The following is a 46,281-nucleotide window of genomic DNA, read 5'->3' on the forward strand; positions in this document are numbered from 1 at the left end:
CGCGGGCGGGCGGGGCCCGCGGGGCCGGGGGCGCCGGGGGCGCCGGGGCGCGCCGGGGCGGGGGGGGGGGCCCCCCCGCCCCCCCGGCCGCCGCCCCCCGGGGGGGCGGGCGGCCGGTGTTCCCGGCCGCCGCCCAGATCGACCTCGCACTGACCGCCGCCGGCCGGCAGGCCGGGGGCCCGGCGGCCGGCCTCGCCGACCTGGCGTTCCACCGCACCGTGGAGGTGGTGAACCCGGTCGAGCTGCGGGTGGAGATCGAGGACGGACAGGTCCGGGTGGTCTCCACCGAGGTCCACTCCCAGGCCCGGCTGTCGGCCGGCGCACCGGAGCGACCCGCCCCGCTCGACCTCGCCGCACTGCGCGGCACGTACCCGGAGTCGGCGGAACCCGCCGCCCTCTACCGCTACTTCGCGGACAACGGCGTCGGCTACGGCCCGGCCTTCCGGGTCCTGCGCGAGCTGCACCACGGCCCCACCGGAGTGCTGGCCCGGGTCGCCGCCGCGCCGGAGTCCCCGGACGGCGAGACCGTCTCGCCCTCCGTCCTGGACGGCGCCCTCCAGTCCGTGATCGGCTGCGTCCTGCGCGAGGACCTGGCCGGCGAGACCTTCATCCCGTTCGCCGTCGACGAGCTGACGGTGCACGCTCCGCTCCCCGACCAGGTGTGGGTCAGGGTCAGCCCGCAGCGGCTCGCCGGCGGAGGCCGCCGGGTGCGCCGGTACGACGTGACCGTCGCGGCGGAGGACGGCGCCGTACTGCTGACGCTGCGCGGCCTCGCCCTGCGCCCGGTCACCGCGGCCGCCGCGTCCGGTGCGCCCGGTGCGCCAGCCGTGCCCGCCGTGCCCGCCGTGCCGCAGGACGTCCACCTGTTCGCCGCCGTCGAGCAGGAGTTCACCCTGCCCGGCCAGGACGCCGCCCCGGCCGCCGGACCGCTGGTGCTGATCGGGGACGTCGCCCTCGACGGCGCCGACCTGGTGCTCCCCGAGCCCGCCGACCCGGACGCCGCCGCGGCGACCGGCGCCGAGCTGGCCGCGCGGCTGCCCGCCGGCGGCGGACGGCCGACCATCGTGTGGCCGGCCGCCGACGGCGACCCGCACTCCGCTCCCGCGGCCACCGCCGCCGACGGAGCCCTGCGGGTCCTGGCCCTGCTGCGGGCCCTGTTGCGCCCGCTCGGCCGGCGCGGCGCCCACCTCGTCGTCCCGTACCCGGCCGGATCCCCGGCGGGCGCGGTGACCGGCGGCGGTCTCGCGGCGCTCGGCCGCTCGCTGGCCGGGGAGAACCCCCGCTTCGACCTCACCGCCCTCGCCGTCGAGGACGGCGCCGGACCGGCCGGGCTGCGCCGCGCGCTCGACGCCCTGACGGTGCGCGTGCCGCTCTCCCGGGCGCTGACCGTCGCGGCCGACGGAGGGCTGAAGACCACCGTCCTGGCACCGCTCACGCCCGCCGCCGGCTCCCGGCCCGTCCTGCGCCACGGCGGCCGCTACTGGATCCACGGGATGGGACGCCTCGCCGTCCTCCTCACCGAGCACCTGCTCGACCGCTACGCCGCACGGATCGTGCTCACCGGCCGGTCGGCCGCCGACGGCGCGCGCGGCGAGGAGCTGCGCCGGCTCGCCGACCGGGCGGCCCGGACCGGCGGCTCGGTCGAGTACCTGCGGCTGGACCCGGCCGACCCGGCCGCCGTCGGCGACACCGCCCGGCGGATCGCGGCCACCGGTCCCGCCGTGAACGGCGTCTTCCACTGCGCCGGGGTGCTGCGCGACGGGTACGTCCTGCGCAAGACGGTCGCCGACGCACGCGAAGTGATCGTCCCCAAGCTGGTCGGTGCGGCCGAGCTCGACACGGCGACGGCCGACTGGGACCTGGACTGCTTCGCCGTCTTCTCCTCCGTGTCGGGCGCCCTCGGCAGCGCCGGCCAGGCCGACTACGCCTTCGCCAACGCCGCCGCCGACGAGCTGGTCCGCCGCCGCGCGGACCGGGCGGGCCGGGGCCGGTCGGTGTCGATCGCCTGGCCGTTCTGGGCGGACGGCGGGATGCGCCCGGACGGGCCGGCCCAGGAGGAGCTGGCCGCCCTCGGCATGCGGGCACTGCCCACCGGAGCCGGGCTCGCCGTACTGGAGTCCCTGCTCGCCGGTCCCGCGCCGGCGCCCGTGGTGCTGTACGGCGACCGGGAGGCGCTGCTCGCCGCCTTCCCGCTGCTGACCTCCGAGGCCCCCGCCGCCGTCTCGGCCGACGGTACGGCCGCCCCCGAACCCGCGCCCGTCCCGGAGCGGGCGGCGGCCCCTGCCGCCGGGCCGGCCGAGGACGTGACCGGTGTCCTGCACCGGCGGCTGGCGGAGGTCGTGGCCGAGGCGACCCGCACCCCCGTCGAGGACGTCACCGCCGACCGCCTCTTCGACGACCTGGGGATCGACTCCCTGCTCGCCATCCGGGTCGTCGAGCTGCTGGAACAGGACTTCGGGCGGCTCTCCAAGACCCTGCTGTTCGAGTGCCGTTCGGTGGCGGAGCTCGCCGAGTACCTGAGGGAGGAGCACCCCGAGCGGTGCACCGCGCTCGCGGGCGGACCGGAGGGGACCGCCCCGGCGGCGCCCGCCGCCGCGGCCGAGGCAGCCGCACCCGCCGCACCCGTCGCGCCGGTCCAGGCCGCCGCACCCGTCGCGCCGGCCGAGGCCGCCGTGGTCGCCGTGGCCGCCTCCCCGGCGGGACCGTCCGCCGACGACCTCGCCGACCCCCGGGCGGTCGCCGTCATCGGCGTCGCCGGACGCTTCCCCGAGGCCGACGGCCTCGACCAGCTGTGGCGGAACCTGACGGAGGGCCGCGACAGCATCACCGAGGTCCCGGCCGACCGCTGGGACGCCGAAGCCCTCTACGACGCCGACAAGACCCGCGTCGACCGCACCCACACCAAGTGGGGCGGATTCCTCGACGGGGTGGAGAACTTCGACGCCGCGCTCTTCAACATCTCGCCCCGCGAGGCGGGGATCGTCGACCCGCAGGCCAGGCTGTTCCTGGAGACCTGCTGGGCGGCCCTCGACGACGCCGGCTACACCCCGGACCGCCTGGTGACCGCCGCCGAGGACCCCGTCCACAAGCGCGACGTCGGCGTGTTCGTCGGGGCGATGTACGGCGAGTACCAGCTCCACGAGGCGGAGGAACGGCTCAGGGGCAACCCCGTGCTGGCCAACAGCGCCTACTGGTCCATCGCCAACCGGGTGTCCTACTTCTTCGACTTCCAGGGCCCGAGCGTCGCCGTCGACACGGCCTGCTCCTCCGCGCTCACCGCCGTCCACCTGGCGGTCGAGTCGCTGCGCGCGGGCACGTCGCGGGTGGCGATCGCGGGCGGTGTCAACGTCCTCATCCACCCCAACAAGTACTTCATGCTCGGCCAGGGGAGGTTCGCCTCCAGCGACGGGCGCTGCCGCAGCTTCGGCGCCGGCGGCGACGGCTACGTCCCCGGTGAGGGCGTCGGAGCCGTGGTCCTCAAGCCGCTGCGGGACGCGCTGCGCGACGGCGACCACATCCACGCCGTGATCCGTGGCAGCTCCGCCAACCACGGCGGCCGCACCAACGGCTACACCGTGCCCAACCCCCGCGCCCAGGCCGACCTGGTAACGAAGGCGCTGCGGGACGCCGGCCTGACCGCCCGCGACCTCGACTACATCGAGGCGCACGGCACCGGCACCTCGCTCGGCGACCCCATCGAGATCCGCGGACTCGCCTCGGCGTTCGCCCGGGACGGCGTCAAGGGTCCGGGTAGCCTCCCGATCGGTTCGGTCAAGTCCAACGTCGGCCACCTGGAGTCGGCCGCCGGGTCGGTGGCGCTCGCCAAGGTGCTGCTCCAGCTGCGCCACCGCACCCTGGTGCCGTCGCTGCACGCCACCCCGCCCAACCCGGAGATCGACTTCGACGGGGTCCCGTTCAGCGTGCAGCAGCAGCTCGCACCGTGGCGCACCCACGACGGCGCCCCGCGCCCGCTGCGGGCCGGGATCAGCTCGTTTGGCGCCGGCGGCGGCAACGCCCACCTCATCGTCGAGGAGGCGCCCGCACCCGCCCCGCGTCCGGCGGCCGACCGCCGGGAGCCGCTGGTACTGTTCCTGTCGGCCCGGACGGACACCGCGCTCGCCGCGTACGCCCGGGACCTGAGGGACCATCTGCTCCGGGCCCGCTCCGCCGGCCACGAGCCCTCGGCGGCCGACGTCGCCTTCACCTTCGCGGTCGGGCGCGTCGACCTGGCCCGCCGCGCGGCCCTGCCGGCCGACTCCCTCGACCTGCTGCTCGCCGGTCTGGACGCCCTGGCAGAGGGCCGGCCGCAGCCCGCCCCGCCGGCCGGCGAAACGGTCGCCGCCTGGCTCTCCGGCCGGCGCATCGACCGCGAGGCCGCCTCCGGCTCCGCCTCCGTCGGCCGCCGCATCCCGCTGCCGCACTACCCGTTCGAACGCGTCCGCTGCTGGTACGACCTGCAGATCGCCCACCTGCACCGGCAGGGCCTCGGCAGCGCGGGGCGGGAACCCGCGTTCGCCCGGAGCCACCTGCGCGACTTCGGCCGGGCCCCGTCCGACCGGCCGCAGCCCGCCGACGCCGTGCCGGTCGTCGAAGCCGTGCCGGCCGCCGCCTCCACAGCCGTACCCGCCCGGGCAGACGTTCCGGCCGCCGTACCCGCGCCGGCTGCCGCGTCCGCAGCCGTACCCGCCCTCACCCTGCGCGGTGCGGGCGCGCCGGCCCGCCGGCCGGCCACCGCACCCGACCCGATGGAGAAGCCACAGATGACCAGCGACCGCAAGATCACGCTCCGGCCGCTCGCCCCGGCCGCGGCCGTGACCACACCCGCGGCCCCGGCCCCGGCGGCCCCCGCCGCCCCTCCCGCCCCGGCTGCCCCGGCGGCCCCCGCCGCCCCGGCCGCCCCGGCCGCCCCGGCCCCCGCCGCCGTACCGGCGGGCCGTCAGGAAGAGGTCGCCGAGGAGGTCGCCCGGCTGCTCGCCGGTGTGCTGTACCTCGAACCGGACCAGCTCGACCCGGAGGAGACCTTCCTGACCCTGGGCGTCGACTCCATCCTCGGCGTGGAGTTCGTCGCCGCGGTCAACGCCGCCTACCCGGTCGGCGTCAAGGCGACCGCCCTGTACGACCACCCGACGCCGGCCGCGTTCGCCCGGCACGTCGCCGCCTCGCTCGGCTCCTCCACCCCGGCTCCGGCCCCCGCCCCGGCCGCGGCGCCCGCCACGTCCACCGCGCCCGCCACGTCGGTCGTGGCCGTCGACCCCGCCCCGATCGCCCTGGCGCTGCGCGAAGAGCTGGCGCGGACGCTGTACTGCGAGCCCGGCGACATCGACGACGAGGCGAGCTTCAACACCCTCGGCCTGGACTCGATCCTCGGCGTGGAGTTCGTGGCCTTCGTCAACCAGACGTACGGCCTGGACGAGAAGGCCGGCATCCTCTACGACCACCCCAGCCTCGCCGCGCTGAGCCGCCACGTCGCCGGACGGGCCGCTGCGGCCCCGGCCCGGGCGGCCGCCCCGGCCCGCGCCGCCGCTGCGCAGCCCGCCGCCCTCCCGCTGCCGGTGCCCGGCGCCGGCGAGCCCTCCCAGGCGGACCTGGACGCGCTGCTCAGCGCCGTCCGCGACAACCGGCTGTCCATCGAGCAGGCGGTCACCCTGCTCGCCCCCCGGCACTGACCCCGACCTCCGGCACCCCCGCCGTCCGACCCGTACGAGAACCGAGGAACCAGACACCATGAGCCCCGACGAGATCTTCGCCGTCGTCCGCCGCAACCTGATCGACGTGCTCCCGGAGCTGACCGAGTCCCAGATCACGCTGGACCACAGCATGCGGGAGCTGGGCGCCAACTCCATCGACCGGATGGACGTGGTCATCGCCACCCAGGACGACCTCGGCGTCCGGGTGCCCGCCGAGCAGCTGACCCGGGCCAACGACCTCCGGTCCCTGGTCGCGGTGCTGAGCGAGCACGTGTGAGCGGCGACGCGCCCGCCGCCGCGGCGCAGCCGGTGGCGGTCACCGCGGCGGCGGTCCTCAGCCCGCTCGGCGACCGGCTGGACGGCTTCACCGCCGCCCTGCTGGCGGGGCGCAGCGCGGTGCGGATGCCGTCCGGCGACGCCGGCGGCTCCCCGGACGGGTGGCCGCTGCCCGTCGCGGCCCTCGACGACTTCGTCCTCGGGAGCTGGGCCGAGCGCCACCTCGCCGGTGACCCCGACACCGCCGCCCTGCTGCGGCGGGTCGCCGGCCGGGCCGCGCTGCCGGCGAGGACCGCGGCCTGCGTGGCGCTGCGGGCCGTGCTGGACGCCGGACTGGAGCCCGGCGGCGCGTGGGGCGAGGAGACCGCACTGCTCGTCGCGGGCAGCAACCTCGCCCTCGCGCACCAGGCCGCCACCGTGCTCGGGCACCACGGTGCGCCGGGACGGCTGCGGGCCTCGTACGCCCTGACCCACCTCGACGTGGACGTGGTCGGCGCCGTCAGCGAGGTCACCGGCGTCCGCGGCGAGGGCTGGACGGTGGGCGGCGCGTCCGCCAGCGGCACGATCGCGCTGCTCCAGGGCGCCCGGATGATCGCCTCGGGATGGGCGCGCCGGGTCCTGGTGGTGGCGCCCGTCGCCGAGCTGTCCCCGGTCGAGGCGGAGGCGTTCCGCCGCACCGGGGCGATGGCCCACGAGGCGCTGCGCGGTACGCCGGAGCGGATGTGCCGGCCGTTCGACCGCGACCGCCAGGGGTTCGTCCGGGGCGAGGCCGCCGCGGCCGTCGTCCTGGAGTCCGCGGCCGGCGCACGGTCCCGCGGCGCCGAGGTGCTCGCCGAGGTCGCCGGCCACGGACAGCGGCTGGACGCCCGCCGGGGCACCGAGCCGGACGCCCGGGGCCAGGTCGCGGCGATGCGGGCGGCGCTCCGCTCGGCCGGCCTGACCGCGCAAGAGGTCGACTACGTCAACGCGCACGGCACCGGCTCGGTGCTCGGCGACGAGGTGGAGGCCGCGTCGCTGCGCGAGGTGTTCGGCGAGCGCCCCTCGTTGCGGATCAACTCCACCAAGCCGCTGACCGGGCACTGCCTGAGCGCCGCCGGGCTGGTCGAGGCCGTCGCGGTCATCGGCCAGCTGCGGGCCGGCAGCGCCCACCCCAACCCCAACCTCGACCACCCGGTGGACCCCGGACTGCCGCTGGTCGGCACCCGCGCCGAACGCCACCCGATGCGCACCGCCCTCAGCAACAGCTTCGCGTTCGGCGGCGTCAACGCCTCCGTCGTCCTGCGCCTGCCGGGCACCGCGCGCGCGGCCGCGCCGGCCCACCCGAACCCTGACCACACCTGACCTAGGGAGACCACCCCCATGAAGCCGGTCGGCATCGAAGCCATCAACGTCTACTGCGGAGAGACCTACGTCGACGTCCCCACCCTGTTCGCGGCCCGGCAGCTCGACGACAGCCGGATCGACAACCTGATGATGGCGCGCAAGAGCGTGGCGCTGCACTGCGAGGACGCCGTCTCCTTCGCGGTCAACGCCGCCAAGCCCATCGTGGACGCGCTGTCCGAGGAGGAACGCAACCGCATCGAGCTCCTGATCGTCGGTACGGAGTCCGGCGTCGACTTCGGCAAGTCGCTCGCCACCTACGTCCACGACCACCTCGGACTGCCCCGCTCCTGCCGCCTGTTCGAGACCAAGCAGGCGTGCTACAGCGGCACGGCGGCGATGCAGATGGCCGCGGCCGTCGTCGCCGCCAGCCCGTTCGACGGCGCCAAGGCCCTGGTGATCAGCAGCGACGTCGCCCGTCCCGTGCCGCACACCTACGTCGAGCCGAGCCAGGGCGCGGGCGCGGTCGCCATGCTGATCGGCGACGAGCCGGTGGTCGCCTCCTTCGACCGCGGCGCCAACGGCTTCCACAGCTACGAGGTGATGGACACCTGCCGCCCCGACCCGGAGGCGGAGGCCGGCGACGTCGACCTGTCGCTGCTCACCTACATCGACTGCCTGAAGGGCTCGTTCACCGACTACGCGCGCAAGGTCGAGGGCGCGGACCTGGTGGACAGCTTCGACCTGCTGGCCATGCACACGCCGTTCCCGGGCATGGTCAAGGGCGCGCACCGGGCCGTCCTGCGCAAGCTCAAGCGGATGTCCCCGCAGGCCATCGAGGACGACTTCACCGCCCGGCTGTCCGCGGCCGTCGAGTACCCCCGCCAGGTCGGCAACATCTACGCCGGCACCGTCTTCCTGGCGCTGGCCAGCACCATCGACAACGCGGTCATCGACCGGGAGCGCCGGGTCGGGATCTTCTCCTACGGCTCCGGGTGCAGCTCCGAGTTCTACAGCGCCGTCGTCACCCCCGAGTCGCAGCGGGCGGTGCGCGCCATGGGCATCCGCGAGGCCCTGGACGACCGCTACGAGCTGTCCGTGCCGGAGTACGACGAGCTGCTCACCGCCACCGCCGAACTGAAGTTCGGCGCCCGCGACTTCACCTTCGACCTGGACCGCTTCCCGCAGATCACCAAGGCCCGCTTCGGCGGCGGCACGAGCCGGCCCCGGCTGGTCCTGGAGGCCGTCCGCGACTACCACCGCGAGTACGTCTGGCTGGGGGCCGACCGATGAGCCGCCCGGACGCCGTGCGCGTCGTCCGCGGCCGCGGGCTGCTGCGGGCCGTGCTCGACCGCCCCGAGCGGCGCAACCCGATCGACGCCGAACTGCTCACCTCGCTCGCCCGGGCCCTCGACCAGGCCGAAGGCGACCCGGACTGCCGGGTGTTCGTCCTGTCGTCGACGGGCGAGGACTTCTGCGCGGGCACCGACCTGTCCGGCGGCGACCCCGCCCCCGAGCCGCTGCCGGACGGCGTCGAACTGCCCTACTGGACGCTGCTGGAGCGGCTGACCCGCAGCCCGCTGGCCACCGTCGCGGTCGTCGACGGCCGGGCCACCGCGGGCGGGGTGGGGCTGGCCGCGGCCTGCGACCTCGTCCTGGCGGGGGAGCGGGCCCGCTTCCGGCTCACCGAGGTGCTGGCCGGGCTCGTCCCGGCGATGGCGCTGCCGTTCGTCGCCCGCCGGACCGGCGAGCAGCGGGCGTTCGCGGCGACCCTGCGCGCCGAGGAGTTCGACGCCGGCGCCGCCCACCGGGCCGGCCTCGCCGACCTGGCCGGCCCGCGCGCCGAGGACCTGCTGCCCCCGGTGCTCGCCGGGCTCGGCCGGACCGACCGGAGCACCACCGCGGCGCTCAAGGACTACCGCGCCCGGCTGTTCCCCCGGGACGTCCGCCTGGGCCACGAGGCCTCGCAGCTGCTGGTCGAGCGGTTCGCCGCCCCGGGTACCGGGCAGCTGCTGGCGCGGCTGCGCGAGGCCGGAGCGGCGGCATGAGCGCGGTCACGGCGGGCACCGGCGCCGCCGCCGACGACGTGGTCCGCCTGTCCTGGGAGGGACCGGTGGCCGTGGTGCGCATGGCCGACCACGAGGGCCGCAACACCTTCGGCCCGGCCCTCAGCCGCGGCCTGGTCGACGCCGTCGACCGGGCCGTCGCCGAGGAACGCACCCGCGTCCTGGTGGTCGAGGGCATGCCCGAGCTGTTCTGCGCCGGCGGGTCCCAGCGGGAGCTGGTCCATTTCGCCCGGGGCGACGGCAGCTTCGACACCGACGACTTCTTCCGGGTCTTCGCCCGCTGCCCGCTGCCGGTGGTGGCCGCGGTACAGGGGCACGCGATCGGCGGCGGCCTGGTGCTGGCGCTCTACGCGGACCTCGCGGTGTTCAGCGAGCGGTCGGTGTACGCCGCCAACTTCATGCGCTACGGATTCACCCCCGGCATGGGCGCGACCCACCTCCTGCCCACCCGCTTCGGCCACCAGCTCGGCACCGAAATGCTCTACACCGCGCGCAACTACCGCGGCGCCGAGCTGCGCGGACGCGGGGCGCCGGTCCGGGTGGCGGCGCACGACGAGGTGCCGTCCACCGCCCACGCGCTGGCCGCCGGCATCGCGAACGCGCCGCGCGCCTCGCTGGAACTGCTCAAGCGGGACCTGGCCGCACCGCTGCTCGCCGCCACCGACGCGGCGATCGCGCGGGAGGCGGCCATGCACCGCACCTCCTTCCGGCTGCCCGAGGTGATGGACCGCATCGTCGGCGGCGACGGCGCCGCCGACCGCCAGCACCCCTGAAGAACCCCGCCGGCCGAGGGCCGGACCGCCGCCCGACCAGACCGACACCGCCGACGCGAGGACCGCGAGAACTGATGGACGCGAAAGAGATCCTGACCCGATTCAAGGACGGGGGCCTGGACCGGGCCGCCGCCCAGGCGCTGCTCGCCGGCCGGAGCCCGGCGGCCGCACCGCGGCCGTCCGCGCCCGCCGCCGCGCCCACCGTGCCCACCGTGCCCGCCGTGCCTGCCGTGCCTGCCGCGCTCACCGTGCCCGCCGTTGAGCCGGCGCCCGCGGCCGGGCCCGCGGCCGGGCCGACCGTGCCCCGCGCCGGGGCCGCGGCCGGCCGGCCCGAGCCCGTCGCGGTGATCGGCTACAGCGCGCGCTTCCCCGGCGCCGCCGACGCGGACACGTTCTGGCAGCGGATCCTGGACGGCGACGACCTGGTCACCGAAGTGCCGCCGGAGCGCTGGCGCACCGAGGAGTTCTACGACCCGGACCCGGCAGCCGAGGGCCGGTCCGTCTCCCGTTGGGGCGGCTACGTGGCGGACGCCGACCGCTTCGACGCGGAATTCTTCCGGATGACGCCCCGTGAGGCCGAGCTGACCGACCCCCAGGCGCGGCTCTTCCTCCAGGAGGCGTGGCGCGCGCTGGAGCACGCCGGCCGGGACGCCCGGTCGCTCGCCGGCGCCCGCTGCGGCGTCTACGCGGGGGTGATGCTCAACGACTACCAGGACCTGGTCGAGCGGGAGAGCCCGTACGCCCGGCTGCCCCAGGTGATGCAGGGCAACTCCAACTCCATCCTCGCCGCCCGGATCGCCTACCACCTGGACCTCAAGGGCCCCGCCGTCACGGTGGACACCGCCTGCTCGTCCTCGCTGACCGCACTGCACCTGGCCTGCCAGTCGCTGTGGCTCGGCGAGACCGACCTGACGGTGGTCGGCGGCGTCACGCTGTACCTGACCGAGCTGCCGCACGTGTTCATGAGCGCGGCCGGGATGCTGTCCCCCCACGGGCGCTGCCGCCCGTTCGACGCCGGCGCCGACGGCATCGTGCCGGGGGAGGGCTGCGCCGTCGTGGTGCTCAAGCCGCTGTCGAAGGCGCTCGCCGACGGTGACCCGGTGCACGCGGTGATCCGGGCCTCGGGACTCAACCAGGACGGGCGCACCAACGGCATCACCGCCCCCAGCGCCCGTTCGCAGGCCGCACTGGTCCGCGACACGCTGCGTCGCTTCGCCGTGGACCCGGCCGGGATCGACTACGTCGAGTGCCACGGCACCGGCACCCCGCTGGGCGACCCGATCGAGGTCACCGCGCTCAACGAGGCGTTCGCCGGCGCCGGGCTGGCGCCGGCCAGCGTGCCGATCGGGTCGGTCAAGGGCAACATCGGCCACACGTCGGCGGCAGCCGGCCTGGCCGGGCTGCTGAAGGCGGTCGGCGTGGTGCGCACCGGGCAGGTCCCGCCGTCGCTGCACTACGACCGGGCCAACCCGCAGATCCCGTTCGACCAGGGCCCGTTCACGGTCGCGGCCGAGCGCCACGAGCTGGCCGGCCCCGCCGGCGGCCGGCCCCGCCGGGCCACCGTCAGCTCCTTCGGCTTCAGCGGCACCAACGCCTACGTCGTCGTCGAGCAGGCTCCCGAGCCCGCCGCCCACCCCACCGCAGGCGACGGCGGCTCGCCCGTCCTGGTCCCGCTGTCGGGCCGGCGGGCCGACGCGCCCGCGGCCCACGCCGCCGACCTCGCCCGCTGGCTGCGCGGCCCGGGCTCCGACGCGGCGCCCGCCGACGTCGCCCACACCCTGGCCGTCGCCCGCACCCACCACCCGTACCGCTCGGCGCTGCTGGTCTCCGACCGGGACGAGCTGCTGGAGTCGCTGGACCTGCTCGCCGGCGGTTCGGCCGACCCGCGGCGCACCGACACCGCGCCCGACGCCGCCGCGCCCGACCCGGCCGTCCGCCGCGCCCAGGCCGCGCTGCTGGCCCGGCTGGTGGAGCGGGCGGGCGAGAACCCCGGGCCGGCCGAGCTGACGGCCCTGGCCAAGCTCTACGTGCAGGGCCACACGGTGGACTGGGCCGCGGTCAGCCCCGCCGCCCGGCACCGGCGGCTCTCACTGCCGGGCTACCCGTTCGCCCCGGAGCGCCACTACGTCGAGCGGGCCGCGCGCCCGACGGCCGCAGCCGCCGCAACCCCGGCACCCGCCGGGACCCCGCACGGGACCCCGGCCGAGCCGGCCACCGCCCACACCCCGGCCGGGACCCCGGCTGCCGCGCCGCTCACCGACCCGGTCCTGCACCGGCAGGAGTGGATCCCGGCCCCGCTGCCGGCCGCCGCACCCGCGCCCACGGCCCCGTTGCTGGTGCACGACCCGGCCGGCGACCTGGCGGCCGCCCTGGCCGCCACCGGGCTCGACGTCCACCAGCTGGGCACGGACCGGACCGCCGCCGAAGCGCTGCGGGCCACCGGCGCGCAGGCCGTCACCGTCGTGCTGCGGCTCACCGCTCCCGCCGACGGCGCTCCCGAGACCGCCGCGGACCTGGCGGCGTTCGAGGCCGCCCGCTCGGCGCTGGCGGTCCTGCGCACCCAGCAGCTCACCCTGCTGGCCGTCACCGCGGACCCGACCCGCGCCGACGCCGCCGGAGCGCTCGTCCAGACGCTCCGCCAGGAGAACCCCCGGCTCTCCGGCCGGGCGGTGCTGACCGCCGACGGCACGCCGGACGCGAGGCGGCTGCTCGCCGAGATCGCCGCCCCGGCCGCCGAGCACGGGCACCTGGCCGACCTCCGCTCCGCCGGCCGGCTGCGCCGGGTGCTGGCCCCCGCGCCGCTGCCCGGCACCCTCCCCGCCGCGCGCCGGGACGGCGTGTACCTGGTCAGCGGGGGCGCGGGCGGGATCGGCCTGGCGCTGGCCCGGCACCTGACGGACCGCCCCGGCGCCCGGGTGGTGCTCTGCGGCCGGACCGCGTGGGACGACCTGTCCGATGCGGCCCGCACCGCCGTGGCCGACGGCGAGCGCCTGCGCTACGTCCGGGCCGACGTCACCGACCCGGCGGCGGCCGCCGCGCTGGTGGCGGAGATCGTCCGGACCGAGGGCGCCCTGCATGGCGTCTTCCACGCCGCCGGCGTGGTGCGCGACGGCTACCTGGTGCGCAAGGACCCGCGGGACGTGGCCGACGTGCTGGCCCCCAAGATCCTCGGAGCGCGGGCGCTGGACGAGGCGACCGCGGCCCTCCCGCTGGACGCGTTCGTGCTGTTCTCCTCGGTGGCCGCGGTGACCGGCAACCTCGGCCAGGGCGACTACGCGTTCGCCAACGGCTTCCTGGACGGCTTCGCCACCCGCCGCGCCGAGCGGGTGGCGCGCGGCGAGCGGCACGGCCGGACGCTGTCGGTGCAGTGGCCGCTCTGGGACGTCCCGGGCATGAGCATTCCCGAGCCGGTGCTGGAGGTGGTGGCCCAGCACACCGGCATGGTGCCGCTGCCCGCCGCCGCCGGGCTCGCGGCCCTGGACCGCCTGCTGGCTGCGGACGGCCCCGAGGTGGTGTCGCTGTTCCACGGCGACGCCGCCAAGTGGCGGGCCCACCTGGCCGCCCTCCACCTGGAGAACGGCCCCGGTGCCGCGCCGGGCGCGGCCGTCCAGGAGCCCTCCGCCGCTCCTGCCGCCCCCGCCGTCGCGTCGGCCGGGTCCGCCGCGACGGACGCCACCCGGCGGGCCGAGCTGGCCGACCGGGTCAGCCGGACCGTGGCCGACACCCTCGGCCGCCCCGCGGGCAGCATCGGCGGCCACACCTCGCTGGAGTCGATGGGGCTGGACTCCGTCATGATCCGCACCCTCGCCTCCCGGCTCAGCGCCGAGGTGGCCCCGGTCGGGCCGGAGATGCTCTTCGGTCTGCGCGATCTGGACGAGCTGGTCGACCACCTGGCGGCCGGCCAGGAAGTCCCGGCCGAACCCGCGGCGACCCCGGCCGCACCCACGGCACCCGCTGCCCCCGCTGCCCCCGCAGCCCCGGCCGCACCCGCCCCCGCCGTTCCCGCCGCGGCACCGGCACCGGCACCGGAACCGGCCCCGACCGCCGGCGCCCGGCCGGCACCGTCCGACGACGACCTCTTCGCGATCGTCGGCATCAGCGGCCGCTACCCGCAGGCGCCCGATCTGGACGCCTTCTGGCAGAACCTGTCGAACGGCAAGGACACCACCTCCGACCTGCCCACCGACCGCTGGCCGGACGCCGGCGGCGTCCGGGCCCGGGGCCACTTCCTCGACGGCGTCGACGCGTTCGACCCGACGTTCTTCGGACTGTCCGCCCACGACGGCACCCTGCTCGACCCGCAGGAGCGGCTCTTCCTCGAAGTCGCCTGGGAGGCACTGGAAGACGCCGGATACACCGGCTCGCGCCTGCACGACCTGGTCGCGCCGGACGGCGAGCGCCGCAGTGTCGGCGTGTTCGCCGGGATCACCTCCAGCGACTACAAGCTGCTGGGCGCCGAGCGCTGGGCGGCCGGACACCGCGAGATGCCGTCCGGGCACTACTGGAGCCTGCCCAACCGGCTGTCCTACCTGCTCGACCTGCGCGGTCCGAGCCAGCCGGTCGACACCGCCTGCTCCTCGTCCCTGGTGGCGCTGCACCTGGCGCTCGACGCACTGCGCCGCGGCGAGTGCGCGGCCGCCCTGGTCGGCGGGGTCAACCTGTACGTCCACCCCTCCCGGTTCCGGATGCTGCGCCAGTCCGGCTTCCTGGCCGAGGACGGCCTGTGCCGCAGCTTCGGCGCCGGCGGAGCCGGCTTCGGCCCCGGCGAGGGCGGCGGTGCCGTCCTGGTGAAGCCGCTCGCCGCCGCCCTGGCCGACGGCGACACCGTGCACGCGGTGGTACGCGGCAGCGCGGTCGCGCACGGCGGACGGACCAACGGCTTCACCGCGCCGAGCCCGTGGGCACAGGCCCGGGTGCTCCGTGCCGCGCTGCGCGACTCCGGCACCGACCCGGCGACCGTCAACGTGATCGAGGCGCACGGCACCGGGACCGAACTCGGCGACCCGGTCGAGCTGGCCGGCCTCCAGGACGCGTACGGCTCCGGCTCCGTGCCCTGCTCGCTGGGGTCGGTCAAGTCCGCGGTGGGGCACGGCGAGTCGGCGGCCGGCATCGCGGCGCTGACCAAGGTGGTGCTCCAGCTCCGCCACGGCGAGCTGGTGCCCACCCTGCACGCCGACCCGGTCAACCCGAACCTGCGCCTGGAGGACACCCGCTTCGTCCTCCAGCAGACCCCGGGCCGGTGGGAGCGGCTGACCGGCGCGGACGGCAGCCCGCTGCCGCGGCGGGCGGGCATCAGCTCCTTCGGCGCCGGCGGGGTCAACGCCCACGTCATCGTCGAGGAGTACCTGCCCGAGCGGCACGGCCGGGCGGCCGGGGCCGCCGCCCTGCCGGGCCGTCCGGAACTGGTCCTGCTCTCCGCTCCGACGCGGGAGCACCTGGTGGCCACCGCCGACCGCCTCGCGCGCCGGCTGGAGGGCCCGGAGGCGCCCGCCGACCTGCGCGCGGTGGCGTACAGCCTGCGCACCGGCCGGGCCGCCATGGACTGCCGCCTCGCCGTGGTGGCGACCGACACCGCCGGCCTGGCGGCCACGCTGGGCGCCTTCGCCCGCCCGGCCGGCACCGGCGGGGGCGAGACCGCCGCGCGGTACGCCGACCTGCGGGACGGCCGCGGCGCCCACCGGGACCTGGACACGGTGCCGGAGACCACGGCGTTCCTCGCGGACCTGTGGCGCAACCGGCGCCTGCACCAGCTCGCCGAGCTCTGGCTGTCGGGCCTCGACATCGAGCGGGCCGCGCCCCGCGAGCCGGGCACCCGACTGGTCCCGCTCCCCACGTCGGCGTTCCTGCGGCGCCGGCTGTGGATCACCGACCCGGTCACGGCGGACACTGCGGCCGTACCGGACCCCCTGCCCGTGGCGGTGTCCGCTCCGGTACCGGCCCCCGCCCCCGAGCCCACCCCGGCAGCAGCGCCGGCCCCCGCAGCCGCCCCGGCCCCCACAGCCGCCGAGGCCCCGGCAGCAGCGCCGGCGGCGCAGCCGGCCGGCTCCGGAGAGCCGGCGACCGAGCTGCTGTCGCGCCTGGTCGCGGGCTTCGTACCGGACGCGGCGGGACCGATCGACCCCGACCGCACCCTGCTCGAACACGGCATCGACTCGATCAACCTGATGAACCTGCGCTTCGAGATCACCGAGCGGTTCGGGCGGACCCTGCCGCTCCAGCTGCTCAGCGAGTCGACCGTCCCCGCGCTCGCCGCCCACCTGTCCGCCGACCCCGCCCGCGACCGGGCCTGAACCAGAGAGTTGGCGCCACGCCATGACCATCCAGAGCAACCCCGCCGACCGGTACCAGCCCTTCCCCCTCACCGAGGTCCAGGAGTCCTTCTACGTCGGCCGGACGGCGGCCGGGAACACCGGCGGCACCCAGATCCACCTGGAGTTCGAGGCGGACCGCCTCGACGCGGCACGGCTGCGGCAGAGCTGGAACCGCCTCGTCGCCGACACCGACATGCTCCGCGCCCACCTGCTGCCCGACGCCCGGCAGGTCGTCCTGGAGGAGGTGCCCGAGTACCGGTTCGAGGTCCGCGACCTCACCTCGGCCGGCCCCGACGAGCTGCGCGGCTCCCTCGAGGAGATGCGCCGGCGGAACGCCGCCGCCATCGACCCGCACCGCTGGCCGCTGTTCGCCGTCGCCGCGGCCGAACTGCCCGGCGGGCGCACCAGGGTGATGCTCACCGTCGACGAGCTGATCGCCGACGGTCCCAGCGTCTCGCTGCTGCTCCAGGACTGGTACGCGCGCTACGGCTTCGGCGAGGAGCCCGGTCTCCCGGAGATCTCCTTCCGTGACTACGCGCTCGCCACCGGCGGCCGCCGCCCGTCCGAGGAGTCCCTCGCGTACTGGCGGGACAAGCTCGGGGCCGTGGACTTCGGCCGGCCGCTGCCGCTCGCCCGCCCGGACGCCGCGGACGCCGCGGACGCCGCGGACGCCGGGGACGCCGGGGACGCCGGTCCGGCCGCCGCCGCCGACGGCGAGCACCGGCGCATGACGCTCCACCTGGACCGCCAGGAGTGGGACCGCGCCAAGGAGGCCGCCCGCGCGGCCCGGGCCACCCCTTCGGCGATGCTGCTCGCGTTGCACGCCGCCGTCGTCCGCGCGGCCGGCAGCGGACCGCTCCCGCTGGTCCTCACCACCTACAACCGCCTCCCGGTCCACGCCGACGTGGCCCGCCTCGTCGGCCCGTTCCTGTCCACCTCGGTCTTCGTCGCCCCCGAGCCCGCCGGCACCCTGGGCGAGCTGGTCTCCGAGGTCAGCGGCCAGCTCTGGCGCGACCTGGAGCACGGCGAGGTCAGCGGGGTGCGCGCGCTGCGCGAACGCGCCCGCACCGAGCCCGGGCGCCGGGCGGTCCCGGTACCCGTCGTCTTCACCAGCCTGCTCGGCAGCATCGCCGACCAGCGGGCCGACGACCCCGGCAACTGGGCCGCGCGGGTCGACGTCGACGCATCCGCCACCCGCACTCCCGGGGTCCAGTTGGAGATGTGCGTCCAGGAGCGCGCCGGGGAGCTCCACGTGTCCTGGGACCACCTGCCCGAGGCGCTCGACGGCGCCGGGGTGCGGGCCGCCTTCGAACGGCTCGGCGCCCTGCTGCGCCGGGTCGCGGAGCTCGGTCCGGCCGTGTGGGACACGGACGTGCCGACCGCCGACGGCACCGAAGCCGCCGACGAGGCGTCCGGCACCACCGCCCGCCGACTGCCGCTCACGGAGGTCCAGTCGGCCTACCTGGTCGGCCGCCTCGGTGGCCTCGGCGGCGCCGCGGAGACCCGCGTCTACCAGGAGTTCCTGCTGGAGAACCACGACGTGGACGCCCTGGAGGCGGCCTGGAACAGGCTGGTCGCCCACCACCCGATGCTGCGCGCCGCCGTCCACCAGGACGGCACCCTGGAGGTCGCGCCGACCGTTCCCCACTACCGCATCGCCCGGCACGACCTGACGGGCCTGCGACCGGACGCAGAGCCGGGCACCGACGGTGCCTCCCCGGTCGAGCGGGCGCTGGCCGGGACCGCCGCCCGACTGCGCGGCGGCACCTTCCCCCTGGGCAGCCGGCCGATGTACGCGCTGGAGGCCAGCACCCTGCCGGACGGCACCACCGTCCTGCACGTCGTCCTGGACGCACTGCTCGCCGACGCCCGCTCCTTCGCGCTGCTGTTCGGCCAGCTGTTCGCGCTGCACGACGGCGACCGGTCGGTGCTGGACGTGCCCGCCGACCCGGCCCCGTACCTGCTCGGCCTGGCCGCCCCCGGTCAGGAGGGTCCGGCGGACGCCGCCCGGCTCGCCTGGCGGGAGAAGTTCGCCGCGCTGCCCGGCGGCCCCGCGCTCCCCGACCCGGCTCCGCAGGCCGCCCGGCTGCACCGCCGCACGGACCTCGGGTCCTGGCGGCGCCTCACCGAGCGGGCCGCCGCCATCGGTGTCCCGGCCGACATGGTGCTGCTGACCGCGTACACCGACGAGCTGCGCCGCGAGTTCGGCCCGGAGCCGTTCACCGTGACCGTGGTCTCCTGGGACCGGCCCGCCGGCCTGGCCCACGCGGACCGCATGGTCGCCGACTTCACCCAGCTGGCCTGGGTGGTGGTCGACGACACGCTGCCGGCCGACTTCGCGCAGCGGGCCCGGGAGCTGTGGGGCCGCGTCCGCGCCGACCTGGAGCGCGGCGAGGTGCGGCCCGGGCTGGCCGAGCTGCGCGGCCGGGTCTTCCGCTCCGGCGGCAGGCTGCGGCTGCCGGTGGTCTTCACCCGGGTGCCCGAGATCGATCCCGCACTGCACCCGCGCGGCGTACGGCTGCGCGAAAGCCAGTCGCAGACCGCCCAGGTCGCACTGGACCACGTCCCGCTGCTCGTCGGCGACGACCTGGTCGGCCAGTGGGACGCCGCCGAGGGTTGCCTGCCCGCCGACCGGCTGGACACCCTGTTCGAGGGCTACGCGCGGCGGATCCGCTCCTTCGCCGAGGCCGCCGAGGCCGCCGAGGCCGCCGAGCTCGCCGAGGAGCCGGGGGCGGCCGGCGAGCCGTCGCCGACCATGACCGGTCTGCTGACCGAGGCGCTGTCGCGCCACCCCGACCGCCCGGCCGTCCACTGGGACGGCCGCGTCGTCGACTACCGCGAGCTGGACCACCGTACGGCCCGGCTGGCCCACCAGCTGATCGCCTCCGGGGTCCGCCCGGGCGACCACGTCGCCGTGCACATGAACCGCTCCGACGACCTGGTGGTCGCGCTGGTCGGCATCGTGCGGGCCGGAGCCGTGTACGTCCCCGTCGACCCGGCCAACCCGCCGGAGCGGGTGCGCTACCTGCTGGAGGACAGCGGCGCGCGCGTGGTCGTCGCCGACGCGGCGCTGGCCGCCGTACCGGCCGGAGCCGGCGCGGTCGTCCTCTGCCAGGACCGCGAGGAGGACCGGGCCCTGCTGGCCTCCCGGCCGGTGACGCCCCCCCAGGTGGAGGTGGGGCCGGACGACCCGGTCTACACGATCTACACCTCGGGGACCACCGGCAAGCCCAAGGGCTGCCGCAACACCCACCGCGGCTTCGTCAACCGGGTCCTGTGGATGCAGGACCGCTTCCCGCTGGGCGCCGAGGACCGGGTCGCCCAGAAGACCCCGTACGGCTTCGACGTCTCGGCCTGGGAGTTCTTCTGGCCGCTGCTGGCCGGGGCGTCCATCGTGGTCGCCCGGCCCGGCGGTCACGTCGACCCGGGCTACCTCGCCCGGCTGCTGCGCGACGAGCGGGTGACGGTCGCCCACTTCGTGCCCTCCGTGCTCGGCCTGTTCCTGCGCGACCGGGCGGCGTCCGGCTGCGGGTCACTGCGGTACGTCTTCGCCAGCGGCGAGGCGCTCCCGGTCGCGACCATGAAGCAGTTCTTCCAGGTCCTGCCGGGCGGCGCCGAGCTGCACAACCTCTACGGCCCGACCGAGGCGGCCATCGACGTGACCCACTGGGCGTGCCGCCCCGACTGGGACGAGCCCACCGTGCCGATCGGCCGGCCGATCGCCCGCACCCGCATCCACCTGGTGGACGAGCAGATGGCACGGGTGCCGGACGGTACGCCGGGCGAGATCGTCATCGGCGGCGCGGGCGTCGCACTCGGCTACCACGGCCGGCCCGAGCTCACCGCCGAGCGCTTCGTGGCGTCGCCGTTCGCCGACGACCCGTCACCGCGCCTGTACCGCACCGGTGACCTGGGCCAGCTCGGCCCGGACGGCGAGATCAGGTACCTCGGCCGGATCGACAGCCAGTTCAAGCTCCGCGGCCTGAGGATCGAGCCGGAGGAGGTCGAGGCCGCACTCACCGACCTGCCCGGGGTGTCCGAGGCCCGGGTGCTCCCGGTCACCGACCCGGCCACCGGCGAGCAGGTCCTGGCGGCGGTGTGCGTCGAGGCGGACGGCAGCCTCGCCCCGGCCGTCGGGCAGCTGCGCCGCAGCCTGGCCCGTTCCCTGCCGCCGTACCTGGTGCCGAGCAGCTTCCGGTTCGTGGACCGGCTGCCGCTGACGGGCAACGGCAAGCTCGACCGGCGGGCCGCCGCCGCGCTCTTCGGCGACACCGGGCCGACCGCCCCGGAACCCGCCGCTCCTGCCGCCGCCGCTCCTGCCGCCGCCGCCCCCCAGGCTCCCGTTTCCATCGGCCACCCGGCCCCCGCCATCGAGGAGGACCCCGTGTACGACCCCCGGCCCGGACGACCCGAGGAGGGGACGGACGCGCTCATCGAGGCGGCCGTCGCCGACTGCCTCCGGCTGGAGGCGGTCGACCCGGACGCCGACCTGTTCGACCTGGGCGCCACCTCGTTCACGATGATCCGGCTGGCCCAGGAGATCGAGCGGCTGACCGGTGTCGCCCTGTCCGTGGACGCCCTGATCAGCGGGCCGACCGTCACTGCGCTGCTGGCCGCCGTCCGCGCCGGCCGGGCCACCGCCGGCCGGACCGAGCCCGAGACGGCCGCCCCGGCCGCCCCGGCCACCCCGGCCGGCCCGGAGGCCGACGCGGCGGCCGTGGCGGACCTGGCCGCCGGCCTGCTCGGCCTGCCCGAGGTCGACCCGGACGCCGACCTGTTCGACCTGGGCGCGACGTCGTTCACGATGATCCGGCTGGCCCAGACGCTCGCCGAGCGGTTCGGGGCGGACGTCCCGGTGGACGCCCTGATCCAGACCCCCACCGCCCGCGGCATCGCCGTCAGCCTGGCCCCCGCCCCGCAGGCCGCCCCCGCCCCGCAGGCCGTTCCCGCCCCGCAGGCCGTTCCCGCCCCGCAGGCCGCCGCTCCCGCCGCCCGGGCCGACATCCGGATCGCCTTCGACCCGCAGGCCAAGGCCGCGTTCAAGGAGGCCAGGGTCGCCGAGCGCCGGCTGCCCGGGTCGCTGGCCCGACTGCCGTTCCCGGCGGCCGGCCCCGAGCACCGGCGAGCGCTGCACGACGCCTCCGCCTTCCGTGAGTTCGCCGAGGCGCCGCTGCCCGGCGAGCGGCTCACCGAGCTGCTGAGCACCCTGGCCCGTGGCGAGCTCGACGGCCGCTCCAAGCACCGCTACCCGTCGGCCGGCGGCTTCTACCCGGTGCAGGTCTACCTGTACGTCAAGCCGGGCGCAGTGGAGGGCGTCGACGGCGGCCTCTACTACCTGCACCCGGGCGAGCGCGCCCTGGTGGCGATCGACCCGCAGGCCCGCTTCGGCACCGACGCCCACGTCTTCCACAACCGCGCCCTGGTGGACGCCGCTGCGTTCGGCGTCTTCCTGGTGTCCACCCCGGCGGCCATCGCGCCGGCGTACGGCGAGCGCAACGCCGCCCGGTTCTCGATGATCGAGGCGGGGCACGTCGCCCAGCTCCTGCTGACCGCCGCCCCCGAGCGCGGCCTCGGCATGTGCGCCGTCGGGGAAATGGACTTCGGCGCGGTCCGCGGGCACTTCGACCTCCAGGACGACCAGGAGCTGCTGGTCTCGCTGTGGGGCGGTGCCCTGGACGAGCCGGCGCTGCGCCGCCGCGCCGAGCTGGTCGCTGCCGAGCTGGCCGCCGCCGAGCTGGCCGCCGCCGAGCGGCCGCAGGAGAGCGGTCCGGTGTCGTCCGGCCCGCGCGCGGTGGCCGTGGTCGGCTTCGCGGCCCGGCTGCCCGGGGCGGACGACCTGCGCGGGCTGGACGCGATGCTGGCGGCCGGCGACTCGGGCCTCGGCCCCGCCCCGGAGGAGCGCTGGGCCCCGCTGCGCAGCAACGCCCGGCGCGCCGGTGCCCGGATCGGCGGCTACCTGGCCGACGTGACCGCCGTGGAGGCCGAGGAGTTCGGGCTCGCGGACGCCGAGGCGGCGGCCGTCGACCCGCAGGAGCGGCTGCTGCTGACGGTCACCCGACACTGCCTGGAGGACGCCGCGCTCACCCCCGAGCGGCTGTCGGAGACCGGCCAGGTCGGCGTGTTCGTCGGGTCGATGTGGCAGGACCACGCGCTGTACGGGGTCGAGGCCCGCGCCGAGGGCCGGACCGGCACCCACGCCACCCGCGGCGGGCTCGCGCACCGCATCTCGCACGCGTTCGGCCTGACCGGCCCGAGCCTGGTGATCGACACCGGCTGCGTCTCCGGGCTGGCGGCCGTCGAAGCGGCCTTCCGGGCCGTCGCCGACGGCCGGTGCGGGGCCGCCGTGGCGGCCGGCAGCAACCTCGTGCTGCACCCGGACCACCTGGACGTGCTCTCCGAGCTCGGCCTGGTCGCCGAGCACGAGGACTCCTGCGCCTTCACCGACCGGGCCAGCGGCTGGCTGGTCGGCGAGGGCGTCGGCGCGGTGCTGCTCAAGCCGCTGGACCAGGCCCTGGCGGACGGCGACCCCGTCCACGCCGTCCTGCGCGGCGGAGCGCTGCTGCACTCGGGGACGACCCGCCAGTTCGGGATTCCGGACCCGCGCCGCCAGGAGCAGGTGATGCGGTCCGCGCTCGCCGACGCCGGACTGACGGCCGGGGACATCGGCTACGTCGAGGCGGCTGCGGCCGGCGCGGCGCTGGCCGACGCACTCGAGTTCACCGCGCTGGGCCGACTGTTCGGCGCCACCGCCACCGCCACCGGGAGCGGCGACGCCGCGGGAGCCGGGAACGGCGCCGGGGCGGGCCGCGGGCCCGTGCCGGTCGGCTCGGTCAAGCCGAACACCGGTCACCTGGAGGCGGCCTCCGTCTTCGCCCAGCTCGGCAAGCTCATCGCCCAGTTCCGCCGTGACCGGCTCTACCCGACCCGGCTCACCTCGGCCGCCAACCCGGCCCTGGCCGCGTACGGCGGGTCCGTCGCCCTGGCCGGGCCGTCCGCCGACCAGTGGCGCACCGCGCCCGGTGGCACCCGCCGGGCCCTGGTCAACGGCTTCGCCGGCGGCGGATCGTACGGCAGCCTCGTGGTCGAGGAGCCGCCGGCCGCCGCGACCGCGACCGCGGCGGCGCCGACCGGGGCCGGCGAGGAGACCGAAGTCCTGGTGTTGTCCGCGGACAACCCGGAGAACCTGGCCCGCTGGGCCCGCTCCCTCGCCGAGGAACTGGACGGCGACCCCGCGCTCGGCCTCGCCGCCCTCGCCCGCACGCTGCGGGAGGGACGCGTGCAGCGCACCGTCCGCGGGGCGGTGGCAACCGACCGCGGCCGGGCCGCCGACGCGCTGCGCACGCTCGCCGAGCGCGTCCTGCGCGACGGCACCGGCGCCACCGTCGAGGCCACCGCGACGACGGCGGACCAGCGCGCCCTGGTGGCGGCCTGGTCGGCCGGCGACGCGCTCCCGCTGCCGGCCGCGTCCGCCGGGCCGCGCCGCCGGGCGCTGCCGCCGGTGCCGCTGGCCGTCCGCCGGGTGCCGCTCCCGGTGCCCGTCGTGCCGCCGGCTCCCGCCGCCGTGGCGCCGCGGTCGGACGACGGGCAGCAGCAGGACGGCGCGACCGGGGCCGGGCCGACGCCGTTCGAGCGGATGGCCGGCATCGTCGCCCAGGAGACCGGGGCGGCGCTGCACCGGCTCGCCCCCGCCGACGACCTGTTCGCGATGGGCGTCACCAGCCGCCAGCTGCTGCGGATCGCCGCCCGGGTGGCCGCCGACGGAGGCAGCGAGCTCCCGCTGGAGTCGCTCTTCACCGCCCCCGACCTCGCGGCCCTGGCCGAGCTCGCCTATCCCGCCGCCGTGCCCGCCTGAACGACCTCCCCCCGAGAAAGGAGCCAACGACGATGACCCGGATCTTCATGTTCCCCGGCCAGGGAGCACAGCGCGTCGGCATGGGCCGTACGCTGTTCGACCGCTTCCCCGAACTGGAACGGCAGGCCAGCGAGGTGCTCGGCTACAGCCTGCGCCGCTTGTGCCTGGAGGACCCCGAGGGAAGGCTCGGCAACACCCGCTACACCCAGCCGGCGATGTTCGCGGTGAACGCCCTCGCCCACCGGGCGGCCGTCGAGGACGGCGCCCGCCCCGACATCGCGATCGGCCACAGCCTCGGCGAGTACAACGCCCTGGAGGCGGCGGGCGTGTTCGGCTTCGCCGACGGCCTGCGGCTCGTCGCCGCCCGCGCCGCGGCCATGGCCGAGGTGGGCGGCGGAGGGATGAGCGCGGTCGTCGGGCTCACCGAGACGAAGCTGCGCTTCCTGCTGCTGCGCGCCGGATTCGGCACGCTGGACCTCGCCAACCTCAACACCGCGGCCCAGACCGTCCTGGCCGGGCCGGTGGAGGACCTGGAGGAGGCCGGACAGGTACTGGAGGACGCCGGCGCGCGCATGGTGCGCCGACTGGACGTCAGCGGTCCGTTCCACTCCCGGTACATGGCGCCCGCCGCCGCCGCGCTCGCCCCGGTGGTGCGGGCCGTCCGGCTCCGGCCGCCGGCCTTCCCCGTGATCGCGAACCGCACCGCCCAGCCGTACCGCGCCGAACTGGCGGCGGACCTGCTGCTCGAACAGATCGACCACCCCGTGCGCTGGCACGAGAGCGTCCGGGCCCTCCTCGACGAGCCCGACCCGGTGTTCACCGAGATCGGCGAGAGCACCGTGCTGACCAGCATGGTCCGGCAGATCAGGCGGGACGCCGAGCCCGCCGGCGCGGCCCTCCCGCGCCGGGCCGTCGCCTGAGGCGACGCACACGCACCACACGAAGGAGACGCCGATGACGAGCAACACCCTGAGGTTCCGCCCGCAGGCCGGGGCGGGGTACTGCCCCCGCCCGGTTCCGGGAGCAGCCCTGCGCCTGTTCCTGTTCCACCACGCCGGAGGCTCCCACCTGCTGTACCGCGACTGGGTCGCGCACTTCCCCGCCGACTGGGAGGTCCACCTGCTGGACGCTCCCGGCCGGGGACGGCTGACCGACCTGCCGGCCTGCGCCGACGCCGAACAGCTGGTGGACTTCTTCCACGACGAGATCGTGCTGGCGATGGACCGGCCGTTCGCCTTCTTCGGACACAGCATGGGCGGCCTGGCCGCCTACGAACTGACCAACCGACTGGCCGCCGAGGGGCTGCCGCTGCCGGTCTGGCTCGGCCTGTCGGCCCGCGGCGCCCCGCGGCAGCCGGGCCCGGCCGACACCCGCCACCGCCTGCCCGACGCGGACCTCCGCCGCCACCTGGCCCGGATGGGCGGCACCCCGCCCGAGGTCCTGGAGGACCCGGAGATCTGGCAGCTGTTCGGGCCGATGATCCGCAACGACCTGCGGCTGGTGGAGACCTGGACCCCGCGGCCCCAGACCCCGCCGCTCGCCGTCCCGCTGTCGGTCTTCGGCGGCGCCGACGACGTGGTCGTCTCGCCCGAGCGGCTGGCCGCCTGGCAGCAGCACGCCGAGCGCTTCCTCGGCCTCCACCTGCTCGACGGCGACCACTTCTACTTCCGGGGCCGCTCCGCCGAGATGGTCCGACTGATCACCGATCAGATCCGGTCCGCGACCGCGGACCGCCCGGTGACGGGAGCGGTGCGATGAGCGCGCAGGGAGCCGCGGCCGGACGGCCGTCCGGCGACAGCGGCGAGGTCAGGCTCTGGGTCTGCGCCAACGACGAGCTCGGGCCGGGCACCGCCAGCGCCCTGGCCGGACACTGGCTGGACGAGCACGAACTGGCGACCGCGGACCGCTTCATCTTCGAGCGGGACCGCCGCCAGTACCTCGTGGCACACGTCCTGGTGCGGCGCCTGCTCTCGCTGGAGACCGGCGTCCCGGAGGCACTGGTCGAGCTGCGCAGGTCCGACCGGGGCCGGCCGTCCGTACGGCCGCCCGACGGGGGCTGGCCCGCCGGCGACGGCCCGCTGGACTTCAACCTCTCGCACGCCCACGGCTACAACGCGATCGCCGTCGGCCGGGGCCGCCGGGTCGGGGTCGACGTCGAGCGGCTCGACCGGGTGAACAGCCGTGCACTGGCGGGGATCGCCGAGAGCTTCACACCCGGTGAACGGGGCCGGCTGGCTCGGATACCCGCGGGCGAGGCGTACGACCGCACGGTGCTGCGCCTGTGGACGCTCAAGGAGGCCTATGCCAAGGCGCGCGGACTCGGTCTCGGACTGCCCTTCGACTCGTTCGGCTTCGTGCTCTCCGAGAACGGCGGGGTCGCCGCGTTCGAACCGCCGGCCGACGACCCGGCGGGGAGCTGGTGGCTGCTCGTACTGGAGCCCGAGCCCGGGGTGCTGGTCTCCCTCGCCGTCGAGGACGGGGCCACCCCGATGACCGCGCTCCGGCTGCACGCCGGCTTCCCGTGGCGGCCCTCCGCCCTGCGCGCGAGCCTCCACCCCGGGGACCCCGTCCCGCTGCTCGCCCCCGGGACCCTGTCCGCCGCCGCGCTCCCCGTCACCGGGGCCGCGCCGAACCGACCGCACCACACCGAACCCCTCAGGAGCGCCGCATGATCGGCACCGTACGGGCCGCAGGCACGACCGCCCACCTCGCGGCCGACTCCGTGACCAGGATCCGCGGCGACCGCACCGTCCTCAACGGGATCTCGCTGACCGTCTCGGCCGGCGAACGGCTCGGCCTCATCGGGGACAACGGCGTCGGCAAGTCCACCCTGCTGCGGGTGCTGGCCGGCCTCGACGCCCCGGACGGCGGCCGGGTCCGGTCCGGCCTCGGCGGCGGCACCCCCGGCTACCTGGCCCAGGAACCCGACCTGCCCGCCGAGTGGGACCTCGCCCGCTGCCTGGCCGAGGCCCGTCGCGAGATCGACCGGACGGCCGACCGGATGCAGGAGGTCGAGCTGCTGATGAGCGCGGCCGAGGACGCCGAGCTGGCCGCGCTCCTCGACGAGTACGCCGCGCTCCAGGAGGAGTTCGAGGCCCGCGACGGCTGGCGCTTCGAGGCCAGGGCGTTCGAGGTCTTCCAGGCGCTCGGCCTGCACCGGCTGCCGCCCGAGCGTCTGACCGGGCAGCTGTCCGGCGGTGAGCGGGCCCGGCTCGGGCTCGCGCTGCTCGTCCTCCAGGGACCGCCCGCCCTGCTGCTGGACGAGCCCACCAACCACCTCGACGACGAGGCCGTCGAGTGGCTCGCCGGCTGGCTCCGCGAGTTCCGGGGACCCTGCCTGATCGCCTCCCACGACCGCGACCTGCTGGACGGCGCCGTCACGGGGCTGGTGGACCTGGACGGACCGCGCGGGTCCGCCGTCCGCTACGGCGGGACGTACCGCGAGTACGCCGCCGCGCAGGCGGCCGCCCGGCGGCGCTGGGAGGCGGACTACGCGGTCTGGACGGAGTCGATCGCCGCCGCCCGGCTCCGGCTCGCCCGCTCCGACCGGGCCGCCGGGCACTACCGGCCGCCGCGCGACAACGCCAAGATGAACTACGACCTGCGCGGCGCCGGAGCCCAGGCGGCGGTGGCGCGCACCGCCCGCGCCGCCAAGGAGGAGATCAGGCGGCTGGAACTCCAGGCGGTGCCGAGGCCGCCCGCCCCGCTCAGCTTCACCGCGGTCGGCCTGACCGACCGGGCGGCGCGGACGGCCGCGGAGGCCGGGCCGGAGACCGGGTCGGAGGCCGGGGCGGAGGCCGGGCCGCTGATCGAGCTCCGGGACGTGAGGACGACCCAGGGCGTCCGGCTGCCGGAACTCGCCCTGGCGGGCACCGACCGGCTGGTGGTCGCGGGCCCCAACGGGGCGGGCAAGTCGACGCTGCTGCGGGTGCTCGCGGGGGAGCTGGCGCCCGCCTCCGGCACCGTCGCCACCCGTCCGGGCGTGCGGATCGGCCACCTGCCCCAGGAGAGCCACTACCCGGCCGGCCGGCTCCCGCTGCTGCGCACGTACGCGCAGGCGGTCGCCGCGACCGAGGACGAGGCGGCGGAGCAGCTGCTGGAGCTGGGCCTGTTCCGCCCGGCCGACCTCACGGTGCCCGTCGGCGCGCTGAGCGCGGGGCAGCGACGGCGGCTCGACCTGGCCAGGCTGGTGGCGATGCGACCGCACGTCCTGCTGCTGGACGAGCCCACCAACCATCTGAGCCTGACGCTGATCGAGGACCTTCAGACGGCGCTGGACGCGTTCCCCGGGCCGGTGGTGACCGTCACGCACGACCGCCGGATGCGCAGGTCGGCGGGCCGCACACTCATGCTGGAACGGGCCTGAGCGGGAGCCGTTCCCGACCGGGTGCGGGCACGCGCCGCGTCGGGGGCCCGGGCGTCGTCACCGGGCGTCGTCACCGCGCGGAGGCCGCGGTGCGGGCGGTGAGCTGGTCGAACCGGCGGGTCAGGTCCTCCTGCTCGCGGGTCAGGCTCTCCAGCCGCCTGCGCAGCCGGGCCAGTTCGTCGCCGAGGTCGAGCACGACGCCCCCGCCCAGGGGGGCGGGCGCCGCGGTGCGCGGCCCGGCGGTGCCGGGCCGCGGCGGGAGGGAGCGGACCACCGGCGCCGCCGGGCGCGTCGCGGCGGGGGCGGGCTCGCGGCCCGGGCTGAGGATCGACCGGACCCGTCGGCGCAGCGCCGCACCGGGTTCCACGCCCAGCTCCTCGGCCAGCCTCGTCCGGGCCCGCTCGTACGTGCCGAGCGCCTCCGCCTGCCGGCCGCAGCGGTGGAGGGCGACCATCAGCAGCTCGTAGAACCGCTCCCGGACCGGGTTGTCACCGGTCAGCTCCTCGAGCTCACCGGTGATCTCATGGTGCAGGCCGGCCCGCAGGCTGGCCTCGTACAGGGTTTCCAGGGCGACCAGCCGGTTCTCCTCCAACTGGGCGGCTTCGGCCAGGCAGATGTCCCCGCCGAGGCTGCCCTGCAACGCGGGACCCCGCCACAGGGCGAGTGCCTGGCGCAGCAGGTGGACGGCCTGCTCGGGATCGGTGGCGATCACGGCCCGGCCCTGGGCGCAGAGCCGGTGGAACCTCCCGGCGTCGGTCGCGTCCGGCCCGGTGTGCAGCTGGTAGCCCAGTGCGTGGGTGTCGATCCGCTCCTGACCGGTCGATCCGGCGTCCTCCAGCAGCTTCCGCAGCCGGGCGATGTGGGCCTGTAGGGCGTTGGCCGGGTTCGCCGGCGGGTGCTCGCCCCACAGCTCGTCGATCAGGCGGTGGTACGACAGCAGATGACCGGCCTTCACGACCAGGGCGCCGAGCAGGACGCGCTGCTTGGAGCCCGTGGGTACGGTCCGCAGACCGCGCCGCTCGTCGTGGATCTCTACAGGGCCGAGAATGCGGAACTGCATCTTTCCTCACCTATGCGTCCGGATGGGGTCGTGGGACGGATGCCCGGGCGTCAGCGGAGGCGGTTCGGGTCGGCGAAACCGAGCGGGACGGCCGGCGTCCTGCCGCGGACCAGGTCGGCGACGACCTCGCCGATCCCGGTCGCGTGCTTGAAGCCGTGGCTGTTGCACCCGCCCGCGACGACGATCCGCGGGTCGTGCCGCAGCGGGCCGAGGACGAACTGGCCGTCCGGGGTGCGCGCGTACAGGTTGGCGGTGGCCCGCGAGGGGGTGTCGCCGAGGCCGGGCACGGCCGACGGGAGGATGCGGGAGAGCACCGACCAGTCGGCGGGGGAGACCGAGCGGTCCATGTTCTCGGGGTCGACGAGGCGGAAGTGGCGCCCGCCGTCTTCCAGACCGAGCTTGACCTCGGTGCCGCCGGGCAGCGTGCCGTGACCCCAGATCACGTTCCCGTCGGCGAGCTCGCGCATGAAGACCGGCAACCGCTCCAGGGTGAACCGCGGATCGGGCTCGGCCGGGGTGAACCAGGTCGTGGGCATCCGGAGCACGTCGAGGGAGAGCCCGGGCACCAGCTGGGACAGCCACGGTCCCGCGGCCACCACCACCTTGGCCACGCGGAGCGTCCGCAGCGCGGTGCGCACCACGATGCCGTCGTCGCCGGGCTCGATCGCGGTGACCCGGGTGTCGGTGACCACCCGGGCCCCGGCGGCCCGGGCCGCGTCGACCGCCGCGGTGATGGTGCGCTCGGGGTAGGTCAGCCCACCGGCCGGCTCCAGCACGCCCACGTGTTCGTCCGGCAGCCCGGCGTGCGCGGGGACCCGCTCGCGCATGGCGGCCGGGTCGAGCAGCTCGACGTCCAGCCGGTGCTCGCGGGCCGCCCGCAGCGCGCCGCCGACGATCCGCCCGTCGGGCGGGCCGATCAGCATGGCCCCGGTCCGCTCCATCAGCACCTGGCCGGTCTGCTCCTCCAGCTCGGCCCACAGCTCCCGGGAGCGCTGCGCGAGCGGGACCAGGCCCGGGTGCTCCAGGCAGGCGGTGCGGAACATCCGGCTCTCGCCGTGCGAGGAACCGTGCACGTTGCCGATGCCGTAGCGGTCGATGCCGATGACGTCGACCCCGTGCCGGGCCAGCTGCCACAGGGCGCAGGCGCCCCAGGCGCCCAGTCCCACGACGGCGGCCTCGGCGTCCAAGCCGGTGTCCAAGCCGGTGTCCGGGCCGGTGTCCGGGCCGGTGTCCCGGCCAGTGGGTGTACGGGCCATGTCCCCTTCTCCTCGTGTTGGTCTCGTGCTGCGATGTGCTCCGGGCGCGGGCTCCGACGCGGCCCCGCCGGCGCGTGGTGCCGCCGGCGGGGCCGGTGGGTCCCCCTCAGCCCGCCGCCGGCACCGCGGCGGCGTCCGCCGCGGTGGCCGCGGCCCGGCCGGTGAAGGAGGGGGCGACCTCCAGGGCGAACAGCTCCATGGCGCGGGCGGCCCGCTCGAACGGCAGGTGGCCGGGGCTGAACTGGAGGCTCAGGCACACGTCCGAGCCGTACTCGGCGCCGATCGCCCGGACCTGCTCGGTGACGTCCTGCGGGGTGCCCGCGAGGACCTTGCCGTCGGCCAGCGCCCGGTCGAAGTCGTAACTGCGGGCCTTCTCCACGAACCGCTCGTAGCCGGGGTACTGGCTGCTGCGGGTGTGCGCCCAGGAGGAGACCGCCTCGGCCATCCGGGAGACGTAGTTCTGCTCCTGGGCGCGGGCGTCCGCCAGCGCCAGGTCGCGGTCCTCGGACAGGTAGCAGGTGTACTTCACCTGGATCCGCCCGCCGCCCGGGTGCCCGGCGGCGGCGCGCGCCCGCCGGTAGCCCTCGATCATCTCCTTCAGGCCCTGTCGGGTGGTGACCGACGGTACGACCTGGAGGTGGTGGCCGGCCCGGCCGGCCGCCGCGCAGGAGTCCGGGCTGCTGGCGGAGGCGACGAACACCGGCGGGTGGGGCTGCTGGTAGGGGCGGGGGTAGCCGGTGAAGGGCCCGAACCGGTGGACGGCGCCCTCGAAGACCGTGCTCTCCTCGGTCCACAGCGCGATGCAGGCCGCGATCCCGTCCTCGAACCGGGCGCGGCTCTCCTCGATCGGCACGCCGAAGGCCTCGAACTCGTCGGGCAGGAAGGCCCGTCCGAAGCCGACGTCGAGGCGGCCGTGCGAGAGGTTGTCGAGCATCGCCAGGGTGGCGGCGAGCTTGACGGGGTGGGTGAAGGCGGCGATCACGGCGCCGGTCGCGAGCCGGATGCGGCTGGTCCGCGCGGCGGCTGCGGCCAGGAACGCCACCGGATCGGGGCTGTAGCCGCCGTACGGGGAGCCGTAGTGCTCGACGATCTGTACGTGTTCGTAGCCGAGCGACTCGGCCAGTTCGACCAGTCGCAGACTCTCGGCGTAATACTCGGCGGCACTCTTCCGTTCCGGGTCCACGACCGGGAAGAAATTGACTCCGAATTCCATGACGACTCCGTCCGAAGGCCCGGTGCGGGGCACTGGGAAAAAGGGGCGAGAATGTTCGGTGAATGTGCCCGGAGAGGAGAACGGTAACCGGGCGGGCGGCCGGGGTGGGAATTTCGCGACCGCCCTCCCAGCGGGATTCCAACGGCTCTCAAGCGGGCGTGGGGCGCGGCCGTCCGCGCCGGGGGCGGGCGGGGCGGCCGAAGCCGTTCAGTGCGCTGCCGCGCGGTCGGCCGCGGACAGCACGCGCCACCAGGCGTCCACCGTCGGCACGCCGATCAGCTGGGGGAACGTGACCTCGACGCCGCTCTGCTGACAGAGGCTCACGACCTGCATGACGGCGATCGAGTGCAGGCCGTAGTCGACGAGGTCCTCGTCGTCGCCCGGCATCTCATCGGCGGTCAACCCCATGCTGTCGGCGATCACGGCGCGCAGTACTTCTTTACTCATGGTGGGGTTCTCGGATGTGGTGTTCATGGCGTGGAAACGTAGCACCAGAAATGCTGCGGCGAAATCCCCTGCATGATTCCTGGATTGCCTGCTGGGGTGGTATTGGCGAAGCGCTTGAAGCGCGCTTGAGAAATCGGTCCCGGCGGCCCGGCCGCGGCTACCTTCTCCTCTCGGGAGGACGCCGCGCACGGTGCGGCGGCCCCCGGGAAGACGGACACCGCAGAGGTTGGAGTGAGGATGGAACGGCGAGCACAGGGCTGGCCCGCGTCCAGCGGGACCGCCGCGCTGCGGGTCCTGCCCGGCGGAGCCGTGCCGGACCGGCCGCGCAGCCGCTACACCGCCCTTTCCCCGCTCGCGGACCGGGCCGTGACGCCCGTCGCCCACCGGTGGGCGCCGACCCGTCACGACGTCCGCACCGAGGAGCCCGCGCCCGACGGCGCGGACGCCGTCCGGGTCTTCCTGCTGGCGCCCGACGCGCTGGCCCGGGCCGGCCTGCGCGCCCTGCTGGACGGCCAGCCGGGGGTCGTGGTCGTGGCCGAGGGCGAACCCGGCCCCCGGGCCCTGGCGGACCTGAGGGTCAGCTGCCCCGACGTCACGGTGCTCCACGGGGTGCCGGACCCGCACGTGATCGGGCTGACCGGAAGCCAGGACCTCGGCGGGACACCGCTGCTGGCCGTCGGCGGCCCGGAGCCGGCCGAGCCCGGCCCCCATCTGAACGGCTGCCTCCCCGCCACGGTGGCGCCCGCGGACCTCGCCGCCGCGGTGCGGATGGCCGCCGTCGGCTACCACCTCACCCGCCGGCCGTCCCGGCGGACGGCCGACGACGACGGCGGCTTCCGCCGCGCCGAGGTCTGCGACGTCGACCCCGCGGAGCTGACGGCGCGGGAGACCGAGGTGCTGGACCTGATCGCCCGCGGCCTGTCCAACGCGGAGATCGCCGACGAGCTGATGCTGTCGGAACACACCGTCAAGTCCCACGTGCAGAACCTGCTCAACAAGCTCGGACTGCGCAGCCGCGTCCAGGCCGTGGTCTACGCGTACGAGACCGGGCTGCGGCGCCCCCGCTGACCGCCCACCGGTCACGGCCGGGCGCGTCAGGCGCGTCAGCCGTCCGTCAATCGCCCAGGTCAGCATGGATTCGATCTCGTCGACCCCAGGTGGTCGGCTGCGCCTGCCCCCGGCCCGTCGGGCCGCGGCGGCCGGCTCGACAGGAGGGGAAGAGATGAGTGGTGCCAAGGTCGCGTCCATGGCCCTCACCGACGCACAGCTCGGTGTCTGGTTCGCCCAGGCCAGGAACCCGCAGAGCCCGGCGTTCAACACCGGCGAGTACGTCGAGCTGACGGGCCCGCTGGACGCCGGGCGGTTCGCCGCGGCCGTGCGCGCCGCGGTCGAGGCCACCGAGGCCCTGCGCCTGCGCTTCCACACCCGCGCCGACGGCGAGGTGCGCCAGCGGGTCGTTCCCGCGGACGGACCGGCCTGGGAGCTGCGGCACGTCGACGTCAGCGGCGAACCCGACCCGGAGGCAGCCGCCGACGAGATCATCCGCCGGCAGCTGGCCGCCCCGATGGCCGTCGACGGGGACGGACCGCTGTTCGACCAGGTCCTGTTCACCCTCGGCCCCGACCGCCACCGCTGGTTCCAGCAGGTCCACCACCTGCTGCTCGACGGTTACGGGCTGCGCCTGGTGGCCCGGCGCGTCGCCGACGCCTACAACGGCGCGGGCACGCCGGCCGCGGCGGACGACCTCGCCGCGCTGGTCGAGGCCGAGAGCGCCTACCGCGCGTCGCGCGGCCACGCCCGTGACCGCGCCTACTGGCTCACCTCCTGGGCGGACCGCCCGGAGGCACCCGGCCTCGGCACCGGCACCCTCACCGGAACCGGAACCGGAACCGGCGCCCGCGGCGCTGACGCCGGCGGTGCCGCGCCGCTGCGCCGGACGGTGTTCCTGCCGGCGGCCGTCCGGGAGGGCCTGGACGCGCTCGCCCGCACCGCGGGGACCGGCTGGCAGGTGGCCGCGCTGGCCGCCGTCGCCCTCTACTCCCGGCGCCTGACCGGTGCCGGGGAGGCCGTGCTGGGGCTGCCGGTGACCAACCGGCGCTCCGGCGCGGCCCGCCGCACCCCCGCCATGCTCGCCAACGTGCCGCCGCTGCGGGTCCCCGCCCGGCCCGCCACCGACCTCACCGGCCTCGTCGCCGAGGTCCGAGACCGGGTCGCCGAGGCGCTGCGCCACCAGGGCTACCCGTACGCCGAACTCCGCCGCGAACTGGGGCTGCTGGCACAGGACCGCCGCCTGCACTCGATCGTCGCCAACATCATGCCGTTCGACCACGGCCTGGACTTCGAAGGCACCGAGGCGCAGGTCCACCCGGTGTCGACCGGCCCCGTCGAGGACATCAAGTTCTCGGTGTACGAGCGCCCCGGCGGCGCCGGCCTGCGGATCGACCTGGAGGCCGACCCCCTGCGCCACCGCGACGAGGAGGTCACCGCCCACCTCGCCCGCTTCACCGCCCTGCTGGAGTCCTTCGCCACCGCCGACCCCGCACTGCCCAGCGGCCGGCTGGACGTCCTCGCCCCCGGCGAGCACCCGCCGGTCGCCCCTGCGCCGGTCGCCCCTGCGCCGGTCGCCCCCGCGCCGGTCGCCCCTGACCGTCCCGTCACGTTGCCCGCCCTGTTCGAGGCGCAGGCCGCACGCACCCCGGACGCCGTCGCCGTGGTGGACGGCGACCGGCAGCTCACCTACCGCGAACTCGACGGCAGGGCCAACCGCCTGGCCCACCTGCTCTCCACCCACGGCGCAGGCCCCGAGCGGACCGTCGCCCTCGCCCTGCCCCGCTCGGCCGACCTGGTCGTCGCCCTGCTCGCGGTGGTCAAGACCGGCGCCGCCTACCTGCCGCTGGACCCGGACTACCCCGCCGAGCGGCTCGCGTACATGCTGGCCGACGCCGGCCCGTCCGTGATCGTCGCGACGTCCGCCGCCCCGGTCACCGCGCCCGACGGTACGGCCCTGGTCCTCCTCGACGACGAGCCGCAGGCCGGCCTGCCGGACACCCACCCGCGGGCGGAGGTCGACCCCGCCCACCCCGCGTACGTCATCTACACCTCCGGCTCCACCGGCCGCCCCAAGGGCGTGGTGGTCACCCACCACAACGTGGTGCGCCTGTTCACCACCGCCCGGTCGCACTTCGGCTTCGGCCCCGCGGACGTGTGGACGCTGTTCCACTCCTACGCCTTCGACTTCTCGGTGTGGGAGATCTGGGGGCCGCTCCTGCACGGCGGCCGCCTGGTCGTCGTCCCGTACTCCGTCAGCCGTTCCCCCGGGGCCTTCCTCGACCTGCTGGCCGAGCAGCGGGTCACCGTGCTCAACCAGACGCCGTCCGCCTTCTACCAACTGGTCGAGGCCGACCGGGAGCGGCCGCGGCCCACCCCCCTGCCGGCCCTGCGGCACGTCGTCTTCGGCGGCGAAGCCCTGGACGCCTCCCGGCTGGCCGGCTGGTACGAGCGCCACGGCCACGGCGCGGTGCTCTCCAACATGTACGGGATCACCGAGACCACCGTGCACGTCACCCACACCGCCCTCCACGGACCGGACGGCGCCCCGGGCGCCGTCGGCGCGCCGCTCGCGGACCTCCGCGCCCACGTGCTCGACGGCGCGCTGCGCCCGGTGCCGCCGGGCGTCACCGGCGAGCTGTACGTCGCGGGCCCCGGCCTCGCCCGCGGCTACCTCGGCCGCCCCGGCCTCACCGCCGAGCGGTTCGTCGCCGACCCCTTCGCACCGGCGGGCGATGCCGGAGCGCGCATGTACCGCACCGGCGACCTGGTCCGCCGCCGGGCCGACGGCACCCTGGAGTACGTCGGCCGCGGCGACCACCAGGTGAAGATCCGCGGGTTCCGGATCGAGCTCGGCGAGATCGAGGCGGCGCTCGCCGCACTGCCCTCGGTGGCCCACGCCGCGGTGACCGTCCGCGAGGACACCCCGGGCGACCGGCGGCTGGCCGCGTACGCCGTCCCGGCCGACGGCGTCCCGGCCGACCCGGCCGCCTGGCGCCGCGAGCTCGCCGCCGTGCTGCCCGCCCACCAGCTGCCGGCGTCGTTCACCGCGCTCGACGCGATCCCGCTCACCGTCAACGGCAAGCTCGACCGGGCCGCCCTGCCCGCCCCGGCCGCCCCCGCGGCGCAGGGCGCGCCGGGAGCCGCCGCCGGTCCGCTGGAAGGACTGCTGTGCGGCCTGTTCGCCCGCGTCCTGGGCGTGCCCGAGGTCGGACCGCGGGGCGACTTCTTCGTCCTCGGCGGGCACTCCCTGCTCGCCAACCGGCTGCTGTCGGCGGCCCGCTCCGAACTCGGCGTGGAACTGACCATCCAGGACCTCTTCGACCGGCCGACCCCCGCCGGTCTCGCCAGGCTGGCCCGCGGCGCCGACACCACCCGGCCGCGGCTGCGGCCCGCCGGCGACCCGCAGGGACCGGCCGTCCTGTCGCCCGCCCAGCAGCGGATGTGGGTGATACGCGAGGTCGAGGGCCGCGCCCCGACGTACAACATGCCGTTGGCGCTGCGGCTCACCGGCACGCTGGACCGCGCCGCGCTGCACGCCGCCCTCGGCGACCTGCTCGGCCGCCACGACACCCTGCGCACGGTCTGCCCCGCCGGACCGGACGGGCCGCTGCCCCGGGTGCTGCCGCTCGATGACCTCCCGCCGTGGCTCTCCGAGACCGAGGTGACCGAGCCGGAGCTGGCGCAGGCCCTCACCGCGGCCGCCCGCGAACCGTTCGACCTCGACACGCAGATCCCGCTGCGCGCCCACCTGTTCGGCCTGGCCCCCGACGAGCACGTCCTGCTGCTGGTCCTGCACCACATCGCCGGGGACGGCTGGTCGCTGCGCCCGCTGTTCGGCGACCTCGCCGCCGCGTACGCGGCCCGCTCCACGGGCACCGCACCCCGCCGGGAGCCGCTGCCCGTCACCTACCGGGACTTCGCGCACTGGCAGCGCGAACTGCTCGGCGACGAGGCCGACCCGGCCTCCCTGAGCGCCCGTCAGCTCGACCACTGGAGCGGTGCGCTGGCCGGCCTGCCCGACCAGCTCCAGCTGCCCTACGACCACCCCCGCCCGCCGGTCGCCCGGCACCGCGGCGGCTCGGTGCCGCTGGCCGTCGACCCGGCACTGCACGCGGAGCTGGACCGGCTCGCCCGCACCCGCGGCGCCACCGTCCACATGGTCCTCCAGGCCGCCCTGGCCGCGCTGCTCACCCGGCTCGGCGCCGGCACGGACATCCCGATCGGCTGCCCGACCGCCGGCCGGGACGAGGAGGCCCTCGACGGGCTCGTCGGGTTCTTCGTCAACCCCGTCGTGGTCCGCGCCGACACCTCCGGCGACCCCGCCTTCGCCGACCTGCTCGCCCGGGTACGGACCACCGCGCTGGCCGCCTACAGCCACCAGGACGTGCCCTTCGACCGGGTGGTGGAACGCCTCCAACCGGCCCGCTCGGCCGCCCGGCACCCGCTGTTCCAGGTGGTCCTCTCGTACCAGGAGTCCGAGGCCAGGCCCCGGCTGGCCGGACTCGCGGTGCGCCGGGAACCGGTCGAGTTCGGCGTGGCCAAGTTCGACCTGACCTTCAACCTGGTCGAGCACCGCGCCGACGCGGGCGCCCCCGGCGGCATCGACGGCGACCTCGAATTCGACCTCGACCTCTTCGACCCCGCCACCGCGGAGGCCGTCGCCCGCCGGCTGCTGGCCCTGCTGCGGGCCGTCGCCGCCGGCCCCGAGCTGCCGATCAGCCGGTTCGACCTGGTCGACGACGCCGAGCGGGCCCTGCTGCGCCGCTGGAACGACACCGCCGCCCCGGTGCCGGACACCGGCCTCGCCGAGCTGTTCGCGGCCCAGGTGCGCCGCAGCCCCGACGCGACGGCCGTGGTGGCCGGCGGCACCGAGCTGACCTACGCCCAGCTGGACGCCCGGGCCGGGGCCCTGGCAGCCCGGCTGACCGCCCTCGGCGTCGGCCCCGAGAGCCCGGTCGCCGTGCTCCAGGAACGCTCCGCGGACCTGGTGGTGTCCCTGCTGGCCGTGCTCCGGGCCGGCGGCTTCTACGTCCCCCTCAACCACCGCAACCCGGCCTCCCGGATGAGCCAGATCATGACCATGGCCGGGGCCCGCGTCCTGCTGACCGACCAGATCGCGCACACGCGGCACCGCTGCCACGAGTGGGCCGGCCAGGCCGAGGTGCTCGTGGTGGACGCCCCCGCCCCCGCGCCCGCGCCGGCGCCCGCCCCCGCCGCGGTGGTCCCGAGCCACCCCGACCGGCTGGCGTACGTCATGTACACCTCCGGCTCGACCGGTACGCCCAAGGGCGTCGCCATCACCCACCGCGACGTCGCCGTACTGGCCGCCGACCGCTGCTGGCGCACCGGCAACCAGCAGCGGGTGCTGCTGCACTCCCCGTACTCCTTCGACACCTCCCAGTACGAGCTGTGGGTGCCGCTGCTCTCCGGCGGAACCGTCGTGGTCGCCCCGCCCGGTGACCTCGACACCGCCGCCCTGCGCGAGGCCGTCACCGGCGGCCGGGTGACCGGCATGTGGCTCACCTCCGGACTGTTCAACCTGCTCGCCGAGGAGAGCCCCGAGTGCTTCCGCGGCGTGCGCGAGGTGTGGACCGGAGGCGACGTGGTGTCGCCCGCGGCCGTCACCCGGGTCCTGGCCGCCTCCCCGGACACCCTCGTCGTCGACGGCTACGGCCCGACCGAGACCACGACCTTCGCCACCCACCACTTCATGCGCGCACCGTGGACCGAGGAGACCACCGTCCCGATCGGCAGCCCGCTGGACAACACCACCTGCCACGTCCTCGACGAGCGGCTGCGGCTCGTGCCGCCGGGCGTCGTCGGCGAGCTCTACATCGGCGGCGCCCGCCTCGCCCGCGGCTACCTCGGCCGCCCCGACGCCACCGCCGAACGGTTCGTCGCCGACCCGTTCGGCGCGCCCGGCGCCCGCATGTACCGCACCGGCGACCTGGTGCGCCGCCGCGCCGACGGCATCCTGGAGTTCCTCGGCCGTGCCGACCACCAGGTCAAGGTCCGCGGCTTCCGCATCGAACTCGGCGAGATCGAGTCCGTCCTCGGCCGCCACCCCGCCGTCGCGCAGGGCGCCGTACTCGTGCGCGAGGACCGCCCCGGCGACAAGCGGGTCACCGCCTACGTGGTGCCGGCCGCCGGCGCCGCGGCCGACGCCGGCGAACTGCGCCGGCACGTCGCGGCGTCCCTGCCCGACTACATGGTCCCGGCCGCCGTCGTCCTGCTGGACCGGCTGCCCCTGACCCCCAACGGCAAGCTCGACCGCCGGCAGCTGCCCGTCCCCGAGTTCGCGCCCGCCGGCGACCACCGGGCTCCGGCCACCCCCCGCGAGGAACTGCTGGCCGGCCTGTTCGCCGGGGTGCTCGGCCTGGCAGAGGTCGGCACCCACGACAGCTTCTTCGACCTCGGCGGCGACAGCATCATGGCGATCCAGCTGGTCGGCCGGGCCCGCCGGTCGGGCCTGCTGCTCTCGCCCGCGCAGGTCTTCGAGCACAAGACCGTCGCCGCGCTGGCCGCCGTCGCCACCGCCACGGCCGACGGCGAGCCCGCCCCCGGCGGTGCGCCCGCGGACGACCAGGCGTGGGGCGACGTACCCCTCACCCCGGTCATGCACTGGCTGCGCGAACGCGGCGGCCCGGTGGAGGCGTTCAGCCAGTCCCTGCTCGTCCGGGTCCCCGCCGGGCTCGGCGAGCAGCGCCTCGCCGCGGCCCTGCGCGCCCTCGCCGACCAGCACGACGTGCTGCGCGCCGCCCTGTCCACCGACGCCGACAGCGGCTGGCGGATGCGCATCGACCCGCCCGGCGGCGGCACCGCCGGCGACTGGGTCCGCAGGATCGACACCGCAGGCCGCACCGACGACGCACTGCGCGCCCTGATCGCCACCGAGGCGGCCGCCGCCCGCGGTCGGCTCGACCCCTGGTCGGGCGTGATGGGACAGGCCGTCTGGTTCGACGCCGGCCCGGACCGGCCCGGACGCCTGCTGCTCACCCTCCACCACCTGGTCGTCGACGGCGTGTCCTGGCGCATCCTGCTGCCCGACCTGCAGACCGCCTGGCAGGCCGAGACCGGGGACGACACCGCCCCGCGTCCGGCCCCCGCGGGAACCTCCTTCCGCAGCTGGGCCCGGCACCTGGCCGCCGAGGCCGTCCGCCCCGCCCGCACCGCCGAACTCGAACGGTGGACCAGCCGCCTGGCGGCGCCCACCCTCCCGGTCACCGGCCGGCCGCTCGACCCCGCCCGGGACACCGCGGCCACCGCGCGCAGCCTCACCCTCACCCTCCCGGCGGCCGCCACCGAACCCCTGCTCACCACCGTGCCCGCGACGTTCCACGCCAAGGTCGACGACGTCCTGCTCACCGCCTTCGCGCTGGCCGTCGCCGACTGGCGGGCCCGCCGGGGGCTCGGCGACGCCCCAGCCGTCCTGCTCGACCTGGAGGGCCACGGCCGCGAACCGGGCGACAGCGGCGCCGACCTGTCCCGCACCGTCGGCTGGTTCACCAGCCTCTACCCGGTACGCCTCGACCTCGGCCCGCTCGACCGCCGGGACGCGCTGTCCGGCGGACCGGCGGCCGGACAGGCCGTCAAACGGGTCAAGGAGCAGTTGCGGGCACTGCCCGACGGCGGACTCGGCCACGGCCTGCTGCGCCACCTCAACGCCGACACCGCGCCGCACCTCGCCGCGCTGCCTGCGCCCGACCTCGGCTTCAACTACCTGGGCCGCTTCCAGGAGCCGAACGGGCCGGCCGCCGAGTGGACCGTCACCCCCGACGCCGAATCGCTCGGCGAGGGCACCGACCCCGGGCTGCCCATGGCCCACGGCGTCGAGGTGAACGCCCTCACCCTGGACGGCCCCGCCGGCCCCCGCCTCACGGCCACCTGGAGCTGGCCGCGGCACCTGCTCGACGAGGACGCCGTACGCGACCTCGGGCAGAGCTGGTTCCGCGCCCTGGAAGCCCTGACCGCCCACGCCGAGCGCCCGGACGCCGGCGGGCACACCCCGTCCGACCTCTCCCTGGTCTCCCTGAACCAGGCCCAGATCGACCGACTCGAAGCCATGTGGAAGGTGTCCCGATGATGCAGAACGGCCTGGCCGACGTCCTGCCGCTGTCGCCGCTTCAGGAGGGGCTCCTGTTCCAGGTCCAGTACGACCGGGACGGGGTGGACGTCTACAACGTCCAGATGGTCCTCGAACTGCGCGGCCCGCTCGACACCGACGGCCTGCGGGCCGCCGTCCAGGGCCTGCTGCGCCGCCACCCCAACCTGCGGGCCGGCTTCTGGCAGCAGGACGTGGACCAGCCGGTCCAGTTCGTGCCGCACCACGTCGAACCGGCCTGGCAGGAGCTCGACCTCACCGCCCTCGACCCGGCGGCCCGCGAGGACGCCCTCACCCGCTTCGTCGCCGAGGACCGGACCCACCGCTTCGACCCCGCCAGGCCGCCCCTGCTGCGCCTGGGCCTGGTCGCGTTCGGCCCCGAACACCACACCCTCGTACTGACCACCCATCACCTGCTGATGGACGGCTGGTCGATGCCGCTGATGGTGCGCGAGCTGTTCGAGCTGTACGAGCGCGGCGGCGACGACCGCGGCATGCCCGCCGCACCGCCCTACCGCAGCTACCTCGCCTGGCTGGCCGGCCGCGACCAGGACACCGCCCGCGAGGCGTGGCGCGGCTACCTGGCGGGCCTGGAAGCGCCGACCCTGGTCGGCAGCTCCGGCCGCGGCGGCGGCACCGGCGGCGAGCTGCCGGGCCAGCTCTGGTACGAGCTGGACGCCCCCGCGTCGGCCGCGCTGGCCGCCGCCGCCCGCTCCCGCGGCCTGACCCTGAACACCGTGGTGCAGGGCGCCTGGGCGGTGCTCGTCGGCCACCTGCTGGGCCGCGACGACGTGGTCCTCGGCGCGACCATGGCCAACCGCCCGCCGGAGATCCCCGGCATCGAGTCCACCATCGGCATGTTCATCAACACCCTGCCGGTCCGCGTGGCCATGCGCCCCGAGGAGCCGTTCGCCGAACTGCTCGCCCGGGTCCAGCGGGAGCAGGCCGCGCTCATCGACCACCGGCACACCTCGCTCGCCGAAATCCAGCGGACCGTCGGCCACGGCGAGCTCTTCGACTCCGCGGTCGTGTTCGAGAACTATCCGCTCGACCCGGCCGTCCTGCGGGCCGAGAGCCGCGGGCTGCGGCTGGCCGACTTCCAGGTCGGGGACGCCACCCACTTCGCGCTGACCCTGCTCGCCATCCCGGGCGAGCGGATCCGCTTCCGCCTCGACCACCGCGCCGACGTACTGGACGCCGTCGGCGCCCGCACCCTGCTGGAACGGCTGGAGCGACTGCTCACCGGCTTCGCGGCCGACCCGGACCGCCCGGTGGGCAGGCTCGACCTGCTCTCCGCGGCCGAGCACCACCAGGTCGTCGAGGACTGGAACGCGACCGCCCGCGCCGTGTCCGACCGCACCCTGCCCGAGCTGTTCGAGGAGCAGGCCGCCCGGACCCCCGGGGCCACCGCCCTCGCCTTCGAGGGCCGCACCGTCGCCTACTGCGAGCTGAACGCCCGCGCCAACCGGCTGGCCCGCCGGCTCGTGGCCCGCGGCGCCGGACCGGAACAGGTCGTCGCGCTGCACCTGCCCCGCTCCGTCGACCTGTACGTCGCCGTGCTGGCCGTGCTCAAGACCGGCGCCGCCTACCTGCCGATCGACCCCGAGTACCCGGCCGACCGGATCGCCGCCATGCTGGAGGACGCCCGCCCGGCGCTGGTGCTGACCGAGGACGACCTCACCGAGGACCCCGCGGGCCTCCCCGACGGCGACCCGGCGGAGAACGACCTGACCGACGCCGAGCGGACGGCGCCGCTGACCCCGGCCCACCCGGTGTACGTCATCTACACCTCCGGCTCCACCGGCCGCCCCAAGGCCGTCGTCATGCCGGGCGCCGCGGTGGCCAACCTGCTCGCCTGGCACCGCCGGGAGATCCCCGGCGGCGACGGAACCACCGTCGCGCAGTTCGCCTCGCTCAGCTTCGACGTGGCCGCACAGGAGATCCTCTCCGCCCTGCTGTACGGCGCGACCCTCGCCGTCCCGACCGACGCGGTGCGCCGCGACGCCGCCGCGCTCGCCGCCTGGCTGGAGGAGTACCGGGTCACCGAGCTGTACGCACCCGACCTCGTGATCGAGGCGCTGGCCGAGGCCGCCGCCGAACACGGCCGCACCCTGCCCGACCTGCGGCACCTCGCCCAGGCCGGAGAGGCGCTCACCGCCGGACCGCGGGTCCGCGACTTCTGCGCGGCCGTGCCCGGGCGGCGCCTGCACAACCACTACGGCCCGGCCGAGACCCATGTGATGACCGGCGTCGAACTGCCGGCTGATCCGGGGGAGTGGCCGGAGCCGGTGCCGATCGGTGGTCCGGTGGACAATGCGCGGTTGTACGTGCTGGACGGGTTCCTGCGTCCGGTGCCGCCGGGTGTGGTGGGCGAGCTGTACCTGGCGGGTGCGGGTGTCGCGCGCGGTTATCTGAACCGGCCGGGGTTGACGGCGGAGCGGTTCGTGGCCGACCCGTTCGGTGCGGCGGGTACGCGGATGTACCGCACGGGTGACCTGGCGCGGTGGAACGCGTCGGGTGTGCTGGAGTTCGCGGGGCGTGCGGACCACCAGGTGAAGATCCGGGGTTTCCGGATCGAGCCGGGTGAGGTGGAGAGCGTGCTGGCGGCGCAGCCGGGGGTGGCCCGGGCGGCGGTGCTGGCGCGGGAGGACCGGCCGGGGGAGCGGCGGCTGGTGGCGTATCTGGTGGCGGTGCCGGGTGTGGTGCCGGATCCGGGTGCGCTGCGTGAGGCGTTGGGCCGGGTGTTGCCGGCGTTTATGGTGCCGTCGTCGTTCGTGGTGTTGGACGCGTTGCCGTTGACGCCGAACGGGAAGTTGGACCGGGCGGCGCTGCCGGCGCCGGGCCGGGTGGCGGAGGGTGCGGGTGTGCCGCGCACGCCGCAGCAGGAGATCCTGGCCTCGTTGTTCGCCGAGGTGCTGGGGCTGGCGAAGGTCGGCATCCACGAGGACTTCTTCGACCTGGGCGGGCACTCGCTGCTCGCGACGCGGTTGACCAGCCGGATCCGGACCGTCCTCGGTGCCGAGATCGCGGTCCGCGACCTGTTCGAGGCACCCACCGTCGCCGCCCTCGCCGACGCCCTGGACGAGGCCCGCGAGGTCCGTCCCGCCCTGCGCGCCGCCGAGCGCCCCGAGCACGTCCCGCTCTCCTCCGCCCAGCGGCGGCTGTGGTTCCTCAACCGCCTGGAGGGACCCAACTCCACCTACAACATCCCGATCGCCCTGCGCCTGCGCGGAGAACTGGACCGGCAGGCGCTGCGGCTGGCCCTCACCGACCTGGCGCACCGCCACGAGAGCCTGCGCACCGTCTACCCGAGCCTGGACGGCCGGCCGTACCAGCACGTCCTCGCACCCCAGCAGGCCGAACCGGAGCTCGCCGTCGTGCCCGCCGACGAGGCCGCCCTCGCCGGCCTGCTGGCCGAGGCCGCCCGCCACGAGTTCGACGTCACCGGTGAACCGCCGCTGCGTGCCACCCTGTTCGCCCTCGCACCGGACGAGCACGTCCTGCTGCTGGTGCTGCACCACATCGCCGGCGACGGCTGGTCCCTCGCCCCGCTCACCCGCGACCTGACCCGCGCCTACGCCGCGCGCCGGGACGGCGGCGCCCCCGACTGGGAGCCGCTGCCGGTCCAGTACGCCGACTACGCCCTCTGGCAGCAGGAGGTGCTCGGCTCGCCGGACGACCCCGACAGCCTCGGCGCCCGGCAGCTCGCCCACTGGGCCCAGGCGCTGGCCGGTGCCCCCGAGCAGCTGGAACTGCCCACCGACCACGCCCGCCCGGCGACCGCCGGCCACCGCGGCCGCACCGTGCCGTTCCACCTCGGGCCGGAGCTGCACGAGCGGCTCACCGCCCTCGCCAGGTCCTGCGACGCCAGCATGTTCATGGTGCTGCACGCCGCGTTCGCCACCCTGCTCACCAAGCACGGCGCGGGCACCGACATCCCGATCGGCAGCCCGATCGCCGGCCGCACCGACGAGGCCCTGGACGACCTCGTTGGGTTCTTCGTCAACACCCTGGTGCTGCGCACCGACACCTCCGGCGACCCGACCTTCCGCGAACTCGTGGCCCGGGTCCGCGCCACCGACCTGGCCGCCTACGCACACCAGGACCTGCCCTTCGAGAAGCTCGTCGAGACCGTCAACCCGCAGCGCTCGCTCGCCCGCAATCCGCTGTTCCAGGTGCTGCTGGCCTTCCAGAGCATGCCGTCGGCGCAACCCGCGCTGCCCGGTCTCGACGTCGTCCACGAGCCGGTCCGGGTCGGCTTCGCCAAGTTCGACCTCGCGCTGGCGGTGGCCGAGGAACGGCACGACGACGGCCGCCGGTCCCTGCGCGGCGACTGGGAGTTCAGCACCGACCTGTTCGAGCAGGCCACCGTGGAGGCCCTCGGGGCCAGGCTGGCCGCCCTGCTGGAGTCCGTCGCCGCCGACCCCGACCAGCCGATCGGCCGGGTGGGGGTGCACGACCCCGCCGAAAGCCACCGGGTGGTCCACACCAGGAACGCCACCA

At 76.2% G+C, this 46,281-nt stretch carries 19 protein-coding genes; 15 read left to right on the plus strand and 4 right to left on the minus strand.

What is annotated here, in order from left to right:
- Nucleotides 1–116: 116 nt before the first annotated feature.
- The 12 genes from ACFVGY_RS27545 (at nt 117) to ACFVGY_RS27600 (ending at nt 28,651) form a co-directional block, all read left to right on the plus strand.
- Nucleotides 117–5,666 carry a beta-ketoacyl synthase N-terminal-like domain-containing protein gene (locus ACFVGY_RS27545; protein WP_385681822.1) on the plus strand — a complete coding sequence of 1,850 codons (5,550 nt, stop codon included), beginning with the start codon at nt 117–119 and terminating at the stop codon, nt 5,664–5,666.
- Nucleotides 5,667–5,724: 58 nt separating this feature from the next.
- Nucleotides 5,725–5,964, plus strand: a complete 240-nt coding sequence (locus ACFVGY_RS27550; protein WP_385681824.1) for a phosphopantetheine-binding protein — start codon at nt 5,725–5,727, stop codon at nt 5,962–5,964.
- Nucleotides 5,961–7,304, plus strand: coding sequence for a beta-ketoacyl synthase N-terminal-like domain-containing protein (locus tag ACFVGY_RS27555; RefSeq protein ID WP_385681826.1), 1,344 nt, complete (start codon nt 5,961–5,963; stop codon nt 7,302–7,304). The genes ACFVGY_RS27550 and ACFVGY_RS27555 overlap by 4 nt, the downstream gene beginning before the upstream one ends.
- Before the next feature lie 18 nt (nt 7,305–7,322).
- Nucleotides 7,323–8,576, plus strand: a complete 1,254-nt coding sequence (locus tag ACFVGY_RS27560) for a hydroxymethylglutaryl-CoA synthase family protein (RefSeq protein ID WP_385681828.1) — start codon at nt 7,323–7,325, stop codon at nt 8,574–8,576.
- Complete coding sequence (locus ACFVGY_RS27565; protein ID WP_385681830.1) at nt 8,573–9,331, plus strand: enoyl-CoA hydratase/isomerase family protein; 759 nt, start codon at nt 8,573–8,575, stop codon at nt 9,329–9,331. The genes ACFVGY_RS27560 and ACFVGY_RS27565 overlap by 4 nt, the downstream gene beginning before the upstream one ends.
- Nucleotides 9,328–10,122, plus strand: a complete 795-nt coding sequence (locus ACFVGY_RS27570; RefSeq protein ID WP_385681832.1) for a polyketide synthase — start codon at nt 9,328–9,330, stop codon at nt 10,120–10,122. Before ACFVGY_RS27565 ends, ACFVGY_RS27570 begins: the two co-directional genes overlap by 4 nt.
- Nucleotides 10,123–10,196: 74 nt before the next feature.
- On the plus strand, nt 10,197–16,412 hold the full coding sequence (locus ACFVGY_RS27575; RefSeq protein ID WP_385681834.1) for an SDR family NAD(P)-dependent oxidoreductase: 6,216 nt from the start codon (nt 10,197–10,199) through the stop codon (nt 16,410–16,412).
- 22 nt (nt 16,413–16,434) lie between these two features.
- Complete coding sequence (locus ACFVGY_RS27580) at nt 16,435–24,285, plus strand: amino acid adenylation domain-containing protein (protein ID WP_385681836.1); 7,851 nt, start codon at nt 16,435–16,437, stop codon at nt 24,283–24,285.
- Between the two features lie 32 nt (nt 24,286–24,317).
- Complete coding sequence (gene fabD, locus ACFVGY_RS27585) at nt 24,318–25,205, plus strand: ACP S-malonyltransferase (RefSeq protein ID WP_385681838.1); 888 nt, start codon at nt 24,318–24,320, stop codon at nt 25,203–25,205.
- Between the two features lie 34 nt (nt 25,206–25,239).
- A complete protein-coding gene (locus tag ACFVGY_RS27590) occupies nt 25,240–26,043 on the plus strand; it encodes a thioesterase II family protein (protein ID WP_385681840.1) in 804 nt (267 codons plus the stop codon).
- Nucleotides 26,040–26,957, plus strand: coding sequence for a 4'-phosphopantetheinyl transferase family protein (locus ACFVGY_RS27595; protein ID WP_385681841.1), 918 nt, complete (start codon nt 26,040–26,042; stop codon nt 26,955–26,957). The genes ACFVGY_RS27590 and ACFVGY_RS27595 overlap by 4 nt, the downstream gene beginning before the upstream one ends.
- A complete protein-coding gene (locus ACFVGY_RS27600) occupies nt 26,954–28,651 on the plus strand; it encodes an ABC-F family ATP-binding cassette domain-containing protein (protein ID WP_385681843.1) in 1,698 nt (565 codons plus the stop codon). The genes ACFVGY_RS27595 and ACFVGY_RS27600 overlap by 4 nt, the downstream gene beginning before the upstream one ends.
- Nucleotides 28,652–28,721: 70 nt before the next feature.
- On the opposite strand, the gene ACFVGY_RS27605 is transcribed toward ACFVGY_RS27600, so the two are convergent.
- From ACFVGY_RS27605 to ACFVGY_RS27620, 4 genes are all read right to left on the minus strand, one after another.
- Nucleotides 28,722–29,711, minus strand: a complete 990-nt coding sequence (locus ACFVGY_RS27605; RefSeq protein WP_385681845.1) for a BTAD domain-containing putative transcriptional regulator — start codon at nt 29,709–29,711, stop codon at nt 28,722–28,724.
- A gap of 50 nt (nt 29,712–29,761) precedes the next feature.
- A complete protein-coding gene (solA, locus tag ACFVGY_RS27610) occupies nt 29,762–30,967 on the minus strand; it encodes an N-methyl-L-tryptophan oxidase (protein ID WP_385681847.1) in 1,206 nt (401 codons plus the stop codon).
- A gap of 106 nt (nt 30,968–31,073) precedes the next feature.
- Complete coding sequence (locus ACFVGY_RS27615) at nt 31,074–32,180, minus strand: LLM class flavin-dependent oxidoreductase (RefSeq protein ID WP_385681849.1); 1,107 nt, start codon at nt 32,178–32,180, stop codon at nt 31,074–31,076.
- A gap of 207 nt (nt 32,181–32,387) precedes the next feature.
- The gene (locus tag ACFVGY_RS27620) at nt 32,388–32,654 is read right to left on the minus strand and encodes a phosphopantetheine-binding protein (RefSeq protein ID WP_385681851.1); all 267 of its coding nucleotides are present in this window, start codon (nt 32,652–32,654) and stop codon (nt 32,388–32,390) included.
- A gap of 210 nt (nt 32,655–32,864) precedes the next feature.
- Between ACFVGY_RS27620 and ACFVGY_RS27625 the strand changes: the two genes are divergently transcribed.
- The 3 genes from ACFVGY_RS27625 to ACFVGY_RS27635 all read left to right on the plus strand — a co-directional run.
- Nucleotides 32,865–33,695, plus strand: coding sequence for a response regulator transcription factor (locus ACFVGY_RS27625; RefSeq protein WP_385681853.1), 831 nt, complete (start codon nt 32,865–32,867; stop codon nt 33,693–33,695).
- 154 nt (nt 33,696–33,849) lie between these two features.
- Entirely contained in the window at nt 33,850–41,760 is a 7,911-nt protein-coding gene (locus ACFVGY_RS27630) for an amino acid adenylation domain-containing protein (protein WP_385681855.1), read from the plus strand.
- Nucleotides 41,757–46,281: amino acid adenylation domain-containing protein (locus ACFVGY_RS27635; protein ID WP_385681857.1), on the plus strand; the 4,525-nt coding region annotated here is incomplete at its 3' end. The genes ACFVGY_RS27630 and ACFVGY_RS27635, both read left to right, overlap by 4 nt.

It is taken from the genome of Streptomyces sp. NPDC127106 (assembly GCF_042677605.1).
Lineage (GTDB): Bacteria > Actinomycetota > Actinomycetes > Streptomycetales > Streptomycetaceae > Streptomyces.

Coding starts and splice junctions, on each gene's coding strand:
- ACFVGY_RS27550 (WP_385681824.1), top strand. CDS start 5,725: ATGAGCCCCGACGAGATCTTCGCCGTCGTCCGCCGCAACCTGATCGAC.
- ACFVGY_RS27560 (WP_385681828.1), top strand. CDS start 7,323: ATGAAGCCGGTCGGCATCGAAGCCATCAACGTCTACTGCGGAGAGACC.
- ACFVGY_RS27565 (WP_385681830.1), top strand. CDS start 8,573: ATGAGCCGCCCGGACGCCGTGCGCGTCGTCCGCGGCCGCGGGCTGCTG.
- ACFVGY_RS27570 (WP_385681832.1), top strand. CDS start 9,328: ATGAGCGCGGTCACGGCGGGCACCGGCGCCGCCGCCGACGACGTGGTC.
- ACFVGY_RS27575 (WP_385681834.1), top strand. CDS start 10,197: ATGGACGCGAAAGAGATCCTGACCCGATTCAAGGACGGGGGCCTGGAC.
- ACFVGY_RS27580 (WP_385681836.1), top strand. CDS start 16,435: ATGACCATCCAGAGCAACCCCGCCGACCGGTACCAGCCCTTCCCCCTC.
- fabD (WP_385681838.1), top strand. CDS start 24,318: ATGACCCGGATCTTCATGTTCCCCGGCCAGGGAGCACAGCGCGTCGGC.
- ACFVGY_RS27590 (WP_385681840.1), top strand. CDS start 25,240: ATGACGAGCAACACCCTGAGGTTCCGCCCGCAGGCCGGGGCGGGGTAC.
- ACFVGY_RS27595 (WP_385681841.1), top strand. CDS start 26,040: ATGAGCGCGCAGGGAGCCGCGGCCGGACGGCCGTCCGGCGACAGCGGC.
- ACFVGY_RS27600 (WP_385681843.1), top strand. CDS start 26,954: ATGATCGGCACCGTACGGGCCGCAGGCACGACCGCCCACCTCGCGGCC.
- ACFVGY_RS27605 (WP_385681845.1), bottom strand. CDS start 29,711: ATGCAGTTCCGCATTCTCGGCCCTGTAGAGATCCACGACGAGCGGCGC.
- solA (WP_385681847.1), bottom strand. CDS start 30,967: ATGGCCCGTACACCCACTGGCCGGGACACCGGCCCGGACACCGGCCCG.
- ACFVGY_RS27615 (WP_385681849.1), bottom strand. CDS start 32,180: ATGGAATTCGGAGTCAATTTCTTCCCGGTCGTGGACCCGGAACGGAAG.
- ACFVGY_RS27620 (WP_385681851.1), bottom strand. CDS start 32,654: ATGAACACCACATCCGAGAACCCCACCATGAGTAAAGAAGTACTGCGC.
- ACFVGY_RS27625 (WP_385681853.1), top strand. CDS start 32,865: ATGGAACGGCGAGCACAGGGCTGGCCCGCGTCCAGCGGGACCGCCGCG.
- ACFVGY_RS27630 (WP_385681855.1), top strand. CDS start 33,850: ATGAGTGGTGCCAAGGTCGCGTCCATGGCCCTCACCGACGCACAGCTC.